This window comes from Roseibium sp. SCP15 (genome assembly GCF_040329435.1).
GTDB lineage: Bacteria > Pseudomonadota > Alphaproteobacteria > Rhizobiales > Stappiaceae > Roseibium.
Window position 1 is genome coordinate 1,026,678 of the sequence record NZ_JBDZYI010000001.1, and the last position, 57,441, is coordinate 1,084,118.

The 57,441-nt window shown below is 54.7% G+C and carries 52 protein-coding genes, 1 tRNA gene and 1 pseudogene (2 of these 54 running past the window's edge); 37 read left to right on the forward strand and 17 right to left on the reverse strand.

Annotation, left to right across the window (positions count from 1 at the left end):
- The 6 genes from cobW to ABLO27_RS04665 all read left to right on the forward strand — a co-directional run.
- Positions 1-1,063, forward strand: the 3' portion of a protein-coding gene (gene cobW / locus ABLO27_RS04640; RefSeq protein WP_353030804.1) for a cobalamin biosynthesis protein CobW. 50 nt of this gene lie to the left of the window's left edge; the window shows 1,063 of its 1,113 coding nt (coding positions 51-1,113); its start codon lies beyond the left edge, outside the window; it ends in the stop codon at positions 1,061-1,063.
- An 83-nt stretch (positions 1,064-1,146) separates the two neighbouring features.
- Complete coding sequence (gene cobN, locus ABLO27_RS04645; RefSeq protein WP_353030806.1) at positions 1,147-4,905, forward strand: cobaltochelatase subunit CobN; 3,759 nt, start codon at positions 1,147-1,149, stop codon at positions 4,903-4,905.
- Positions 4,902-5,540, forward strand: coding sequence for a cob(I)yrinic acid a,c-diamide adenosyltransferase (gene cobO / locus ABLO27_RS04650; RefSeq protein WP_353030808.1), 639 nt, complete (start codon positions 4,902-4,904; stop codon positions 5,538-5,540). Before cobN ends, cobO begins: the two co-directional genes overlap by 4 nt.
- Before the next feature lie 10 nt (positions 5,541-5,550).
- On the forward strand, positions 5,551-6,018 hold the full coding sequence (locus tag ABLO27_RS04655; protein WP_353030810.1) for a GNAT family N-acetyltransferase: 468 nt from the start codon (positions 5,551-5,553) through the stop codon (positions 6,016-6,018).
- 2 nt (positions 6,019-6,020) lie between these two features.
- Positions 6,021-6,329 (forward strand): YrhK family protein, encoded by a 309-nt coding sequence (locus ABLO27_RS04660; protein ID WP_353030812.1) that lies wholly within the window; start codon positions 6,021-6,023, stop codon positions 6,327-6,329.
- Complete coding sequence (locus ABLO27_RS04665) at positions 6,326-7,804, forward strand: cobyric acid synthase (protein WP_353030814.1); 1,479 nt, start codon at positions 6,326-6,328, stop codon at positions 7,802-7,804. Before ABLO27_RS04660 ends, ABLO27_RS04665 begins: the two co-directional genes overlap by 4 nt.
- A gap of 31 nt (positions 7,805-7,835) precedes the next feature.
- Here ABLO27_RS04665 and cbiB read toward each other — a convergent pair whose 3' ends face one another.
- Together cbiB and cobD are read right to left on the reverse strand one after the other, a co-directional pair.
- Positions 7,836-8,816, reverse strand: coding sequence for an adenosylcobinamide-phosphate synthase CbiB (gene cbiB / locus ABLO27_RS04670; RefSeq protein ID WP_353030816.1), 981 nt, complete (start codon positions 8,814-8,816; stop codon positions 7,836-7,838).
- A 9-nt stretch (positions 8,817-8,825) separates the two neighbouring features.
- On the reverse strand, positions 8,826-9,827 hold the full coding sequence (cobD, locus tag ABLO27_RS04675) for a threonine-phosphate decarboxylase CobD (protein WP_353030818.1): 1,002 nt from the start codon (positions 9,825-9,827) through the stop codon (positions 8,826-8,828).
- 214 nt (positions 9,828-10,041) lie between these two features.
- On the opposite strand from cobD, the gene ABLO27_RS04680 reads away from it, so the two are divergent.
- Positions 10,042-10,293 carry a hypothetical protein gene (locus tag ABLO27_RS04680; protein ID WP_353030820.1) on the forward strand — a complete coding sequence of 84 codons (252 nt, stop codon included), beginning with the start codon at positions 10,042-10,044 and terminating at the stop codon, positions 10,291-10,293.
- 9 nt (positions 10,294-10,302) lie between these two features.
- Here the strand turns inward: ABLO27_RS04680 and ABLO27_RS04685 are convergent, their stop codons facing one another.
- Positions 10,303-11,433, reverse strand: a complete 1,131-nt coding sequence (locus ABLO27_RS04685) for a carboxylate-amine ligase (protein ID WP_353030822.1) — start codon at positions 11,431-11,433, stop codon at positions 10,303-10,305.
- Between the two features lie 226 nt (positions 11,434-11,659).
- Here ABLO27_RS04685 and ABLO27_RS04690 point away from each other — a divergent pair.
- From ABLO27_RS04690 to ABLO27_RS04705, 4 genes are all read left to right on the forward strand, one after another.
- A tRNA-Cys gene (locus ABLO27_RS04690) sits at positions 11,660-11,733 on the forward strand.
- Between the two features lie 211 nt (positions 11,734-11,944).
- The gene (locus tag ABLO27_RS04695; protein ID WP_353030824.1) at positions 11,945-12,607 is read left to right on the forward strand and encodes a protein-L-isoaspartate O-methyltransferase family protein; all 663 of its coding nucleotides are present in this window, start codon (positions 11,945-11,947) and stop codon (positions 12,605-12,607) included.
- Between the two features lie 279 nt (positions 12,608-12,886).
- Entirely contained in the window at positions 12,887-14,230 is a 1,344-nt protein-coding gene (locus ABLO27_RS04700; protein WP_417714751.1) for a TolC family outer membrane protein, read from the forward strand.
- Between the two features lie 279 nt (positions 14,231-14,509).
- On the forward strand, positions 14,510-15,277 hold the full coding sequence (locus ABLO27_RS04705; protein WP_353030828.1) for a PopZ family protein: 768 nt from the start codon (positions 14,510-14,512) through the stop codon (positions 15,275-15,277).
- Positions 15,278-15,294: 17 nt separating this feature from the next.
- Here the strand turns inward: ABLO27_RS04705 and ABLO27_RS04710 are convergent, their stop codons facing one another.
- The gene (locus ABLO27_RS04710) at positions 15,295-15,726 is read right to left on the reverse strand and encodes a DUF1284 domain-containing protein (RefSeq protein WP_353030830.1); all 432 of its coding nucleotides are present in this window, start codon (positions 15,724-15,726) and stop codon (positions 15,295-15,297) included.
- A gap of 173 nt (positions 15,727-15,899) precedes the next feature.
- On the opposite strand from ABLO27_RS04710, the gene ABLO27_RS04715 reads away from it, so the two are divergent.
- Positions 15,900-18,830, forward strand: a complete 2,931-nt coding sequence (locus ABLO27_RS04715; protein WP_353030832.1) for a valine--tRNA ligase — start codon at positions 15,900-15,902, stop codon at positions 18,828-18,830.
- A 133-nt stretch (positions 18,831-18,963) separates the two neighbouring features.
- Positions 18,964-19,491, forward strand: a complete 528-nt coding sequence (locus ABLO27_RS04720) for a DUF2155 domain-containing protein (protein WP_353030835.1) — start codon at positions 18,964-18,966, stop codon at positions 19,489-19,491.
- Between the two features lie 12 nt (positions 19,492-19,503).
- Here the strand turns inward: ABLO27_RS04720 and ABLO27_RS04725 are convergent, their stop codons facing one another.
- On the reverse strand, positions 19,504-19,974 hold the full coding sequence (locus ABLO27_RS04725) for a GNAT family N-acetyltransferase (protein ID WP_353030837.1): 471 nt from the start codon (positions 19,972-19,974) through the stop codon (positions 19,504-19,506).
- A gap of 123 nt (positions 19,975-20,097) precedes the next feature.
- Positions 20,098-20,766 carry an alpha/beta hydrolase gene (locus ABLO27_RS04730; protein WP_353030839.1) on the reverse strand — a complete coding sequence of 223 codons (669 nt, stop codon included), beginning with the start codon at positions 20,764-20,766 and terminating at the stop codon, positions 20,098-20,100.
- Positions 20,767-21,062: 296 nt separating this feature from the next.
- Here ABLO27_RS04730 and ABLO27_RS04735 point away from each other — a divergent pair, with 296 nt between their 5' ends.
- From ABLO27_RS04735 to tenA, 8 genes are all read left to right on the forward strand, one after another.
- Positions 21,063-22,232 carry a cysteine desulfurase family protein gene (locus tag ABLO27_RS04735; RefSeq protein ID WP_353030841.1) on the forward strand — a complete coding sequence of 390 codons (1,170 nt, stop codon included), beginning with the start codon at positions 21,063-21,065 and terminating at the stop codon, positions 22,230-22,232.
- A 101-nt stretch (positions 22,233-22,333) separates the two neighbouring features.
- Positions 22,334-23,806, forward strand: a complete 1,473-nt coding sequence (gene sufB, locus ABLO27_RS04740; protein ID WP_353030843.1) for a Fe-S cluster assembly protein SufB — start codon at positions 22,334-22,336, stop codon at positions 23,804-23,806.
- A 64-nt stretch (positions 23,807-23,870) separates the two neighbouring features.
- Complete coding sequence (sufC, locus tag ABLO27_RS04745; RefSeq protein WP_353030845.1) at positions 23,871-24,626, forward strand: Fe-S cluster assembly ATPase SufC; 756 nt, start codon at positions 23,871-23,873, stop codon at positions 24,624-24,626.
- A gap of 14 nt (positions 24,627-24,640) precedes the next feature.
- The gene (gene sufD / locus ABLO27_RS04750; RefSeq protein ID WP_353030847.1) at positions 24,641-25,960 is read left to right on the forward strand and encodes a Fe-S cluster assembly protein SufD; all 1,320 of its coding nucleotides are present in this window, start codon (positions 24,641-24,643) and stop codon (positions 25,958-25,960) included.
- A gap of 155 nt (positions 25,961-26,115) precedes the next feature.
- The gene (locus ABLO27_RS04755) at positions 26,116-27,372 is read left to right on the forward strand and encodes a cysteine desulfurase (RefSeq protein WP_353030849.1); all 1,257 of its coding nucleotides are present in this window, start codon (positions 26,116-26,118) and stop codon (positions 27,370-27,372) included.
- A 12-nt stretch (positions 27,373-27,384) separates the two neighbouring features.
- Entirely contained in the window at positions 27,385-27,780 is a 396-nt protein-coding gene (locus tag ABLO27_RS04760; RefSeq protein WP_352944034.1) for an SUF system Fe-S cluster assembly protein, read from the forward strand.
- Positions 27,781-27,853: 73 nt separating this feature from the next.
- Positions 27,854-28,228, forward strand: a complete 375-nt coding sequence (sufA, locus tag ABLO27_RS04765; protein ID WP_353030851.1) for a Fe-S cluster assembly scaffold SufA — start codon at positions 27,854-27,856, stop codon at positions 28,226-28,228.
- A gap of 39 nt (positions 28,229-28,267) precedes the next feature.
- Entirely contained in the window at positions 28,268-28,933 is a 666-nt protein-coding gene (gene tenA / locus ABLO27_RS04770) for a thiaminase II (RefSeq protein WP_353030853.1), read from the forward strand.
- A 61-nt stretch (positions 28,934-28,994) separates the two neighbouring features.
- Here tenA and ABLO27_RS04775 read toward each other — a convergent pair whose 3' ends face one another.
- The 4 genes from ABLO27_RS04775 to parE all read right to left on the reverse strand — a co-directional run bounded on the left by ABLO27_RS04775 (position 28,995) and on the right by parE (position 34,792).
- Positions 28,995-30,056, reverse strand: a complete 1,062-nt coding sequence (locus tag ABLO27_RS04775; protein ID WP_353030855.1) for a GGDEF domain-containing protein — start codon at positions 30,054-30,056, stop codon at positions 28,995-28,997.
- A gap of 122 nt (positions 30,057-30,178) precedes the next feature.
- Complete coding sequence (locus ABLO27_RS04780) at positions 30,179-31,627, reverse strand: DEAD/DEAH box helicase (protein ID WP_353031710.1); 1,449 nt, start codon at positions 31,625-31,627, stop codon at positions 30,179-30,181.
- 290 nt (positions 31,628-31,917) lie between these two features.
- Entirely contained in the window at positions 31,918-32,649 is a 732-nt protein-coding gene (locus tag ABLO27_RS04785) for a sulfotransferase family 2 domain-containing protein (RefSeq protein ID WP_353030857.1), read from the reverse strand.
- Between the two features lie 97 nt (positions 32,650-32,746).
- Complete coding sequence (parE, locus tag ABLO27_RS04790; RefSeq protein ID WP_353030859.1) at positions 32,747-34,792, reverse strand: DNA topoisomerase IV subunit B; 2,046 nt, start codon at positions 34,790-34,792, stop codon at positions 32,747-32,749.
- A 615-nt stretch (positions 34,793-35,407) separates the two neighbouring features.
- On the opposite strand from parE, the gene ABLO27_RS04795 reads away from it, so the two are divergent.
- Entirely contained in the window at positions 35,408-36,247 is an 840-nt protein-coding gene (locus ABLO27_RS04795; RefSeq protein WP_353030861.1) for a tetratricopeptide repeat protein, read from the forward strand.
- A gap of 69 nt (positions 36,248-36,316) precedes the next feature.
- Here the strand turns inward: ABLO27_RS04795 and ABLO27_RS04800 are convergent, their stop codons facing one another.
- From ABLO27_RS04800 to erpA, 3 genes are all read right to left on the reverse strand, one after another.
- Positions 36,317-36,748, reverse strand: a complete 432-nt coding sequence (locus tag ABLO27_RS04800; protein ID WP_353030863.1) for a hypothetical protein — start codon at positions 36,746-36,748, stop codon at positions 36,317-36,319.
- Positions 36,749-36,845: 97 nt separating this feature from the next.
- Positions 36,846-37,628 (reverse strand): exodeoxyribonuclease III, encoded by a 783-nt coding sequence (xth, locus tag ABLO27_RS04805; protein WP_353030865.1) that lies wholly within the window; start codon positions 37,626-37,628, stop codon positions 36,846-36,848.
- A 66-nt stretch (positions 37,629-37,694) separates the two neighbouring features.
- Positions 37,695-38,036, reverse strand: a complete 342-nt coding sequence (erpA, locus tag ABLO27_RS04810) for an iron-sulfur cluster insertion protein ErpA (protein WP_353030867.1) — start codon at positions 38,034-38,036, stop codon at positions 37,695-37,697.
- Between the two features lie 154 nt (positions 38,037-38,190).
- Between erpA and ABLO27_RS04815 the strand changes: the two genes are divergently transcribed.
- The 3 genes from ABLO27_RS04815 to ABLO27_RS04825 all read left to right on the forward strand — a co-directional run bounded on the left by ABLO27_RS04815 (position 38,191) and on the right by ABLO27_RS04825 (position 43,928).
- Positions 38,191-39,408, forward strand: a complete 1,218-nt coding sequence (locus tag ABLO27_RS04815; protein ID WP_353030869.1) for a deoxyguanosinetriphosphate triphosphohydrolase — start codon at positions 38,191-38,193, stop codon at positions 39,406-39,408.
- 98 nt (positions 39,409-39,506) lie between these two features.
- On the forward strand, positions 39,507-41,276 hold the full coding sequence (argS, locus tag ABLO27_RS04820) for an arginine--tRNA ligase (protein ID WP_353030871.1): 1,770 nt from the start codon (positions 39,507-39,509) through the stop codon (positions 41,274-41,276).
- A gap of 147 nt (positions 41,277-41,423) precedes the next feature.
- Positions 41,424-43,928 carry an SPOR domain-containing protein gene (locus ABLO27_RS04825; protein ID WP_353030873.1) on the forward strand — a complete coding sequence of 835 codons (2,505 nt, stop codon included), beginning with the start codon at positions 41,424-41,426 and terminating at the stop codon, positions 43,926-43,928.
- Positions 43,929-43,982: 54 nt separating this feature from the next.
- Here the strand turns inward: ABLO27_RS04825 and ABLO27_RS04830 are convergent, their stop codons facing one another.
- Both ABLO27_RS04830 and ABLO27_RS04835 read right to left on the reverse strand, forming a co-directional pair.
- Entirely contained in the window at positions 43,983-44,690 is a 708-nt protein-coding gene (locus tag ABLO27_RS04830; RefSeq protein ID WP_353031712.1) for a substrate-binding domain-containing protein, read from the reverse strand.
- A gap of 39 nt (positions 44,691-44,729) precedes the next feature.
- Positions 44,730-44,903 (reverse strand): annotated as a pseudogene (locus ABLO27_RS04835) (helix-turn-helix domain-containing protein); the annotation flags it as partial.
- Between the two features lie 127 nt (positions 44,904-45,030).
- Between ABLO27_RS04835 and ABLO27_RS04840 the strand changes: the two are divergent.
- Entirely contained in the window at positions 45,031-45,957 is a 927-nt protein-coding gene (locus ABLO27_RS04840; RefSeq protein ID WP_353030875.1) for a DMT family transporter, read from the forward strand.
- Positions 45,958-45,974: 17 nt separating this feature from the next.
- Here the strand turns inward: ABLO27_RS04840 and ABLO27_RS04845 are convergent, their stop codons facing one another.
- Positions 45,975-46,991 (reverse strand): alpha/beta hydrolase, encoded by a 1,017-nt coding sequence (locus ABLO27_RS04845; RefSeq protein WP_353030877.1) that lies wholly within the window; start codon positions 46,989-46,991, stop codon positions 45,975-45,977.
- Positions 46,992-47,108: 117 nt separating this feature from the next.
- Between ABLO27_RS04845 and nagZ the strand changes: the two genes are divergently transcribed.
- The 11 genes from nagZ (at position 47,109) to ABLO27_RS04900 (ending at position 57,128) form a co-directional block, all read left to right on the forward strand.
- Positions 47,109-48,128 (forward strand): beta-N-acetylhexosaminidase, encoded by a 1,020-nt coding sequence (gene nagZ, locus ABLO27_RS04850; RefSeq protein WP_353030879.1) that lies wholly within the window; start codon positions 47,109-47,111, stop codon positions 48,126-48,128.
- A gap of 11 nt (positions 48,129-48,139) precedes the next feature.
- Positions 48,140-48,979 carry a segregation and condensation protein A gene (locus tag ABLO27_RS04855; RefSeq protein ID WP_353030881.1) on the forward strand — a complete coding sequence of 280 codons (840 nt, stop codon included), beginning with the start codon at positions 48,140-48,142 and terminating at the stop codon, positions 48,977-48,979.
- Positions 48,980-49,055: 76 nt separating this feature from the next.
- A complete protein-coding gene (scpB, locus tag ABLO27_RS04860) occupies positions 49,056-49,676 on the forward strand; it encodes an SMC-Scp complex subunit ScpB (RefSeq protein ID WP_353031714.1) in 621 nt (206 codons plus the stop codon).
- An 11-nt stretch (positions 49,677-49,687) separates the two neighbouring features.
- Positions 49,688-50,827, forward strand: coding sequence for an ABC transporter ATP-binding protein (locus ABLO27_RS04865; protein WP_353030883.1), 1,140 nt, complete (start codon positions 49,688-49,690; stop codon positions 50,825-50,827).
- 141 nt (positions 50,828-50,968) lie between these two features.
- On the forward strand, positions 50,969-51,193 hold the full coding sequence (locus ABLO27_RS04870; protein WP_352944001.1) for a twin-arginine translocase TatA/TatE family subunit: 225 nt from the start codon (positions 50,969-50,971) through the stop codon (positions 51,191-51,193).
- A 41-nt stretch (positions 51,194-51,234) separates the two neighbouring features.
- Positions 51,235-51,672 (forward strand): Sec-independent protein translocase protein TatB, encoded by a 438-nt coding sequence (gene tatB, locus ABLO27_RS04875; RefSeq protein ID WP_353030885.1) that lies wholly within the window; start codon positions 51,235-51,237, stop codon positions 51,670-51,672.
- Positions 51,669-52,469, forward strand: a complete 801-nt coding sequence (gene tatC, locus ABLO27_RS04880) for a twin-arginine translocase subunit TatC (RefSeq protein ID WP_353030887.1) — start codon at positions 51,669-51,671, stop codon at positions 52,467-52,469. Before tatB ends, tatC begins: the two co-directional genes overlap by 4 nt.
- Positions 52,470-52,543: 74 nt before the next feature.
- Positions 52,544-53,824 (forward strand): serine--tRNA ligase, encoded by a 1,281-nt coding sequence (gene serS / locus ABLO27_RS04885; protein WP_353030889.1) that lies wholly within the window; start codon positions 52,544-52,546, stop codon positions 53,822-53,824.
- Positions 53,825-53,978: 154 nt separating this feature from the next.
- Positions 53,979-54,737: a 5'/3'-nucleotidase SurE gene (surE, locus tag ABLO27_RS04890; protein ID WP_353030891.1), complete on the forward strand. Its 759-nt coding sequence runs from the start codon at positions 53,979-53,981 to the stop codon at positions 54,735-54,737.
- Between the two features lie 21 nt (positions 54,738-54,758).
- Positions 54,759-55,451: a protein-L-isoaspartate(D-aspartate) O-methyltransferase gene (locus ABLO27_RS04895; protein WP_353030893.1), complete on the forward strand. Its 693-nt coding sequence runs from the start codon at positions 54,759-54,761 to the stop codon at positions 55,449-55,451.
- 234 nt (positions 55,452-55,685) lie between these two features.
- A complete protein-coding gene (locus tag ABLO27_RS04900) occupies positions 55,686-57,128 on the forward strand; it encodes a peptidoglycan DD-metalloendopeptidase family protein (RefSeq protein ID WP_353030895.1) in 1,443 nt (480 codons plus the stop codon).
- Positions 57,129-57,188: 60 nt separating this feature from the next.
- Here ABLO27_RS04900 and ABLO27_RS04905 read toward each other — a convergent pair whose 3' ends face one another.
- Positions 57,189-57,441 carry the 3' end of an ATP-binding protein gene (locus ABLO27_RS04905; RefSeq protein ID WP_353030897.1) on the reverse strand. The gene runs 617 nt beyond the window's last position, so only the last 253 of its 870 coding nucleotides appear in the window; the start codon falls outside the window, past its right edge; the stop codon is at positions 57,189-57,191.

Consider the following 57,441-nt stretch of genomic DNA (forward strand, 5'->3'; position numbering starts at 1 on the left):
CACCGGGTTTCTGGGGGCAGGCAAGACAACTCTCATTCGCAACCTTCTCCAGAATGCAAACGGCAAGAAGATCGCCCTGATCGTCAACGAATTTGGCGACATGGGATTTGACGGGTCTCTTGTGAACGGCTGCGCCGATCCTGATTGCGCGGCTGAAGAAGTGGTCGAACTCACCAATGGCTGTATCTGCTGCACGGTTGCCGACGATTTTCTGCCCACCATGGAAATGCTGCTCGCGCGCGAAACACCGCCTGAGCATATTGTCATCGAAACGTCCGGCCTTGCCTTGCCGCAGCCGCTGGTTCGAGCCTTTTCCTGGCCGAGTGTAAAGCCGAAGGTTACGGTGGATGGCGTTGTGACCGTTCTGGATGCGGCTGCACTCGCCGAAGGCCGGATTGCGCTGGATGAAGATGCTCTCGAGGCGCAACGAGCTGCCGATGAGGCACTGGATCATGAAAGTCCTGTAGAAGAGCTGTTTCACGATCAGCTCCGCTGTGCGGATCTGGTTGTTTTGAACAAGGCCGATCTCGTGTCTTCAGACGCCTTGAGCACCGTGCAGAAGAAGATTTCGGAAGACGTCAGGTCAGCAGTGCATATCGTGTCATCGGAAAAGGGAACGCTGCCGATAGAAGTGCTTCTTGGGCGCGGGTCCGCTGCTGAAGACGACATGTCTTCGCGTCACGAACACCACCATCACCATCACGATGACGACCATGACCATGACCACGAAGATGGACATCATCATGATCACCATCACCACGACCATCACCACCACGACGACTTTGAAAGCCATGTCCTTGAGATCCCTGCTTTTGAGAGCATGAAAGCGGTAGAGGCAAAGGTTCTCGAAGCAATGTCTCTCAAAGGTGTCCTGCGCATCAAAGGTGCGGTGAGTATTGAAGGAAAGGCTGCCCCAGCAATGGTACAGGCGGTCGGTCCGCGTGTGGAAACATGGTTTGCAGTTGGCGCGGAAAGTGCCGGAAAACTGGTGGTCATCGGCCTTAAGGGGATGGATCTGACGACCGTGCGCTCCGCTCTCGGCTGTGTGAAGGCCGCCGCCTGATACATACACAATCAATTCAGGTCAAGTTTGCTTTCCGGGATTTGTTCGCCCGGAAAGCCTGTAGAATCAAAGCGATACGCTAAATGCACATTCTTGCCAGCCAAACACGCCGGATCGATGATGGTGGTGATGCGGTAGATCTGGGGCAGTCACCTGCCGACATCCTGTTTCTGTCTGCTGCAGACACGGAACTTGGTAGTTTTGCGGCAGCGCATGCGGGCCTGGACCCGGGCAGGAGAAGCTTGCGGTTGGCGAACCTTATGGCGCTGGCACATCCTTATTCTGTCGACCTCTATGCCGAACAAACCGTGAGCGGTTCCAAACTTGTCATCCTTCGTATTCTGGGGGGAGTGGAATATTGGCGGTACGGTCTGGAACGCTTTGAAGAGGAAGTTCGTGCTTCCGGAATAGATCTGATCGTGATCCCTGGAGACGACAAATGGGATGACGGGCTGACCGGACGGTCTACGAGATCGAAAGAAGAGGTTCACAGGTTTTGGCGCTACTGCGTTGAAGGTGGCGCGGAAAACTACGCCAATGCTCTGCGGTACGCTTCGTTTCTTATCGAAGGGGAGGAGGAGCCGGCACACCCGGTTCCGTTGCCACGGGCTGGTATCTACCTGAAGGGGCAATCAGCTCCTGATCTGGCTGCTCTGAAACGGTCATGGTCAAATCCTTCGCGGCCGGTCGCAGCGATCACCTTTTATCGGGCTTTGGTGCAGGGCGCACAGACGGCTCCGGTGGATGCCCTGGTCGATGCGCTCGATCAGGCAGGTGTGAATGCGTTGCCGATCTTTGTCTCCAGCTTGAAAGAATCCGAATCCGTTGCTGTTCTGGAGAGCCTTTTTCAGGATGCCGGACCGGACGTTGTTTTGAACGGGACGGCGTTCGCGGTTTCAAAGGCCGGCGTGGCGCATCAGCCGACACCGTTGGACCGTCCGGGTAAACCGGTGCTCCAGGTCGTCTTTTCGTCATCCTCCCGTGAAGGGTGGGAGGAAAGCGATCAGGGTCTCTCGATCCGTGATTTGGCCATGCATGTGGTGTTGCCGGAGATTGACGGGCGAATCCTCACACGGGCAGTGTCTTTCAAGGAGGAAGGAACGTTCGATGAGGAAACGCAATCGACCCCGGTGCGTTTCACCCCACTTCCGGACCGCATTCAATTCGTCGCGGAACTTGCCGCCAACTGGGCAAAGCTCGGTCATGTCAGGCCCGAAGACAAGAAAACGGCGCTGATTCTGGCAAACTATCCAAACAAGGATGGCCGCCTGGCGAATGGTGTGGGATTGGACACTCCGGCGTCCTGCGTGACGCTCCTGTCGGCAATGAAGGCGGCGGGCTTTGAAACCGATGGCGCGCCGGTAACCTCCGCCGAACTGATGGAAATGTTGACCTCAGGAGTGACGAACGCACTGAATGGCCGGGGAGAAAGAGCCGGTTTCGAGACGCTCACGCTCGAGCATTACCGGCGTTCGTTCGAGCAGCTGCCGGCGGCGGTCAAAAAAGCTGTCCGCGAGCGTTGGGGACATGCTGAAGACGACCCGCACATTGTTGACGGTAACTTCAGACTGGCTTTGCATCGGTTTGGAAATCAGGTCGTCGGCATTCAACCCGCGCGTGGATACAATATCGATCCGAAAGAGACCTACCACGACCCGGATCTTGTCCCGCCACATCACTATTTTGCGTTCTACATCTGGCTTCGAGAGAAGTTCGGGGCAGATGCGGTGATTCATCTCGGCAAGCACGGCAATCTGGAGTGGCTGCCCGGCAAGGCGCTTGCTTTGTCAGAAGGATGTTTTCCTGAAGCCGTGCTCGGTTCCCTGCCGAACATCTATCCTTTTATCGTCAATGATCCGGGGGAGGGAGCTCAGGCAAAGCGCAGAACGTCGGCCGTGATCGTGGACCACCTGACGCCTCCCTTGACGCGCGCAGAAAGCCATGGCGTTGCCGAAGAGTTGGAAACGCTGCTGGACGAGTACTACCTCGCCGCCGGTGTTGATCCGCGCCGACTGAAAGCACTCACCCGGGATATTCTTGATGCGGCCGCGCGGCACGGGCTCGACAAGGATATCGGCATCTCGGATGACATGGACGAGGAAACACGTCTTGCGCGACTTGATGCCCATCTGTGTGATCTGAAGGAACTGCAAATCCGGGATGGTCTTCACATCCTGGGTGAGAGCCCGGCGGGGGATCAGCTGACCGACCTACTGGTCGCACTGGCGCGTGTCCCGCGCGGAAACCTGCCTGAACAGGAAAGCCTGCAACGGGCAATCTCCCGGGATCTTGGTTTAGAAAATTTCGATCCGCTTGATTGCGACTTTTCATTGCCATGGACGCAAGGGAAGCCTGAAGCCCTGCAATGCACTTCGGACGCAACCTGGCGCTCCAACGGAGATACAGTTGAACGGATCGAGATCCTGGCAAGCGATCTTATCGCGAGCGATGATATTGCAGGCGAAAGCTGGCCTTCTGTTCGAGCGGTTTTGGGCGAGGTAGAAGATCGTTTGCGACCTGCGGTCACAACCTCCGGAGACGCGGAAACGCAGGCAGTGCTAGCAGCGCTCAGTGGCGGTTTTGTAGTGCCTGGCCCTTCCGGGGCTCCGTCCCGTGGACGTCCGGATGTCCTGCCAACTGGTAAGAATTTTTATTCAGTTGACGTTCGTGCTGTACCTACTGAAACCGCCTGGCGTTTGGGATGGCAATCTGCTGGGTTCGTCGCTGAACGCTATTTCCAGGAGGAAGGCGAGTGGCCGAAATCTCTGGTTCTCACCTGTTGGGGAACCGCCAACATGCGGACCGGTGGAGACGATATCGCGCAAGCACTGGCATTGATTGGTGCAAAGCCGGTCTGGGAGCAGGGCTCGGGTCGTGTAACCGGGTTCGAAGTTCTTAAGCTGGGTGAACTCGGGCGACCCCGTATTGACGTTACGTTGCGTGTTTCCGGCTTCTTCCGAGACGCATTTCCTCATCAGATGGACCTGTTCGACAGTGCCGTTCGGGCTGTGGGAGCTTTGGACGAGCCGGAAGATGCCAACCCGGTCGCGGCGCGAATGAAAGCTGAAGCTGCAAGACTGCGGGCAGAAGGGGTAGGTGCCGACGACGCTTCCCGGCGGGCAGGCTACAGGGTTTTCGGTTCAAAACCGGGCGCTTATGGCGCGGGACTCCAGGCGCTGATCGATGAGGGGATTTGGGAAGAACGCGGTGACTTCGCCGAAGCTTTCCTCGCCTGGGGCGGCTATGCCTACGGCGGAGGTTCCGCGGGAGAAGGGGCTCAGGGCGAACTGAAATCACGTCTGAGTTCGGTAAATGCGGTTTTGCATAACCAGGACAACCGTGAACACGATTTGCTCGACAGCGACGACTATTACCAGTTCGAAGGTGGGCTGGCTGCGACCGTTGAAGCGCTCAAGGGTGAAGCTCCGAAAGTCTATCACAATGACCATTCGCGACCTGAACGTCCGATCGTACGCTCGTTGTCGGAGGAAATCGGCCGGGTCGTGCGTGGCCGGGCTGCGAATCCCAAATGGATTGGCGGGGTCATGCGGCACGGCTACAAGGGCGCGTTCGAGATGGTCGCCACCCTGGATTATCTCTTTGCCTTTGCCGCGACCACACGTGCAGTGGGTGACCACCATTTTGATCAGCTCTACGATGCTTACCTGGATAATGATGAGGTGCGCGAGTTCCTTCAGCAGGTAAACCCGGCCGGGCTGAACGAAATGCTTGCCCGGTTCATGGAAGCAATTGAACGTGGCCTCTGGACGCCGAGGCGCAATTCGACCCATTCTGCACTTAACGAACTTAAACTGACACTCGAGGGGAGTGAGAGACCGTGACCGCCGAAAGCGAAAAGCCGGAACTGTCCGAAGAAGAACTGAATGAGCGCCACGCCGAGAAGATGCGCAAGAAAAAGGCAGCGCGCGACAAGATCATGGCGACCAAGACCATTGAGAAGGGGTTGTTGATCGTTCACACGGGAAAAGGCAAGGGAAAATCCACCGCCGGATTCGGTATGGTGTTCCGGTCGCTTGGACATGGCCACAAGGTCGGAGTTGTTCAGTTCGTTAAAGGACGCATTGAAACCGGTGAGCGCATGGCACTCGATCGTTTTTCCGATTTGGTGACCATCAAGCGCATGGGGGAAGGCTTTACCTGGGAAACACAGGATCGTCAGCGCGATATCGAAGCGGCCCGCGAGGCCTGGGATGCAGCCAAGAAGATGATCACTTCCGGCGAGTACCAGCTTATCCTGTGTGATGAGCTGAACATCGTTTTGCGCTATGACTATCTCGATATTGCGGAAGTGGTCGACTTCCTGAAGAACGAAAAACCGGAAGACGTGCATGTCATTATTACCGGCCGGAATGCAAAAGACGACCTTATTGAAATCGCCGATTTGGTGACGGATATGACGCAGGTGAAACACCCATTCCGCTCCGGTGTTAAACCGCAGGAAGGCATCGAGTTCTAAGCCGGTTCCGGTGCCGTTCACGATCAGTTCCGCCACTTTCACGGATGCAGAAGAGATCGCTGTCCTTCTGCGCCGTTCGATAGTCGAACTTTGCCAGGACGATCACGGCAATGACCCTGAAAAGTACGAACCCTGGTTGAAGAACAAGACCACCGAAAATGTTGAGCGGTGGATTGTCGGACCGGGTCGCGTTTTCAGCGCAGTCGATGAACGCCGGAAAGTGGTTGGCGTGGTCATGGGGACGCCGGATGGCGAAGTGGTGCTGAACTATGTCTCGCCGGACGCCCGCTTTTCCGGCGTCAGCAAAATGCTGATGAATGCGATCGAAGAATACTTTCGTGATCGGGGGCTGACTTCGGCTGTATTGAACAGCACATGCACAGCCGAAAGGTTCTACCGATCCGTTGGATATGCGGAAACAGGGAGGGTGGAGCTGCACCGCGAATTGATGTGTCGACAGTTTAGAAAGGCATTGTAGTCATGAGCAGGCTCTTTGATCACAGCATTCGATCGGCTTCACCGGCACATGCTGAGTTGGTCCGAAAATACGAACTGTATCGAACACTGGTGGAGTTTTGGGCGGCAGCGCTTTTTATTGTAGGCAGTATCTTTTTCTTCTATCCGAACCTTGTTTTTGCAGGTACCTGGCTCTTCCTTGTGGGGTCGATTCTCTTCGCCGTTCGACCAAGCATCCGGTTGTTGCTTGAGCTTCGCCTGGCAAATCTTCCGGTGCCTCAAGAATTCCGGCCTTACGGTGCCGCACCGCTGAAACAAGAAACGACTTCATGACAAAAGGGTCTGGGCAGAATTCGACACCTGCATTGATGGTTCAGGGAACGGGGTCGAACGTCGGCAAAAGTCTGATCGTCGCCGGGCTGTGCAGGTTGTTCACCAACCGTGGTTTGTCCGTCCGGCCGTTCAAGCCTCAGAACATGTCGAACAATGCCGCCGTAACTGCAGACGGAGGCGAAATCGGACGCGCCCAGGCATTGCAGGCCATGGGCTGCAAGGTTCCATTGTCAGTTCACATGAACCCGGTACTTTTGAAGCCGGAGACAGACACAGGTGCGCAGGTCATCGTTCAGGGAAAACGCTTTGGGACCATGCGAGCACGTGAGTACGGAAAGCAAAAAGCAGAATTACTTCCAAAGGTAATGGAGAGTTTTTCAAAAACAGCTTCAGAAGCAGACATCGTGATCGTGGAAGGTGCCGGCAGCCCGGCGGAGATTAATCTGCGGGCCGGAGACATTGCCAACATGGGCTTTGCCGAAGCGGCGGATCTCCCCGTTATACTCTGTGCCGATATCGACCGGGGTGGAGTTATTGCATCTGTCGTCGGCACTCATGCGGTGCTGGACCCACTGGAGCAACAGCGGATAAGGGGCTTCTTCATCAACCGGTTTCGAGGAGATCCAAGCCTCTTCGATGACGGCATGCGCGAGATTTCCGATCGCACCGGCTGGCAGGGCCTAGGTGTTGTGCCCTGGTTCGGCGATGCCGCTAAACTTCCTGCCGAGGATGCTCTGGGATTGTCGGATGGTCTTGGCGATGGCGGGTTGAAAATCGTTGTTCCCGTGATTTCGCGAATTGCCAATTTTGATGACCTGGATCCACTACGTCTGGAACAAGGGGTGACCCTTGAGCTTGTTCAGCCCGGTGAACCCTTGCCGGGCGATGCCGATGTGGTTCTTTTGCCGGGCTCCAAATCGACAGTCGGAGATCTGGCCTTCTTTCGGGCGCAGGGATGGGACATTGATCTCAAGGCCCACCATCGTCGTGGCGGACACATTCTTGGTGTCTGCGGCGGATATCAGATGCTTGGCAAGACAATCTCGGATCCGGAAGCCATCGAGGGAGCGCCCGGAACCGTTGAGGGGCTGGGTTTCCTCAATGTCGATACGGTACTTACGTCGGAAAAGTCGACTGTTCCGGCAGAAGGAATTCACGTTGCCAGCGGAGCTGCCATCTCCGGATATGAAATTCATATCGGCCGCACAACCGGCGCGGACTGCAGCAATCCGATGATGCTGTTGTCCGGCAATCGACCGGATGGAGCGGTATCGTCTGACGGACGTGTTTATGGAACCTATGTCCACGGCCTTTTTTCAAAAGACTCTTTCCGCTCGGCTTATCTTGGAAATTTTGGCGTGAATTCCGAACTGGCTTATGACCTGAGCATCGACAAGATACTGGATGAGCTGGCTGCGCATCTTGAGAGCACGATGGATGTCTCTGCAATGCTGGAAATTGCGAAAAGCAAATAGGAAACGGTCTCCGACGTCGCTCGTTTCATGTTCACATGGTTAAGAATGCAATTGCTAAAACTGCAATCAGCAATCCTTGGATGCAAGACGCACTCACTATTACCAACAATGCACGCGAAATGTCATGCGCAGACGCGGCCTTCCTGCCGGACGGGTTCATGTAAGGGTCTTCCACCGTATATCCCGGATAGACTCGCGGCCCTGCGAGAGCGAGGTTCAAGGCACCTGCCATCGCGGCCTCGGGCCATCCGGCATTGGGTGAACGATGTTGGCCTGAATCCTTCAAGATACAGGACAGGCTATTTTTGATTGAGCCGCTTGCAATCGGGGCGCTCAATGCGATGAACAGACCGGAAAGTCGCGATGCCGGTAGGTTGATCAAATCGTCAAATCGAGCCGAAGCCCAGCCAAAGTCTGAATACTTTTCGTTCTTGTGACCGATCATGCTGTCGGCTGTGTTCACAGCCTTGTAGGCGAGAAGCCCAGGCAATCCGAGTACTGCGAACCAGAAAACCGGTGCCACCACACCATCGGAAAAGTTTTCCGAGCAAGACTCGATTGCAGCGCGGGAAACACCTGCCTCATCGAGCTGATTGGGATCACGTCCGACAATCATCGAAACGGCCCTTCGCCCACCTTCCAGTCCGCCCGAGACCAGTCCATCGCGAACAGCAGCCACGTGCAGATAGAGGCTTTTTTGGGCGATGAAAACAGCAGCGATGACCACGACAAGAATGTCACCAAAGGGAATGCGCTCGCAGACGAAATGAAGTCCGGCGCCTGCGAGCAAGCCACCAATCAACAGGAACACCAGGCTCACGAGCCCGCCGAGCCTACGCTGAGATGGCGAGAACGAAGACTTGTTCAGCTGTGCGTCAAGCGCTGAGATGACACGGCCGATCCATACAACCGGATGCTGCAGACGACGCCACAGCCAATCCGGGTCTCCGATGATGGCGTCAAGCAACAGGGCTGCCAGAAGCAGCCACAGGGCATGGTCGTAAATCAGCATCTGAGCTCGTTAGAGCTCTTTCTTGGCATCCGCAAGTGCTTCAGAAAGGCGTTCGAAGTTTTCCGGGCTTCCCGGAAGACCGAAACGTATCCAGGTTGGGGCGTAGTCGAAGATGCGCGTCCAGATGTGCCGGCGGGCCAGGGCTTCGTGCAGGCCCTTGGCATTGCGCAATCCTGCCAATGCGTAAAGAGGTGTACCGCCGAACACACTCAGTTCGCGTTCTGACAAGAGAACGGTGAGGTCTGCCATTTCCTCGATCAATTGACGGGTCATCTGGTCCTGCCAGCTCTCGTCGCGCAGGGCTTTGGTGCCGATCTCCAGCGCCGGACCGCTAAGGCACCAGCTTTCCAGCAGATCTGAAACGCGTTTCGTTACGGTGTTGGGGGCCGCGAGGAAACCGAGGCGAAGACCGGCAAGGCCGAAGAACTTGCCGAACGAACGAAGCACCAGAACATTCTCGTCAGTGATATGCGGCAGAAGGCTTGCACCCGGAACAACGTCCGCGAAGGCTTCGTCGATGACCAGGTAACCTCCGCGCGCGGTCAGCGTCTGCGCGATTTCCAGGAGACTTTTGACGTCGACAAGCTGACCATCCGGATTGTTCGGATTGACAAGCAGCACCACCTTGGCGTCCGCAGGAAGCGCATAGATGCTTGAGAGTTCCACCGGCGCGCGGCCTTCCCGGGTCCAGGCGGTCTTGTGACTGGTGTAGGTCGGTGAGGTGAGGGCGACAGGGCCTTCGGGCAGTATCAGCGGAAGAAGTGAAAGAAGCAGCTGAGTGCCCGGTGCGGCAACAAGGCCAAGTTTTTCCGGAACGTGATAGACCTGTCGAGCTGCAGATATGAGCCTCTCTTCGGCTACCTTCGCAGGAAGAGAAGACCATGCATTTGAAGAAATATCCTTCGGAATTGGATAGCTGTGAGGATTGATCCCTGTTGACAGGTCCAGCCAACCGTCTTGCGTGCCACCGAAGCGTTCGATCGCCAGTGTGAGGTCACCACCGTGTTCCACGAAATACTCCTTCCGCAATTTGGACCGGCCTAGAAAATGTCATTCGTTTCAACGACACATCGTTGCTTTCGGCCAGAACTACCCCATTTCGACAAGGAGGTCATGGCCGGATGCGACACCTCATTGTCAGAAACGCAAATTGACAGGGATTCTTCAGTTCAGATAATAGAACAAAGCAAGAACTAATAGATTTGATTGGTAGAAGGATCAGGAAATGGCAGGCAGCCGACGTACCCGGGAACTCAAGGATATCGATCGGCAGGAGGTCTTGCAGGCATTGGCACAGGCAAGATCTTCGTTGATCGAAGCCAGACGCTGCATGCGCCCAAGATCGGGGTTGTCCCGTTCGGCTGAAGCTGTCATTTCGGAGATTGACGATTTCGCCTATGTTCTGACCGGGACAAGGGATCACTTTCATCTGAAGGCGCACGGAACACCTGCCAGAAGCGACCGAAAATCAGACTGAACCAATTTGTCAAAGACCGGCTTGGGTCTCGCTGATCAGGTGGTCGACGATTTCGTCGAGCATCTCTTGCGGTAACAAGCCTTCTGGGGCAGCTGTCTTTGCAATTTTCAGCTGCTGCTCCGCAGAGGTTCCTCGCTGAGCAATGACACGGACATGTTCAAGATCGGCCTCGCAGCCAAAAAAGCTTGCGTCGGGTCTGACCAGTTCGATCATCTCCTCAACCAAATCGACAAACGCGACGGGTTCGTTGCGGCCGAAGTCTATCAGATTGGCCTCCGTGCCGTGCCTTTGTGCCTGCCATCGGTTTTCCGCCAACAAGAAGCGCGAATACCGGCGCCAGCTCTGATTTGCGCGGCGCAGCCGGAAGAGCATTCGGCAAAGGCATCGGTAAAGGGCGGCGATGGCTATCGCATCATCGAGGCGGGTGCAGACATCGGTAACTCGCATTTCCAGGGTCGGAAAGCGGTTCGATGGGCGCAGGTCCCACCAGATCTTGGTGGCATCTTCAATCACGCCCGCTCGCGTCAGTATGTCGACAGTGTGTTGATATTCATAGTAACTCTCGAATTTTGGAGGCAGTCCTGTACGCGGCAACTCGTTGAAAACCGACAGCCGATATGATTTCAGCCCGGATCGCCGGCCTCGCCAGAACGGGGACGAGGTGCTCAGTGCAAGCAAATGCGGCAGAAAGTAAGCCATCTGATTGAAGAGCTCGATCCGCAACTCATCATCTTCAATGCCGACGTGAACATGCATGCCGCAGATGACCATTCGCTTGACCACGACTTGCATGCTACGGGCAATTTCATTGTAACGTTGCTTGTCTGTATGCGGCTGATCCGTCCATTCCGCAAACGGGTGCGTTGACGATGCGATCGGAGCGAGATTATAGGCAGCGGCTTCCCGGGCGATGGTCTTTCTGAAGTAGGCGAGCTCCGCGCGAACCTCTGAAAGGGTCATGCAAACTGGAGTGCCAACTTCAATTTGGCATCGCAGAAACTCGGGGCTGACCCTGCCTTCGAGAGCGCTTTCGCAAGTAGAGAACAGCTCCTGCGGAGGGGAGCTTGCCAATTTCCGGGTTGTTTTGTCGACCAGAAGGTACTCTTCTTCAACGCCGATACTGAAACTGGGTTCTTTCATTACAACAGCATCAGCAATTTCCTTACCCGCGGTCAAGAAAAAGGTGATGTTTCACTCAGGCGCGAGTCTTGCGCACGTGTTCGATACTCAGGTTAGGAGTTCTGGAAATGTCCACAGGCAGATGTCGCCGCAATTCCGGACAGTCTCCGGAAAATCGGCTTTCAATCGAAATCCGCTCTTGACCTTCCTCCATAACTGATTGATAAGGCGCGGCACACCACCAAGGGGCCCTGTGGCGGAGTGGTGACGCAGCGGATTGCAAATCCGTGTACACCGGTTCGATTCCGGTCGGGGCCTCCATTTCCAAGACATTCAGGTTTAAGTTCAATCTCGCCGGAAAAGCGGGCAATTGAAAGTTTGGCCTGCATCAAAACAACGCGGTCAATTTCAGCGAGTTGCCGACGGAATTGCAAGAAACTGTTGCTTCGACAGCTTGTCAGGCCGCCATTGCCTCGTTAATGAACGGTCTCAAGAGGCGCCGGGCAACCGGCATGTCAAAGTGAGGGCCGATATGACGGACTTTAGCCAGTCCCGCCGCAAGATGGTGGACAACCAGTTGCGAACCAACGATGTGACCGACCACCGTATCCTCGACGCGATGGAGACGGTGCCACGGGAGCGTTTCGTGCCCGCTTCAAAAAAGGCTATTGCCTATATCGACGAAGACCTGCCGATCGGCCCGGTTGATTCCGGACGCGTTCTGATGAAGCCTCATATCTTCGGCAAGCTGGTTCAGTTGGCCGAAATACAGGAAGGCGACGTCGTGCTGATCGTTGGCGCCGGTACAGGATACAGCTCTGCTGTCATATCGAAACTGGCGGCGTCTGTTGTTGCCCTGGAGGAAAATGAAGACCTGGCAAAAACTGCCACGGAGGGCCTGGTTGACCTTGGCATCGAGAACGCTGTGGTCGTTGAAGGTCCACTTGTGAAGGGGTACGCCGCTGAAGGGCCGTACGATGTCATTCTTGTCGACGGAGCGGTTGAAGTGCTGCCGAGCACCTTTACCGACCAGTTGAAAGAAGACGGCAGGTTGGCAGTCATCGAAGGGCGTGGGGGAGCAGGTGCTGCTCGGCTCTATCAAAAGTCAGGTGACGTTGCGAGCAGTCGATTCGCGTTCAACGCATCGGTTGCGATCCTTCCCGGTTTCGCAAAGGAAGCCGAGTTCGTTTTTTAAACCTTGAACCGCTTGTTTGAGTTCCAGAACGCCCGCCGACCCTGGTGGGCGTTTCTCGTTAAAATAGCAGGATTTCTGCGAAAAGGTTAACAGACTTGTTGCTATTTGGCCGCACTCTCAGAAAAACCGACAATCTTGTGATCAACGAGCTCTCAAATGGTTGAACAATGAAAGCCGTCAGTTTACTCAACATGTTCAAGTAGGTTGACGTTGACCCGGAAGGAGTGTGGGGTGTCTGGCCGATCAACACCAAAGGCATTGGTTGTAACGTTGGGGCTCATGGGTGGGGTAGCCGCTAGCGTTTTGACAGGTGCATCCTTTTCCGCTGCGAAGGCGGAGACTATCTGGGAATCTCTGGCACTTGCTTATGCCAACAATCCCACTTTGAATGCGGCGCGCGCGCAGTTGCGTGGTGTCGATGAAAACGTTCCGCAAGCTCTTGCCGGCTGGCGTCCGACCGTTACTGCAGGTGCATCTGCTGGCCGAATCCGTTCCGGCGTGGATAGCTTCGTCGATTATCGTAACAACGCGTCGATCTCCATGACGATCAGTCAGACCATCTTCCGCGGCTTTCGGACGATCAACTCCACGCGTCAGGCAGAATCTGTTGTCCGTGCTCAGCGTGAAAGTCTGAACTCGACTGAGCAGGATACTCTTCTCGACGCAGCCACGGCTTATGTAGATGTGATCCGGGATACGGCGCTGGTTTCATTGCAACGCAGCGACCTAGCCTTCCTTCAGGAACAGGTGAGAGCCGCACGTGACAGGTTCGATGTCGGTGAAGGTACTCGGACTGATGTCAGCCAGGCTGAAGCGCGTGCGGCTGAAGCGCGCGCAAGTCTGAACACCGCGCTCGCCAATCTCAATACAAGTCGGGCTATCTACCGGCAGGTTGTCGGTATCGAGGCCAACAACCTTTCGGCTGATACAAGAATCAGCCGTTATGTTCCGAAGTCGGTCAACGAGGCTCTTCAGCTCAGCGAGACCAACCAGCCTCTGATACGTCAGGCAGAGCATCAGGTTGACGCTGCGATATTCAATATCAAGGCGATCGAAGGTGAACTGCTGCCAACCGTTACCTTGGATGGCAGCATCTCCCGTAGCTGGGGATCTTCGTCCACCGTTGATATTACGGACAACGCCCAGATATTCGGTAACGTTAGCATTCCTCTCTACCAGGGCGGTGGTGTGTCATCACGCGTGCGTCAGGCGAAGGAATCTTTGGGGCAGACGCGGTTGCAGCTCGATGTGGCGCGCGATCAGGTTCGGGCGAATGTCATTTCCGCTTGGGGAAACTATCAGGCAGCCGAGGCCTCAATTATCGCCGCGCAAGCAGCAGTTGAAGCACAGAAATTGGCGCTTGAAGGTGTGATCGAAGAGCAGCGTGTGGGGCAGAGAACGACTTTGGACGTGCTCGATGCACAGCGTGAACTTGTTACCCAGCAGTCGAACCTGGTTACCGCGCAGCGCAATCGGATCGTGGGTGGCTATCAGTTGGTTGCTTCTGTCGGCCAGCTTGATGCCGGGTCGCTTGGTCTGAACGTGGCGCGATACGAGCCGAAGCAGCATTATCAAGCTGTACGCGATCAATGGTTTGGTCTGCGGACACCCGACGGCCGGTAACCTGCTGGCATAATGGTCTAAAAGAGCGGCTGAAACGATATGCGTTTCAGCCGCTTTTTTGTTTGCTGCAACGTGTGTTGTGCAAAGCTGCAGTCCACAGCCCTATGGTGTCGGTTCCGATTTCTGGCCGGGCCGGTCGGAGACTTTCAAGGGGAAAAGACATTGTTAACGAATGTGCTGACTTTGCGCATGTGGCGTTGAACCGCATAATTTCGGTTAACGAATCATTCAGGTGCGACCGGGTGTTGCGTGAAGTGACCGAGAAGTACGGGGGAAGTCATGGCTGAGGCGAAGAAGGCTGAAGAGCCGTCGATGGAGGAAATCCTCGCATCGATACGCCGGATTATCTCCGATGAAGACGCCCAGGGAGCAGAGGCTGAAGAAGCCAAGGCTAGTGAAGAAACAGAAACTCCAGCAGAAGAGGCGGCAGACGAGATGGACGGTGCCTCCGAAATGTCTCAGGACGACCTGGACAAGCTGTTTGATATGGACAGCGATTCAGGTGGCGATACGGTAGAAGACGATTCTGAAGATGCTGATGACATGGCTGCCGCAATGGAAGCGGACGCGGCAGAAGATGAATCGGACGATGACGTCCTGGAGCTGACCGAAGAACTGGCTGTTTCTGAAGACGACACCATGGAAATGGTGGAGGGACTGGCCGAAGACTTCGATAGCCCGGAAGGAGACTTGTCCTTTGCGGAACCGCCTGCACCGGAGCCGGAACCTGAGCCAGAAATCGAAGTCGAGCCGGAGTTTGAACCGGCCCCCGCACCGGTTTCAACAATTGCGACGACACCGGTCCCTGAAGATCTGCCGACCGTAGCGGATGATGCGCCGCTCACCTCAAACAACACCGGTGAAGCCGTTCATGCTGCGTTTGACAATCTCTCCAATATGTTTGTCGGTTCCCAGGCGCAGACTGTGGAAGAGCTGGTCAAGGAAATGCTGCGCCCCATGCTGAAGGCCTGGTTGGACCAGAACCTGCCGGGAATGGTGGAGCAAATGGTTCAAAAGGAAATTCAGAGAGTTACGCGGCGCAGGTAAGAGAACCTGGCGTGGGATCAGTGCAGGGGTAGCCGGAGACGGCAGCCCCTGAACCTGTTTTTGGCGATTTCAGTGCACATATCGTACCACTCACAGCCATTGCATGCATGTCGCAGTGCGCCGCGAGCAAACTCGTTCCTGAGCAAGTCGATATCTATTTTTGTCAGGATTAGGACATTTCCCGGCTCAATGTGTTTGCCAAGGCTTCGTCCAATATCCATCAATGCCTGGCGGTCGCGATCGCGAACGCTTTGATTGTGACAATGACAACCAGGTTCTTCGAGCATCGGTTGGCAGATTTCGTCCGGTCCATTGATCAGGGCAATTTCTTCGCCTGCGTTCAACCGCTTAACGATGAGATTGTAATTGTCGACGAAGGCAGGCGTGTATCCCTTGCCGAGATAGGTCAACATACAAAGCAGATGATGAGCACGAATTGAAACGGACATGCTGCGTTTATTGCAGGAATTGGCGAGCAGCCCAAGTCCACATGTTCACTGCTTTGACATTCTCAAATCAAAAGCAGCAATTTGGGTGACTAAGGCTGTTGACTTGAGCGGACGCATCCGATTTACACGGGAACTCACGATTTTCTGGAAACTTTCCCCTTTGAGTGACCCAAATGCTGGATAAGACCTACGATGCGGCCAGCGTTGAGCCGCGGATTTACGAAACCTGGGAAAAAGCGGAGGCCTTCAAGGCCGGTGCTGGCGCCAAGGATGGCGCACCTGCCTTTTCCATCGTAATTCCGCCTCCAAATGTGACAGGCTCGCTGCATATGGGCCACGCGTTGAACAACACGCTGCAAGATGTGTTGATCCGCTGGAAGCGCATGCAGGGGTTTGACGTTCTCTGGCAACCTGGAACCGATCACGCTGGCATTGCGACACAGATGGTTGTCGAGCGCGAGCTGATGGAAACACAGCAGCCGGGCCGCCGGGAAATGGGGCGCGAAGCTTTCGTCGAACGTGTCTGGGAGCAGAAGCGCAAGTCCGAAGGAACAATTCTCGGTCAGCTTAAACGGCTTGGTGCATCCTGCGATTGGAGCCGAACCGAGTTCACGATGTCGCCCAATCTATCAGCGGCTGTTCTGAAGGTCTTTGTAGATCTCTATAACGAAGGGCTGATCTACAAGTCCAAGCGGCTAGTGAACTGGGACCCGAAATTCGAAACCGCGATTTCGGACCTTGAGGTCGAGAATATCGAGTCCGACGGCCACATGTGGCACTTCAAGTACCCGTTGGCCGGTGGCGAAACCTATGAATATGTCGAGAAGGACGAAGAGGGGAACATCACCCTCCGCGAAACACGCGACTATATTTCAATCGCCACCACGCGTCCTGAAACCATGCTCGGTGATGGCGCTGTCGCAGTTCATCCGGATGATGAACGTTACAAACCGATTGTCGGCAAGCTCTGCGAAATTCCTGTCGGTCCTAAGGAAAGACGCCGCCTGATCCCGATCATTACCGATGAATATCCCGATCCGGACTTTGGCTCGGGAGCGGTCAAGATCACCGGGGCGCATGACTTCAACGACTACGGTGTTGCTCAGCGAAACAAAATCCCGATGTACCGTTTGATGGATACCAAGGGAGCCATGCGCTCCGATGGTGCACCATACGCGGAAGAGGCAACAAAGGCGCAGGCGATTATTGATGGCGCTGTGATGACGATCAACGAGGTCGATCTCATCAACATCGTTCCTGACGACCTGCGCGGCTTGGATCGTTACGAAGCGCGTAAGCGTGTAATTGAGCAGATTACAGCAGAAGGGCTCGCCGTCATGGTCCCGGCGGATCATCCGGACGTAGCCTGGATGAAGGGGCAGGCGCCGGACTGGCATCCTCTTGGGCGTGCAATCGTCCGTCCGCTTGAAGCCGATGTCGAAGGACCTGTAGAACTGCCTCTCGTCGAGGCAAAGAAGATCATGCAGCCGTATGGTGACCGGTCGAAAGTGGTCATCGAGCCTATGCTGACCGACCAGTGGTTTGTCGACGCCAAGAAACTGACCGAACCAGCGTTGCAGGCGGTTAAGGACGGTTCCACGAAGCTGATTCCTGGAAATGCCGACAAGATCTATTTCAACTGGCTCGACGACATTCAGCCATGGTGTATCTCACGTCAGCTTTGGTGGGGGCATCAGATCCCGGTCTGGTATGACGAAGAAGGCAATGAGTACTGTGCCGAGACCGAAGAACAAGCAACTGAAATGGCAGGTGGAAAATCGCTGACAAGGGACGAGGATGTCCTTGATACCTGGTTCTCGTCCGCCCTTTGGCCATTTTCGACGCTTGGTTGGCCGAATGAAACACCGGAGCTCGAGCGCTACTACAAGACCGATGTCTTGATCACAGGTCTAGACATCATCTTCTTCTGGGTTGCGCGGATGATGATGCAGGGCATCCATTTCATGGGCGAAGTTCCGTTCCACACGGTCTACTTCAATTCGATCGTTGTCGATGGCAAGGGCAAGAAGATGTCCAAGTCGACGGGCAATGTCATCGACCCGCTGGATCTGATTGACCGTTTCGGGGCTGACGCGACACGTTTTGCCCTTGCCAGCCAGGAAGTGCAGGCACGCAGAATGTTGCGTATGTCCGATCAGGCGGCAGAAGGCGGGCAGAGGTTTGCCACCAAGCTCTGGAACGCATCCAGGTTCGCTGAAATGAACGGCTGTGCGCGTGTTGCTGGATTCGATCCCGCCGCGGCTCAGCATACGTTGAACCGTTGGATCGCCACAGAAATGGGCCGTTGCATTACCGAAGTAACGGACGCGTTGGAAGACTATCGGTTCAATGACGCGGCAGGCGCGGTCTACCGTTTCACCTGGAACACGTTCTGCGACTGGTACCTGGAGCTGGCCAAGCCGATCTTCAACGGAGAGGATGAGGCCGCAAAGGCGGAAACCCGTGCCACCACCGCTTGGGCCATCGACGAAATTCTGAAAGTCTTGCATCCATTCATGCCGTTCCTGACGGAAGAGCTGTGGGAGCGTCTTGGCGATGAAGGTGTGAAGGCTGACGAACTGCTGATGCTGACAGCTTGGCCGGAGGCCAAGGTTTCCGATGACCAAGCAGCTGCGGAAATCAATTGGCTGGTTTCATTGATTTCCGAAATCCGTTCGGTTCGTGCAGAAATGAACGTTCCGGCCGGGGCAAAGGTCGCGGTTGTCATCACTGGAGCCAATGACGAGACGAAAGCGCGTCTGAAAACGCATGAATCTGCGATCTTGCGACTGGCGCGTGCTGAAACGGTAAGCCTTGCGGACACTGCACCGTCCGGCTCTGCCCAGATCATCGTTGGCGAGGCTACCATTTGTTTGCCTCTGGCTGGTGTCATCGATCTGAATGCTGAAAAGGCGCGACTGGCGAAAGAAGTTGGCAAGCTCGAAGGCGAAATCTCCAAGGTCGAGAAGAAACTCTCTAATCCGAAATTCGTTGAAAAGGCGCCGGACGAAGTGGTTCAGGGTGAGCGGGAGAAAGTCGCCGAGTCGAAAGAAAAACTTGAAAAGGTCCAAGTTGCTCTCAACCGTCTGGCGGAGATCGGCTAACTGTCCTGGTTGGCCCGGATATGGCGATTGTCTTTTCCGGGCCGCAATTAGGTGCTAGCGCGTCGGCGAAGAACTTAAGTATGCTTGGCACCAGAGAATCTTTCGAGACTTGATGGCGGGATTGTCTGACACAATGAAAACAGCAATAAGAGTTTGGGCGGCAGCCGGCATTGCTGTTGCTTCCGTTCTGGGGCTGACCGGTTCCGTTTCGGCTGAAAAGATCGAGAACCCGGTCGCTGTCTTCTCCGGTCTCGACAAGATTACAGGCCGCATCATTTCATTCGACGTTTACATTGGTGAAACGGTACAATTCGGCGCACTTCAGGTGACGCCGAGGGTCTGCCACACGCGCCCTCAGACGGAATCGCCTCTTACGACGGGATTCGTCCAGGTTGATGAAATCACGCTCAATAACGAAGTTCGCCGGATCTTTTCCGGTTGGATGTATGCGGCAAGTCCCGGTCTTCATGCGGTCGAGCATGCAGTCTACGATATCTGGCTCACCAATTGTAAGCTGGCTTCGAATGTGCCGCCGCCAGAAGACTATGCCGGGCCACCCATTCAAGGGGTTGTGGCCGAAGGGGAAGACCCCCTTGCAGGTCCGGACGATGGCGTCAATAGAGGACCGGGAGTGCCGCGAAAGAAGCCGTTCCAGGGATAGCAGTCTGGCGGTTCAGTCCAGTTTGCGAGAAGGATATCCCGGTCGCCTTAACTCAAATCCCGTTTTGCTTTTCTGAAAGCCTGCGCGTTCGTAAAATGCGTGGGCTTTTTGGTTTTGTGCACCCGACATCAGCATGATCTTGTAGCAACCTGACTGCCAGGCGCTTTGCTGGGCAGTTTCCATCAAGCGTCTGCCTATGCCCAAGCCTCGATACTCAATCCTTGTGACGACATTTTCGATTAATGCGTAAGGTGCACATCCACGTGTCAGATTTGGAATAACGATAAGCGTGAGTGTTGCCAAGAGCTGGCTTTCCAGAGATGCAACCAGAACCGTCAGACCCGGGTGTGCGAGCATCTGGGCGAAGGTTGTCCTTTGCAGATCCTCCGAGGCAACGTGATCGTCGGAGCTGAGGTTTCTGTAAAGATCAACGAGGCCGGCGAAGTCGTCGAGCCGCGCCGGACGATAGTCTGGAGTGTCCATGAATTGGCTGATTTTATGATCGAATGAATGACTGCAGATTTAGCGGATTGAAACGGGTAATTCGGTGGTTCGCAACGAGCAAAGAAAAACCCGCCGTAAGGCGGGCTTTTCAAGCAAGGGATATCAGTCTACGTCGATGTAGTCGTCAGGCGTCAGCCCCAACCGGCCGTCGACATAATTGCCGCAACGTTCCAACAGGTCATCCATGTCATTCTCAAAGAAGTGATTGGCGCCTGGAATGGTTTCGTGGTCGATCACGATGCCTTTTTGAGTTTTCAGCTTGTCAACCAGGGTCTGAACATCTTTCTGCGGCACGACCTTGTCGTTGTCGCCATGAACGATCAGTCCGGATGATGGACAAGGTGCCAGGAACGAGAAATCGTGCAGGTTCGCAGGCGGAGCAACGGAAATGAACCCTTCAACTTCCGGGCGGCGCATCAGCAGCTGCATTCCGATCCAGGCTCCGAAGGAGAAGCCGGCAATCCAGCATGCACGTGCATCAGGATGGACGGTCTGAACCCAATCGAGCGCCGCTGCCGCATCCGACAATTCGCCCTGTCCGTGATCGAAAGTACCTTGTGAACGCCCAACGCCGCGGAAATTGAACCGGAGCACCGCGAAACCGCGCCGCGCGAACATGTAATACATCTGATAAACAATTTGATTGTTCATCGTCCCGCCAAATTGCGGGTGCAGATGCAATACGAGTGCGATGGGGGCGTTGCGTTTTTTCGCGGGGTGGAACCGGCCCTCAAGCCGGCCCGCGGGACCGTTAAAGATCACCTCAGGCATGAAGCGCTATGTCCTTGTCATATTGTCGCGCCGCGAAGTGGGGCGCGGGAAATTGAGTTCTGGATACGTGGTTTCCCGTAAGTCTAAACTTGACTCTTAGCCTCCAAGTTTCTAGAACCCTGTTTAGAATTATTCGAAAGTTCGCATCATCCCCCGAAGGCAGACGACACTCGGTTCGACCGGTTGGGGGTGTTATCGTCATCACAGCGGAAAATTTCAAGTTTTTCGAACATGTGCTTGGCATTTCAGCAAATTTTCGAACTGAACTCAACGTTGATCTAAGGTTTCGAGGTGTCATGCCGCGTCGTTCCGCTCCGATCTATCTTGACCACAACGCCGGCGCACCTTTGCGCGCCAGCGTTCGAGAGGGCATGATCGAGGTCCTCAGCGACACCGGAAATGCTTCATCTGTGCATTCGCACGGTCGCAGGGCGAGGGGGCGTCTGGAAGCAGCACGGGAAAGTGTCGCGCAGCTTTGCGGAGCCAAAAATCGCGCCGTGACTTTCGTCTCCGGCGGCACTGAAGCAAACATGACCGCACTGACATCTACCTGGCGGGACCAGGGGGCTCCAGTCTACCTCGACAAGCTGTTTCGAAGTGCCGTTGAGCACCCGTCCGTCGTGACCGGAGGCCGCTTTCCTGTTGGGGATCAAGTCGTTGTTCCGGTGGACTCAAACGGGATCGTTGTGGCTGAAGCCTTGAAAGATCTATTGGTGGGAGCTGAGCCAGGCCTCGTTTCCGTCATGGCCGCAAACAATGAGACCGGTGTCATGCAGCCCCTGCAAGAAATTGGGGCGATCGCGAAAGAACATGGTCATTTCTTTCATGTGGATGCGGTTCAGGCAGCTGGCCGATTGCAGATTGATCTGGATGAGTGGCAGGCAGACATCATCACTCTGTCCGCCCACAAGTTTGGCGGACCTCAGGGAATTGGGGCGGTTGTCGCAAGAAGTACTGCGCGTGTTCCGGCCCCACTGATGATCGGCGGTGGACAGGAAAACTGGAGTCGCGGCGGTACAGAAAACGTTGCTGCAATCGTTGGCTTCGGAATTGCTGCGCAGGATGCTCTTGAAGAAGTGTCCGATGTGAGCCATTTGGCAGAGTTGAAATCGAAACTCGAGCTTGGACTGCGTTCTGTTTGCCCTTCAACCGTGATCTTTGGTGAGACGGCACCGCGATTGGCGAATACGTGCTGCTTCGCAGTTCCAGGAATTCCGGCAGAAACGGCATTGATCGCTTTCGACCTTGAGCGCGTATCGGTTTCGTCGGGTTCGGCATGTTCTTCGGGCAAAGTGTCGGTTTCGCACGTGCTGACCGCCATGGGTGTTGACGAACCGTTGGCACGATGTGCGTTGCGGATCAGCATGGGGTGGGATACGTCGGCGTCGGACATTGACCGGATTTTGGAGGTCTGGCCGCAGATCGTGGATCGGTTGAAGCCCGACGCACGGCACGAGGCCGCATAAGAGTTAATTCGGCGAACTTTCGCCATTGAATGAGCAGGTCGAAGTTTCTTCCTGCAGATATTAGTGGAGCGGATACGGGATCCGCTGAATGGAGGCAAAACATGCCAGCTGTACAGGAAACCATCGATCAGGTGAAAGCCATCGATGTTGACCAGTATAAATACGGCTTTGTAACGGATATCGAGTCGGAAAAGGGCGCCAAGGGCCTGTCCGAGGAGACCGTACGGTTTCTTTCCGCCAAGAAAAACGAACCGGAATGGATGACGGAATGGCGGCTCGACGCCCTGCGCCGGTTCAAGCAGATGGACGAGCCGAGCTGGGCGCGTGTCTCCTATCCGAAGATCGATTTTGACGACCTGTATTACTGGGCTGCCCCGAAATCCGTCGAAGGTCCGAAGAGCCTCGACGAAGTCGATCCGGAATTGCTGGCGACTTATGAAAAACTCGGTATTCCACTCGCCGAGCAGGAGATTCTTGCAGGTGTTGAGCCGAAGAACCGAGTGGCTGTCGACGCTGTTTTCGACTCCGTTTCCGTTGTCACCACGTTCAAGGAAGAGCTGAAGAAGGCTGGCGTCATCTTCTGTTCTATCTCCGAGGCGGTTCGCGAATACCCCGACCTGGTAAAGAAGTATCTTGGTTCGGTTGTACCGGTAACAGACAACTACTATGCGACGTTGAATTCAGCGGTCTTTTCCGACGGTTCCTTCGTTTACATTCCGGAAGGCGTACGTTGCCCGATGGAACTGTCGACGTATTTCCGCATCAATGAACAGAACACCGGTCAGTTCGAACGCACTCTGATTATTGCCGAAAAGGGATCATACGTTTCGTATCTGGAAGGGTGCACCGCGCCTCAACGTGACGAAAACCAGCTGCATGCGGCAGTAGTCGAACTGGTCGCGCTCGATGATGCAGAAATCAAGTATTCCACGGTTCAGAACTGGTTCCCAGGCGATAAGGACGGCAAGGGTGGCATTTACAACTTTGTGACCAAACGGGGCGATTGCCGCGGCAAAAACTCGAAGATTTCCTGGACTCAGGTTGAAACTGGCTCTGCGATCACCTGGAAATACCCGTCCTGCATCCTGCGTGGTGAGAATTCCCGTGGCGAGTTCTATTCCATCGCGGTTTCCAACGGCTACCAGCAGGTCGACAGCGGAACCAAAATGATCCACCTGGGCAAGAATTCCTCAAGCCGGATTATTTCCAAGGGAATTTCGGCAGGCAGGTCCCAGAATACCTATCGTGGTCTGGTCTCCGCCCACCGCAAAGCGTCGCACGCGCGAAACTTCACCCAGTGTGATTCGCTTCTGATCGGACAGGACTGTGGTGCACACACGGTGCCTTATATCGAGAGCAAAAACGCATCGGCTCAGTTCGAGCACGAAGCGACAACCTCGAAGATCTCGGATGATCAGATGTTCTACTGCCTGCAGCGCGGGTTGTCTGAAGAAGAAGCTGTTGCCCTGATCGTCAATGGTTTCGTCAAGGATGTGATCCAGCAGCTGCCGATGGAGTTCGCTGTCGAAGCTCAGAAGCTGATCTCGATCAGCCTGGAAGGATCCGTGGGCTAAAGCCTGCTTACAAGGAATATGATTGAGGCTGAACAAGCCCAAAGATTTACGAGGAAAAATCTCAATGCTTGAGATCAAAAACCTGCACGCGCGCATCGCGGAAGACGAAACTGAAATCCTGCGCGGCATCGACCTGACCGTCAATCCTGGTGAGACCCATGCGATCATGGGCCCCAATGGCTCCGGAAAATCTACCCTTTCCTACATTCTCGCAGGCAAGGACGATTACGAAGTCACCGAAGGCGAAATCCTCTTCAACGGTGAAAACATGCTGGAGATGGAACCGGACGAACGTGCAGCGGCCGGGATGTTCCTTGCATTCCAGTATCCGATCGAAATTCCGGGTGTTGCAACCATGGAGTTTCTGAAGACGGCCATGAATGCGCAGCGCAAGGCACGCGGTGAAGACCCGCTATCCATTCCTGATTTCATGAAACGCGTCAAAGCTGCTGCAGCGCACCTGAATGTGTCGATGGACATGCTGAAGCGCCCATTGAATGTTGGTTTCTCTGGCGGCGAAAAGAAACGTGCCGAGATCCTGCAAATGTCTTTGCTGGAGCCCAAATTGTGTGTGCTTGATGAAACAGATTCCGGTCTTGACATCGATGCGCTCCGCATTGTCTCAGAAGGCGTCAACAAGCTGCGCTCGCCGGAGCGGGCCATGGTTGTAATTACGCACTACCAGCGTCTGCTTGATCACATTGTGCCGGACGTCGTGCACGTCCTGTCAAAGGGCAGGATCGTCAAGACGGGTGACAAGGATCTGGCGCTCGAGCTGGAGAAAAACGGCTACGCCGATTACGTCGACACGGCTGCCTGAGGGAGCGACGGGACATGAACGTTAGCATACCCATCAACCATACGAAGGCCGAAAGCGACCTTTTCGATCGTTTCGACAATGTGAAGGGGGCATTGCCTGGCTCCGTCGCTGTCGCAGCAATGCGCGAGGCGGCGATCGACCAGATCCGGGAAAAGGGACTGCCCCATCGGCGGGTCGAAGAATACAAGTATTCCGATCTGCGTGCATTTCTGAAGTCCGCAGCGCCAATGGCAGCAGCGGCTGAGGCGGACGCTGTAAAGGCTCTTCTGGACGCAGAGAACAGCTACGGCGATTTGGACCGGTACCGGATCGTTATCGCGAACGGTCGGTATGTTGCTGAACTCTCGGATGTCAATGCGTTGACTGCCGAAGGTGTTTTGATTGCAGACATCAGTGAAGCGCTGACCGGTGACAATGGCGCCCAACTGCTCGCGTCACCAAAATCCGGACCCAATGATGGAATCATCGCGCTCAATACTGCGTTCCTGCAGGGGGGAGTCGTAATCACCGTAAAAGAGGGTGTGGAGATTTCTAAACCTGTTGAACTTGTGCAGGTTGCCACAAGTGCTGGAGCGCAGGTCACAAGAAACAATGTCTCGATTGGCAAGGGTGCCAAGGTTCGATTGCTGGAAACGTTTCTTGGCGAAACCGGCGAAGGCGAGCTCAACACGGTGTTTGACTACAGCGTGGCCGACACTGCCTTTCTGGCCACAACACGGCTGATTGCTGGTAAGACCGACGCCGCCCGTCTCTACACTTCGATCGCAACGATCGGTGCAGAAGCGGAGCTCAAGTCGCTTGGTTTCATTGCCGGTCCGAAGTTTGCGCGGAACCAGCAGTTCGTCGAATTCACCGGCGAGAATTCGGAAGCGAAAATCTACGGCGTCTCCATGGCAGGCGGTGATGATCTGGCGGATCAGACACTGGTGGTCGATCATGCAGTGCCGCATTGCAACAGCCGCGAATTCTTCAAGACGGTTCTCGATGGACGCTCGAAAGGTGTCTACCAGGGCCGCATCAATGTTGCGCAGCACGCACAAAAGACCGATGGCGAAATGATGACCCAGGCTCTTCTTCTTTCCGAAGAAGCAGAGATGGCCAACAAGCCCGAGCTGGAAATCTTCGCTGACGACGTCATCTGTGCACACGGTGCAACAAGCGGTCAGATTGATGAAGACCTGCTCTTCTACCTGCGTGCACGAGGTATTCCCGAAGATGAAGCCAAAACACTGCTGGTTCTGGCATTTCTATCCGAGGCTATCGAAGAATACGGCGAAGAAGACGTTACCGACAGGTTGGAACAGCGCGTGCGCGACTGGCTAGCCGGTCACTGACCGTCAACTTGCGCTAGGTCATTGCCGAAAGAGTTTCGGCTTTGCATATCTCGGCCGTTTCCGAACCTCCGGTCCGGAAACGGCAGGAATTGGTCAAGTGACACAAGGGACCGTGTCACGGCTTCACGGATTGATTTACGAAGGAGTAGCGCCGGATGACCGTCGCGACTGCAGAACAGACAACACAGGTTGGCGGCTACGACGTTGAAGCCGTGCGCAAGGATTTTCCAATTCTTTCACGGGAAGTCTACGGCAAACCGCTTGTCTATCTGGACAATGGCGCATCTGCGCAAAAGCCGCAGGCAGTCATTGATGCGGTGACGAATGCATATTCCAATGAATATGCCAACGTTCATCGCGGCCTTCACTATCTTTCCAACACGGCCACAGACAACTATGAAGCCGCACGGGAGAAGGTTCGCCGGTTTTTGAATGCGAAGTCCGTGGACGAAATCGTCTTCACCAAATCGACCACGGAAGCGATCAATCTGGTCTCCTACGGTCTGGGTCCCGACTACTTTCAGGAGGGTGACGAGATCGTATTGTCGATCATGGAGCATCATTCCAACATTGTACCGTGGCACTTCCACCGTGAACGCAATGGCGCGAAGCTGAAGTGGGTTTACGTAAAAGAGGACGGGTCATTCGACCTGGACGCATTTCAGGATTCATTGAGCGAAAGAACCAAGCTCGTCGCGATGACCCAGATGTCAAATGTCCTGGGGACGGTGGTCCCGATCAAGGAAGTCTGCAGGATTGCGCATGAGCGCGGTATCCCGGTCCTGGTTGACGGAAGCCAGGCTGCTGTGCATCTGCCAGTCGATGTTCAGGATCTCGATTGTGACTACTATGTCTTCACAGGACACAAGGTTTATGGCCCTTCGGGTATTGGGGTCCTGTGGGGAAAACCTGAACGGTTGAACGCGCTGCGTCCGTTCAATGGCGGTGGCGAAATGATTCTGGATGTGACCGAGGACCTGGTCACATATAATGATCCTCCGCACAGATTTGAAGCCGGCACGCCGCCGATCGTTCAGGCTATCGGATTGGGTGCAGCACTTGACTACATGGATGCATTGGGGCGGGACAACATTGCCCGTCACGAAGCTGATCTCAGGGCATATGCGCACCAGAAACTCAAAGAGATCAATTCACTCAGGATTTTCGGAGATTCGCCGGACAAGGGAGCGATTGTTTCCTTTGAGATCCAGGGCGCACACGCCCATGATGTCGCGACGATTATCGACCGTGCCGGAGTTGCGGTGAGGGCAGGGACGCATTGTGCGCAACCGCTCTTGGCAAGATACGGTGTAACCTCTACATGTCGGGCAAGTTTCGGGCTCTATAACACGCGCGAGGAAGTCGATGCGCTGTATGAAGCTCTTTTGAAAGCTCAGAGCTTTTTCGGGTAAGGACGAACCCCTATGGAAAACGCTACAACGATTGACACCAACGCGAATGGTGAAGAGTTGCAGGCTGAAGTTTCTGCCAAAAGTGCAATTCCGGCAGATGAACTGGACAGGCTTACGACCGACATCATCGGTGCGCTGAAGTCAGTTTACGATCCGGAAATCCCTTGCGATATCTACGAGTTGGGTTTGATCTACAAAGTGGATATCGATGATGACCGGTCCATCAACATCGACATGACACTGACGGCGCCTGGATGCCCCGTCGCTGGTGAAATGCCTGGTTGGGTTGAAAACGCTGTTTCGGCGGTCGCCGGCGTGGGCCCTGTGAATGTCGACATGGTGTTTGACCCACCCTGGACACCGGACCGCATGTCCGATGAAGCCAAGGTCGCTCTCAACTGGTATTGAGTAGTCAACCTTTTATCCGATAAGCTGAAACCCTATATCAGGTTTTGGAACGCACGGACCAAACGAGGAAAGCATGGCTGCCGGAAAATTTCAGGTCATGACATTGACTGACACTGCTGCCGACCGAGTGCGCGAGCTTGTCGAAAATTCTGACAAGAACGCTATCGGTCTGCGTGTCGGCATTAAAAAAGGTGGCTGTGCTGGCATGGAATACACCATGGACCTGGTCGAAGAGGCCAAGTCAGGTGATGATGTGGTCGAAGACAAGGGGGCAAAGCTTTTCATTGACCCATCTGCGGTTCTGTTCCTTCTGGGAACGGAAATGGACTTCGAAGTCACCAAGTTCCGCTCCGGTTTCGTCTTCAAAAATCCGAATGAAGTCTCGGCCTGCGGTTGCGGTGAATCCGTCTCTCTGCAGGCTGCGGACTTGAGCGCGTTGGCGCGCTGATAGGTTTGTAGTTCAGCAGCTCTTTTCCAGAGGAAATTCATGAAACTGTTCGAACGGCTTAAAGCCGATGCGGCGCCGCAATGGGCGGACTACACCCAACATGAGTTTGTCCGTCAATTAGGCGATGGTTCGTTACCTCTGGAATGTTTCAAGCACTACTTGGTTCAGGACTATTTGTTCCTGATCCAATTTGCCCGAGCCTACGCTCTGGGCGTTTACAAGAGCCCCTCAGTTTCGGATATGCGGCAATCGCTGGAAGGTGTGAAAGCAATCCTTGACGTTGAGCTTGAACTGCACATTGAGCTCTGTGGCAAATGGGGAATGTCTCGCGACGAGATCGAAAACGCTCCGGAAGACACTCCGACAATGGCCTACACGCGCTTTGTTCTCGATGCGGGGATGTCGGGTGATTTGCTGGATCTTCAAGCTGCACTGGCCCCATGCATAATCGGGTATGCGGAGATTGGTTCCAGATTGACCAACGAAGGAGCGGATCGGGAAGGTAATGCCTATCGGCGCTGGATACAGGAATATGCCGGGGAAGCGTATCAGGATCTCGCCAAAGGCTTTGCGGGTTGGTTCGATGAGACCGCCGAGCAGGTGCTAACGGTAAACCGCTACCCGAGGGTTCTGTCCTTGTTTGAAAAGGCTTCGCGGCTCGAAAGTGATTTCTGGCAAATGGGCTTTAGCGCTAAGCGCCGGTAAATAGGTTGCCCGGCTTCAAAATTCCGATTCGCTCGGAGAAGCACCGGGCAAGCTATTGAATTCAAGCAACGTTTTCCTGGTCGGAAGAACCGCCTAGGTCTAGCTCTGTTCGAACCAGATTGCGGCCGGCGTTCTTCGCTGAGTAAAGCGCTTCATCAGCGCGCGACAGAATGGAATGCGCGGTGTCCATCTTCTGATAGCAGGCAATGCCAACAGAGATGGTAACGCGGCCAAGATTCTCCCCGGTAGAGCGTTTCACCAGTTCCTTCGACATGACTGCCGTGCGAATGCTCTCACCGATCTTCTTCGCTTCTTCCAGATCGGTGTGCGGCAGAATGATTGCAAACTCCTCGCCACCATACCGGCACGCGATGTCCTGAGCCTTGATATTTTGCTTCACAGCCAGGGCAACAAGGCGCAGGACCTGATCCCCGGTCTGGTGACCGTAAGTGTCGTTGAACTTTTTGAAGTGATCGATGTCGGTCATCAAAAGCGCGAACCCGCGACCGCTATCGCTCGATTGATCGGTAATCTTTTCGATCGAGTTTTCGAAATGTTTGCGATTGTTGAGCGTCGTCAGTTCGTCAGTAAGCGACTCGTACCGAATAGCCTCAAGCGCGGACTGCAGGCTTTCAATGTGTTTCTTGGATTCCAGCAGTTGGCTTTCCAGCTTACGATTTGACGTAACTGCGTTCTGCGTAGACTTCACAAGATGAGTTACATACATCTGAAGCTTTTCGGGGTCTGCGACGCTCTTGATCTTTTCACCGGCTTGTTCGAGCGCTGCTCCGTAATCGGATGTGGCGTCGGTGCACAATTTGATTGAATCGACGAGTTCTTCGACTTCCCGGGAAACTTTGGTTCCGACTTCGTCCAGGCGGTCACCCAATCGGGTAGGGGACAGAAAGCGCCCATAAAGGGTTAGCATCTCGTCTGTGCTGATCCGGCCGTTCTGCTTGACCGAGTCATTAACTGCACGATTGAGACCCTGATTGTAGCCAGCAGAATATGTGTACCAAAGTTCATAAGAACGCGGATACGCCGGCAGCGTGTTCTTCTTGATATAACTAATAGCGGACTCACCGTACTTGATGGTCCGCTTATGGTCGTCTTCGTCCGCCATAAAAATCTCTCACTTAAGCTCCGCGAATCCGCCCCACACGGTCGCAAAGTCTAAGTTTAAGATGCTGATGTAACGCTTAAGGAGCGGTTAAGCTTAAGGCGAAACATTGACAAAAATCGCAGTTATGAAGCCTTTTTCGGCCGAGGTTCACGTAGAAGGAACGCAGGTATATGAACCCCAGGGCTGAATGCCGGTTCCATCTTTTCATTTCTGGATTTCTTGCCGGAAGATTTTTGCGGAAGATTGGATACTGGAACCGGGGTCAAGGCGTCCTGCTGCTCCTCATTGACGTTCTTGGAAGTGTCGCGTGATTTCGATTGGGAGCGGCGACGCCCAGATGGCTTTGCCTGATCCGCATCATTGTCGTTGCTGGTTGTGTTGCTGCTTTTGGCGGATTTACCGGCCTTCCGCTTGGCTTTTCGTTCCTTTGCAGCCGCTTCGAAGTCAATCGCATCGCCTTGCCAGTCGATGGATTTTTTGATGAGAGCTTCGATGGCTTCCAGATATTTCTTATCTTCGCCTGTCACCAGCGTAAATGCGGACCCGCTTCTTCCAGCTCGGCCTGTGCGACCGATTCTGTGAACATAATCTTCAGCGTTGATCGGCACGTCGTAGTTGAAGACATGGCTGACTTCCGGAATATCCAGACCGCGCGCTGCAACATCACTTGCAACGAGTAACTTGATATTTCCTTTGCGGAAATTATCCAGCATCATCATGCGTGTCCGCTGGTCCATGTCACCATGCAGGGCGCCGACATTGTACTCGTGGCGTTCCAGGGACCTGAAAAGCGTTGATACGTCTCGTTTGCGGTTGCAGAACACGATTGCGTTCTTGAGGTCTTCTGCACCTTCCAGAAGCTCGCGCAATGCAGCACGTTTCTCATAGTCCTTGGAAGGAGAAGCCTTGAGCTTCTGGGCGACGTTGTCAGCGGTTGAAGATGTTGGTGCAACTTCGATGCGTGCCGGGTTCTGCAGGAAGGTTTCCGTCAGTCTCTGAATTTCAGGCGGCATGGTTGCTGAGAAAAACAGTGTCTGTCGCGTAAACGGGATAAGTTTGCAAATCCGTTCGATGTCGGGAATGAAACCCATGTCCAGCATGCGGTCGGCTTCATCGATCACCAGGATTTCAACACCTTGAAGAAGGAGCTTGCCACGCTCGAAATGATCGAGCAGGCGACCTGGAGTGGCAATCAGGACATCCGTTCCCCGGTCGAGTTTCTTGTCCTGTTCAGCAAATGAGACGCCGCCAATCAGCAGGGCCACGTTCAGCTTATGATTGGTGCCGTACTTCTCGAAGTTTTCTTCCACCTGGGCAGCAAGTTCACGGGTAGGCTCGAGAATGAGTGTTCTCGGCATCCGCGCCCGTGCACGGCCTTTTTCAAGCAAGGTCAGCATCGGCAAAGTGAAGCTTGCGGTCTTGCCTGTTCCGGTCTGTGCGATGCCGAGTATGTCTCGGCGCTCCAGCACTTGCGGGATCGCCCCGGCCTGAATTGCCGTGGGTTCTTTATAACCAGCTGCTTCAACTGCAGCGAGGACCTTCTCGCTAAGACCGAGAGTATCAAATGCCATGGAGCGTTTTGCCCAGATGTTGTGATTGTAAATCGAAAGCACCTTGGAAACCGTCGGCGCCAACGTGCGCACACCCTACATTCATGGGCACAGGTGTCAATGCGCCGTTGAGGTAAAATATCAAGAAAATCGAGTATTTCTGCTCCGATTTTGCCAACTCAGTTAATAGAGCAACTTGGTTGCATTATGAAATCCGTACGGAACATTACTAATTGAAGGGCAAAAAGCGACCGCAAGCCGCCCGGTTAGCTTTAATGGCAAAGCATTTCCAGTCGAAACCAGGGAGCCTGTCAGGCCGGTAGAGCTGATTGGGAGTAGAACAGGTTGTAGTCTGCCTTGTACCGCCGCTGGAGCTTTCTGCTCAATGCTTCATCTGCAAATGAGCTCAGAGTATCGCCTGAGACAAAGTCCGATACTTGGTAGCCTGCTGCTGTCTTTGGTCGCTGTTGTAGCGCACTTTCAGACAAAAATATTTCGAGCGAAGTATCAAACTGCTCTAGCTGCAAAACTATGTCTGCCGTCATGGTGCCCTTGTAGGTCAGCGTCGCTTTTTGACTTCGAAACAGATTGTCTGCGTCCAGATCTGATATGCCAGAAATGTGAGCCACGAATTCAGCCGGTGACATTGCTTTGTCGAAATATCGCTCGCTGTAATAGGAGGGTAGGGGTTCCTCGGTGAGGATGATCTTTTCGTAGCAATAGGCAAGCCGATGAAGTGGGTCTTGGACCCAAGCGACAATCTTCATGTCGGGGTATCGGCGCTTGAGTTCACGAGCCGTCAGCAGCTCAACATTTCCATGAAACAACTGGCGTTCCAAGTTACTCGCTTGAAGGCCCGAGCCTCGTTTGAGAGCAGGCACACTGAAGTTACCGGCCAGGTAGTTCAGAATGGGGGCCAATACGTGAAACGCCGGCTCAGTTGCCCGCGCGTACGCGATGTCGTGATCTGGAAATGCCAGGTAAACATGATTTCTCAGCGGTCGCCGCCGCTTGTCAAACATCGCATAGACCCGGTTCAACATAATACAAGCCCGGTTGTTGAAACGAGAAGCGGCGAAAATTGCATGCGGCCACTTCTGCCTGATAAACAAAGTTCAAACAAAATACGCGTGGTCTCTACTAGATATCAAGATCTTCGGCGAATTCTGCATTTTCCTGAATAAAGCGAAAGCGTGCTTCCGGCTTGTTGCCCATGAGCCTTTCAACCGTATCGTTGGTCACGGCTATCGCCTCTTCGCCCACGTCGACCTTCAGCATGGAACGCTTTGCCGGGTCCATGGTGGTTTCCTTCAGTTGTGCTGGCAGCATCTCGCCAAGGCCTTTAAATCGGCCTATTTCCACCTTGGACTTGCTCTTGAAGACGGTCTCCAGCAATTCATCCTTGTGCGCATCGTCGCGGGCATAGAGCGTCTTTCCGCCCTGGCTCAGACGATAGAGTGGAGGGACCGCCAGGTAGAGGTGTCCACCGCGAATCAGTTCAGGCATTTCCCGGTAAAAGAAGGTAATCAAAAGTGATGCGATATGGGCGCCGTCGACGTCAGCATCCGTCATGATGACGATCTTTTCGTAGCGTAGATCGGTTTCCCTGTATTGCGAACGGGTGCCGCAGCCGAGAGCTTGAATAAGGTCCGCGAGCTGTTGGTTGGCGACCAGTTTGTCCCGGCCGGCATTTGCAACGTTCAGGATCTTGCCACGCAGTGGAAGAACGGCCTGGTTGGATCGGTTTCTTGCCTGTTTTGCCGAGCCGCCCGCCGAGTCGCCCTCGACGATGAAGAGTTCAGTGCCGTCGGATTGATTGGCGGAACAGTCGGCCAGCTTGCCGGGAAGCCTGAGTTTCCTGACTGCAGACTTGCGTGCAACGTCCTTTTCCTGGCGGCGGCGAAGGCGTTCTTCCGCACGGTCGATCACCCACTCCAGAAGCTTGTTGGCCTGGTTTGGAGAAGCTGTGAGCCAGTGGTCGAATGCATCGCGGACAGCTGTTTCTGCAATCCTTGTTGCTTCGTTCGTCGCAAGCTTGTCTTTGGTCTGGCCGACAAACTCAGGCTCGCGAATGAAAACCGATAGCATGCCGCCCGCTGACGTCATTACATCATCACCGGTGATGATGCTGGCTTTCTTGTTGTTCGTCAGTTCCCCATAGGCCTTAAGTCCGCGCAGCAGCGCATAACGGAAACCTGCTTCGTGGGTCCCGCCTTCCGGCGTCGGGACGGTATTACAGTAGGAATTGACAAACCCGTCACCTGCGAACCAGCTGACTGCCCATTCCACGGATCCGTGTTTTCCGGTTTTGTCGGTTCGGCCGGCAAAGACCTCGTCCACAACCCGGCGTTCCTTGGTCAGGCGCTCTTCCAGAAAGTCCTTCAGGCCCCCTGGAAAGTGGAAAACAGCCTCTGTGGGCGTTTCGTCCTTCTCCGAAATCAGATCGGGCGCACAGTGCCAGCGAATCTCAACACCGCCGAACAGGTATGCTTTTGAGCGCGCCATCTTGAGCAATCGCGCAGGCAGGAAGCGGGCGCCTTTGCCGAATATCTGTTCGTCGGGTTTGAAGCGGACCTGGGTGCCTCTTCGGTTTTGAGTGTCACCAACCAGTTCCAGTGGGCCTTGGGGGTGCCCGCGTCTGAAAGTCTGCCGGTAGAGTTTCCGGCTGCGCGCGACTTCAACGACCAGTTCTTCGGAAAGCGCATTGACAACGGAAACGCCGACCCCGTGCAACCCACCGGACGTTTCATATACCTTGCTGTCGAACTTGCCGCCCGCATGAAGCGTCGTCATGATGACTTCGAGAGCTGACTTGTCCTTGAATTTCGGATGCGGGTCGACCGGAATGCCGCGCCCGTTATCGGTGATGGTCAGGTATCCGTCGGCTGTTAAATTGACGTCGATCCATGTCGCATGACCGGCAACAGCTTCATCCATCGAGTTATCGATAACTTCCGCGAACAGGTGATGCAGAGCCTTTTCATCAGTCCCGCCGATATACATGCCTGGTCTGCGACGGACCGGTTCGAGACCCTCAAGGACCTCAATGTCTGCAGCTGAATACTCATCGGGAACCGGAACGGCCGTCACTGGACGCGACTTTTGCGGCGTCGGAGCTGTTACCTCCTGCGTCATTGGGGTCGAGACCGCTGCATTGCCAGCAAATAGATCGTCTTTTGCGCTCATTCCAAATCGCCTGATGGGGTTTGTAATTCTGTTTCCCGAAGTGTCTGCGCCGTTACCTACACCGAATCACATCCAATTTTGAAGGACAAACATAGAACGGGAAAGGAATTTGGCCAAAACCTTCCGTTTTCAACAGCGAACTCGTCCATCTTGTCCTGGAAACCGATCGTCAACCTGATTGTGTTTTGATGGAGTGAATGCCGCAAGTGGGGCAAGGGGCAAAAATTGTGCTAATTCGGCAACACCTGAAAACAGAGTCGTGTCGCAGCTGTCTGAAACACCAAGCTGCCCATGTTCGGCCATGTTTGCCCATCACCCGTTGCGCTATGATCTGATCAGTTGGCTGCTTTCAAATTGTGGCAGTGAATGAAATGGATCGGACTGAGGAAACAGTAAAAGGTCTCATTTGGGCCCAGAATGGCCCAACTTAGGCCGAATTGATTGGCCATTTTAGGCCTTCAGAACAAATGGTTCACAAGCACGCAGCTTCGTGAACTGATGAGAAGACACATGCGCTTGGCGCGGACAAATAACAAGATCGCAAAGATCGTCCGTCGCACCGAAAATGTTCGGCCGATGGTGAATAGTGTAACAGGGATGCAAAAGAAGAGTTCAATGCTTCGACGCCTAGGAAAATCGGGAGCTTTGCTTGGCGCGTTGATCGTCGTTGGCCTGGCGGGGCCGGCATTGGCTTTTGATGGGAAGCCCGCAGTCGACAGTTCGATCGGCCCGGGAGATCTATCCCCGACCGAGGCGCTTCGCGCGGGGGTGCGGCAATACAACGAGGGCCGCAAAACCGAAGCTTTGTCGACTTTGCGCTACGCCGCAGAGAACGGTCAGCCCAGCGCGGCCTGGAAACTTGGCGAGATGTACGCCACCGGTGATGGTGTCCAGGAAGACGATCTCAAAGCATTTCAATACTATAGTCAGATTGTTCGCGAGCACGGAGAAGACCGTCCCGATGCGCCCGATGCTCCGTTTGTTTCCAGCGCTTTTGTCGCTCTCGGCTCCTACTACCTCAACGGTATTGACGGCGCAGTCCCGAAAAACGAGGCGCGCGCGCGGCATATCTTTACCCATGCCGCATCCTATTTTGGCGACGCCGAAGCTCAGTATGAACTTGGTCGTATGTACCAGAACAGCAACAGCCGAATGGCGGTACGGTGGTACAACCTTGCTGCGTTGAAAGGCCACGTCGGGGCACAGGCCAGGCTGGGCGAAACGCTGTATACGCTCGGATCATCAGAGAAGAAAAAGGCGCGAGGTCTGATGTGGATGACAGTCGCCCGTGAGCAGGCTACTGGTGCGGAAGCTGGATGGATCCACGACATGCATGAGCAGTATTTCGCTGTGTCTCCTGAGCCGGTTCGTGAAAAAGCGCGCTCGCTTGCAGATGGCTGGATCGAGCAGAACCGCCCGGATATGCTGACAGCACAACAGCTTACCACGCAGTAGCCAGTAGTCCGCAGTCGCAGAACCGCTTCTGCATTGATCTCAGCACTCTTTGATTTTCGTGGATCCGGCTTATCCGGTCTTCAGCTCATCCGGCTTTACGGGCGTGATTGGGGCTTGGGGAGCTTCATCCGCACCTTTCAGCATTTCGTCTTGCAGATTCGTGACCGGGCAGGGGGCGTTGCTTATTTGCCACGAGGTGTTGTTCAAAACCATCTCGCAGGTTGCCATCTTCAGGCCACTCGGGCTTTTCAGGCAAATCGATTCACCCAGGCCATAGTCTTCACCTTGGTATCTGCAGGTGCATGAGACGTTTTGAGCATGAGCAGACGCAGCGAAAACAACCGCGGCCAGGGCCAGCAATGTTGTGAGATTAATGACTGAAGTGGCCGCATTGCGCTGTCCGGTCTGCCTAAGAGCTGCCGGAGATCTGGTGTATCCGCTTGTTGCCGGTGCGGAATTGGTGCGGCGGTGCGTTATCCCATGATCCAGAAAGAGTACCATGGTCGGCACTTACTGCAAGCCCGGGCCGGACACAGCACGCTTCGGCCAAGCTTTGTGCTAAGTGCCTACATGACACAAAATATGGATTTGAAACGCATTACGCGGCGAGGGTGACCCAGACGGGAACGTGGTCTGAGGGCTTTTCCCAGCCGCGAACATGCTTGTCTATACCGCAGCCGATCATGCGGTCGGTCGCCTGTGGCGACATGAGAATGTGGTCAATTCTAATGCCGTTGTTCTTCTGCCAGGCCCCAGCCTGGTAGTCCCAGAAAGTGAAGGTCTCGGGCGCTTCGGTGCAAGATCTTACGGCTTCCGTCAATCCTAGATTGGCAAGTGTCCTGAAACGTTGACGGCTTTCCGGTTGGAAGAGTGCATCGTCCAGCCAGTTTTTCGGGTTCTTGGCGTCGATCGGATCAGGAATGACATTGTAGTCGCCAAGAAGCAGAAAAGCCGTTTCATCCTTAAGTCTGCGCTCAGCATGGGCGATCAGGCGGTCCATCCATTCGAGCTTGTAAGGAAACTTTTCAGTTCCAAGAGGATTGCCGTTGGGAAGATACAAACAGCCGAACCTGATGGCACCATGATCCGTTGATACGCTGGCTTCTATATAGCGTGCTTGTTCATCCTCATCGTTGCCCGGTAGCCGACGCTGGACATCTTCCAGCGGGCGCTTGGACAGGAGCGCGACACCATTGAATCCCTTCTGGCCGTGGGTCTCAACATTGTAGCCGAGGTCTTCAAAGGGTTGACGTGGAAAGTTCTCGTCGACCGATTTGATTTCCTGAAGGCAGGCGACGTCTGGCGAGGTTTCTTTCAGCCACTCAAGAACCGTGTCGATCCGGGCCTTGACGCCATTGATGTTCCAGGTCGCAATTTTCATGAGCAGGTAGCCTCGGGTTCAGGTGAGCCGGGGCTACCGGCCATACGGATATGCGCTTGGAAAGCGTCAGATGGTGAAACTCGTCCCGCAGCCGCAGCCGGCCACCGCATTGGGATTGTTGATCTGAAACGACTGACCGATCAGGTCATCAACGAAGTCGATTTCCGATCCGCTCATGTATTGCAGGGAGATGGAGTCGATCAAGACGGTCGCACCCGTCTTTTCTATAACGAAATCATCGTCTTCACTGTTGCTGACAACGTCGTACTTGTATTGCAGGCCGGAACAGCCTCCACCTTCAACGCTGACACGCAGCATGCTGCCGGAGGGTTCTTTTGACAAAATTGTCGCGATCCGCTTGGCAGCCCGTTCGCTGACTGTTACTCGATTTTCAAGTACTTCGGTCATCTTTTGCCGACTCGCTTAAGCTCGCCCTTCAAGAAAGAGCGGTAAATCTGATTTAAGCAGATAAGTATGTTTTGGGATCGCTCACGTCAATGTACTGCGTTTGGCTGTGATAGGTTAATACACGGGGATGTCTTTGAACGATGGCTGGAAGCAAATGAAAACGGACATTGGATTTGGCGCGCAATCCCGTGCGGTCTACGCGGAAAATCCGTTTGCAAGTCGTGGACGATTGTATCCGGAACCGGAGAGTCCAACGAGAACACCGTTTCAGCGTGATCGTGACCGGATTATCCATTCTTCCGCGTTCAGACGTCTGAAGCACAAGACTCAGGTCTTCGTCTACCACGAAGGCGATCATTTCCGAACGAGGCTGACGCATACGATTGAGGTCTCGCAAATTGCCAGATCACTGGCGAGAGCCTTGCGTCTGGACGAAGACCTTGCTGAATGTCTGGCGCTTTCTCACGACCTGGGTCACACGCCTTTTGGTCATGAAGGGGAAGACGTCATGCATGAATGCATGGCGCCCTTCGGTGGGTTTGACCACAACGCGCAGTCCCTGCGTGTCGTGACCCATCTGGAACAGCGTTATGCCGAGTTCGATGGCTTGAACCTTGCTTGGGAAACGCTTGAAGGCCTTGTGAAGCACAATGGACCGCTGGTTGACGAAAGCGGAGCACCACTTGGCAAATTCAAAGGCGGCCAATTGCCCTTTGCCATTCGTGACTACGCCGTAAAACAGGACCTGCTTCTTCATACCTGGCCGGGGGCCGAGGCACAGGCAGCAGCCATCGCTGATGATATTGCCTATGACGCCCATGATCTGGACGATGGGTTGAGAGCCGGACTTTTCGCCATTGAGGACATGCGTGAAGTTCCTTACCTCGCGCAGATCTTGACGGAAGTGGATCGGAAGTACCCTCGGCTTGAGGAAGGCCGCAGGATCCATGAGATCGTCCGACGGTCAATCACCAAGATGGTGGAAGATGTTATCGCGGAAGGGATGCAGAACATTTCGGCGCTCGACCCGCACAGTGCACAGGACATTCGTCTGGCAGGTCACTGTCTTGTCAAGTTTTCCGATGAAATGGCGAGTGCTGAAAGGGAAGTAAAACGGTTTCTGTTTGCACGCGTTTATCGCCATGAGGACGTTCTTGCGGTGCGAAAACTCGTTGCCCAGGTCGTGAGAGACTTGTTCGACAAATTCCAGAAAGACCCTGGCCAGATGCCGGAACCGTGGAACATCGGTCTTGTCGAGTTAAGCGACAATGATGTCGCGCGTCGGGTCTGCGATTACATTGCCGGCATGACCGATCGGTATGCAATTGAAGAACATCGCAGATTGTTTGACGACACACCGGATTTAGGGTAGGCGCTTGAGCGAAATGTTATCCCCGTAACGCCGGAGGCAGGGTCCTCTGCTGCGCACGGGGCATTTGTGTTTGCAATACTAAAGCCGATCGGTGCTCTATGAATATCTTCGCGGACTTCACTCAACGTGTTAAAAAGTCTCTTCAAGAACTTGAATTGAAAGACTCTGGTGGAAATGCACCGGACCTGTCACGTGTCGTCGTTGAAGCGCCTCGCGATCCGGCTCATGGTGACTTTGCAACCAACGCAGCCATGGTTCTGGCTAAGCCGCTCGGCGCGAAGCCCAGGGATCTGGCGGAAAAGCTCGTCGACAAGCTGAACGCCGACCCGGACATTACCGAAGCAACCGTTGCCGGACCGGGCTTCATCAATCTGCGTGTTGCGCCCGTTGTTTGGCAAAGAGTTCTCGGCAGCATTCTGGAACTCGGGCAGCAATTCGGCTCAGTGCGGATGTCTCCGGCTCCCAAGGTGAACGTCGAATACGTATCGGCAAACCCAACCGGACCGATGCATGTGGGTCATATTAGAGGTGCGGTCGTGGGAGACGCCTTGGCCAACCTTCTGTCCTTTGCAGGGGCCGATGTCGTCAAGGAATACTACATCAACGACGCGGGTTCGCAGATTGATACGCTGGCGCGCAGCGCTTTCCTGCGTTACCGCGAAGCGCTTGGCGAGGACATTGGTGAAATTCCGGCAGGGCTTTACCCGGGGGACTATCTGGTTCCAGTAGGAGAAAAGCTAAAGCAGGAATTTGGCGAGAGCCTTGCTGAAATGGATGAGGCCGATTGGCTGCCATTGGTCAAAGAACGGGCAATGGCAGCGATGCTTGATCTGATCCGCGAAGATCTGGCCGCGCTTGGTGTGAAGCACGAAATCTTCTTTTCGGAAAAATCCCTTCATGCACGGGAGAATGACAGCGGGTCGAAGATTGACCACATGCTAGAGGGGTTACGCCAGAAAGGCCTGGTTTACGAGGGAACCCTGCCGCCGCCAAAGGGACAGGTACCTGAAGACTGGGAAGATCGCGAGCAGACATTGTTCCGCGCCAGCGACTTTGGTGACGATACCGACAGAGCTCTCAAGAAGTCAGACGGTTCCTATACCTATTTCGCCGCCGACGTAGCTTATTTCCAGGACAAATTCGAACGCGATTTCCAGGAAGCCATTTACATACTCGGGGCTGACCACGGTGGCTACGCAAAGCGTCTGCAGGCCGTCGGCAAAGCCGTCTCGGATGGCAAGACCGATGTCATTGTCCGTTTCTGCCAGCTGGTGAAGCTGATGCGGGATGGCGAACCGGTAAAAATGTCCAAGCGTTCCGGCGACTTTATCACTTTGCGCGAAGTCGTGGATGAAGTTGGCTCGGATCCGGTTCGTTTCATGATGTTGTTCCGCAAGAACGACGCTCCGCTGGATTTCGATTTCAAGAAGGTTACGGAGCAGTCCAAGGACAATCCTGTTTTCTACGTACAGTATGGCTACGCTCGGTGCCGCTCTGTGATGAGGCAGGCAGCAGAAGAACTGTCGGGTACGGATCTTGGTGAAGCATCCTTGTCTGCTGCCGACTTTACTTTGCTGGACGATAGCGGTGAACTTGAGTTGATTGCGAAAATGGCTGAATGGCCGAAAGTGGTGGCGGCAGCAGCAGAAACACATGAGCCGCACAGGATCGCTTTTTATCTGCATGAACTGGCAAGTTCTTTGCATGGACACTGGAATCGTGGCAAGGAAATGCCGCATTTACGTTTTATTGACGCCGGTAACTCGAAATTAACCCTGGCACGTCTTGCATTGGTTCGTGCAATATCTCTGGTGCTTGCTTCAGGTCTTGCGATTCTCGGCGTTAATGCTCCTGAAGAAATGCGCTAGATTTAAACATAGTCTTGAGTGCCTGGAAATCGAAGGCACAATGACTGAACTGGACCGGTTTTCGTAAAGCCTATGTCGGAAGACAACGAAACTAAGCGACCTGACTTGCATGCACCCGAAAACAGATCGGGTGGAGATCGGCCGGCTGTGGAAGATCCGCTGGTCGAACTGGCACGGATTGTCCATAAGAACAAGCAATCGGGGGCGAATGTGAGCAGCGGTCGCGTAGGCAGTACGGATTATTTCGCGGATCTGGACGATTTTTCTGGAGACGATGTCAATACAGCCGACAGTGCAGCTGATCGTGTAGAACCCTCGTTTGCGAATTTTGTTGGCCAGCCGGAAACAGACGGTCAAAGCGTCGACAGTGCTTCTGAACCGATTGCAGATATTACGCCGACGGTTGAAGCCCCTTCGATTGAACCTGGCGCATCGGGCCAAACAGAGCCGTTTTTCCGATCTGGTGTGACGTCGATTGAAAATCCAGAGCCAGTAGAAACTGAACCGCCGAGCTCAAACGTTTCACCTCTGTGGCCAAAAGCGCCAGAGCCGCAGAGCCTTAGCGGTGCTGTTTCCTCTGCTGCAAAAGTGAATGTCCACCCGGATTTTGGATCACCGGTTCATGCCTATCAGGTCAACCCGGTCGGTTCGGAACAACCGGATGCGGTGGCCACCGTAGAAGAGACCGGTCTCGCTCCGTCCGTTTCGCTTGACCTGGAACAAAATCTCACTGCGGAACTGGAAGACGAACTCATTGGTGCGTTTCGTCAGTCGGTCGATGACGAAACGACCGAGGATGAGAAACACTGGGCCCCACATGTTCCAGAAGAACGTGATCTGGTAGAGAAAAACCCGGTGGCAGGTCCACAGCCGGTCGAGCACATTCCGGAAATTTCTCAACAGATTTTCCCTCGTCCGACGGTGGAAATTGCCGAGGAAGAGGAAATCAACCTGAATGCTGTGACTGCGGAAACGGCTCCTCAACCTGTGGCTCCGCCGGTTGAGCATGAGGTTTCTGGATCAGAAGAACAAGGACCCGCGACAGAGGCTCCCGTCGTCAATCTGAACCCGCAAACATTTGCCGTTACCGAAGCGATCAGCAAGGCAAAGCGGCCGACGATTGATGAAAACGATCTGTTTGCCGCACTAAATCCGGCTCCTGTCAGTTTTGACGCGGAACAACAATCGGTTGCCCAGCCAGAAGAATCCGAGCAGCCGAAGCCGGCTGGCATAGATGCACTTTTTGCCGATCTTGAATTTCCGGACCCAGCAGAAAGAAAAACTGCCCAGACAGAAGCTCACGAAACTGTCGCCGAAACTTCCGCCTCCGAGATTGACGATATGACATGGCCAGCTGCCGCGGAGGCAGTGCCACAGACGGAAGAAGATGAGACACCGCCACCGCCTGAAGGGTACGACCTGGATGCGGTTGCACGTGCAATGCAGGAAAGCGATCCCAGCCTGACTGGGGCAGGGGTGTTGCCTCCACATCCGAGTGCTGAAGAAGCCGTTGTGCCGCAAGCGAAGGAAAAGTCGCGACGCGGCATGTTCGTGGCTGCTGGCGTATTGGGTGTCGCTGTGCTCGGTGGCGCCGGATTTTTCCTGTACGACGGTGGCTCGGTTCAGGTGCCAAGCGGGCCTCCGCCGATCATTAGTGGATTGCAGGAACCGTTGAAGGTCTTCCCGGAGCAATCACAGGCTCAGACGAATGATAGTGCATCCAAGCTGATTTACGATCGTGTTGACGGCACAAGCGAGATTATCCCGGGTGAGCTTATTCTGCCCGAAACTCCGCAACCTGCAGAACTGCCTCCTGCACCGGCAGGAAGCGATGGAAGTGCTGAGCTCGTACCAGGCTCGCCGAAGCGTGTAACGACCTACAAAGTGCTGCCGGACGGGACGATAGTATCGGAAAGCGACGCTTCGACACGTGCTGCAGGGACCCAGACGCCTACACCAACGCCGACCCCGGTAACCACGGCGGATGCGGGAACGCCGAGAGTGGTTGCGACGACGCCCTCTATCTCGGGTGATGCAGCGCAGGCACCTGATGTTTCCAGTCCCGAACCCGTTGTTTCAGCGCCTGCAGAGCCTTCTGTTCCAGGTACGCAAGCTGAACCTGCTCCTGTCCTGCCAGGAGCTTCGGATACACCTGCAATCGTTGCAGATGAAACGCCTGTTCAACCTGCCGTCAGCGAACCGGTGGCACCGGTTCCGTCTGTCCTCCCTCGCAAGAAGCCTGCCGCACCTGTTCAGGTGGCCAGCGCACCGGTGACGCAGACAGCACCGGCACCAATCGTTCAAAACGATGGGCCGCTTAATCTGTCCCAACCAGCTAGTACACAAGCACCTGCGCCGGCAGCAACAAGCAACGAAGTGTCTCCTTCCGGAAACATTCCCTCCGGAACTTATATCGTACAGGTAACGTCGCAACGCTCAGCTTCGGCAGCATCTGATGCATATGCAGGCCTGCAGCGTCGGTACCCTTCGATTCTTGGTAATCGAAACGCGGTTATCGTCCCGGCGGATCTCGGTGACAGAGGCGTCTTTTACCGGGCGCGAATCCCTACTGGATCGCGCGATGAAGCCAACTCTCTTTGCCAAAGTCTTCAGGGGGCAGGTGGCGACTGCTTTGTCCGCCGCCAACCCTGACGCAGCTTTGGCCAATCTCTTGACCTGTTGAGTGGGCGCCGTATTTCGGAGCGCTCACTCAGCTGCAGTCAGCGTTGACTTCTCAAAGCAACCCAGAAGAGACGGGCTCAGATCTTTGTAGATCTGCACAATCGCATCAATCGCCTTGCGAACTGCCGGCTCGCGGCGCACATCTCGGTGAACGATGATGTGTTCTGAGTAAGTGAGTTCGGGAAGAGGACCGGTGAGGGCGACAAGTTCCGGCTGAGCGTCTGCCATGAAGCAAGGCAGCAGCGATAGTCCGGTTCCCGACACGGTCATGTTCATCAGCGTAGTCATGGTGTTGGTGCGCAGGCGTGGACGGGAGATGCCGTGAGCCTCCATCCAGCGGGCGTGCGATGGATACCAGAGATCATCGGGCGTGAAGCCCAGCCAGTCGCACTCAGTGTACCTGTCTTCGGTTCTGGACGTGGGATGACGGCTCACAAAAGCTTCGGACCCGTAGACCCCATAAGCCAGTTCACCCAGTTTTCTAGCTATCAGTGTATCCGTTTCGGGAAGACAATTACGAATTTGAAGCTCGATTCCCCTGGTCTGGTGGTCTGCATGAAGGTGGCTTGAAATAATCTCCAGCTCCACACCATCAAGCATTCGACTCAGGTCCTGAAAGCGATCTGTGAGAACCCTGGCTCGCACCTCATCGACCGCAACACGTACAACCTTGAGGGCAGCGCCTGACAAATCAGGAAGAACCCTGCAGGCAGCATCAGCTTTTTGACGCATCTCTGCAGCCAGAGGAATTAGCCGTAAGCCCGCTTCCGTAGGCTTTAAACCTGTTGGGGTCCTGTCGAAGAGGCGGGCACCCACACGTTCCTCAAAGCTTTTCAATCGGCGGCTTAACTGAGGCTGGCTCAGTTCCAGGGCTTTTGCCGCGCCGGAGAGAGAACGCATTCGTGCTGCGGCATCCACAAGTTTCAAGTCATCCCAATTCATCATCTACCTATACCAATATGCAGTAGGCGCTGCAATGAGATGTGAAAACGCATACCCGGCATATCAATCTGACCTCTGAAAATGTCGACACGATCCTGCTAGAAAACGAATTGATTTGGAGATCGTTAGATTGACGCAGAACCAGCTTGCCTATTCCCGGCCGGAAAACACTATCGCAGCAATCGGTCTTGCCGTGGCAGGAATGGCAGCGTTTACCCCTATATTTGCCGCCGGAAAAATCGCAGATGGTTTGCTGCCTGTTGCCGTGCTTGTGTGGCTCCGCTTTTTAGGCGGTGCACTGACCATAGGGACAGTTGCTGTTGTCAAAAGAGTGCCCCTGCACAGCCGTTTGAGCGGATTGTGGAAGCTTCATCTGATGCGTGCATTTTGTGCCGTCAGCGGTTTGGGGTGTTCTATCTACGCTGCCAGCGTTTTGCCCCTTGCAGATGCCACGGCAATCAGCCTCACTAAAGGCATTGTCGCGATTGCCCTTGCCGGTTTGGTTCTCAAAGAAGTGATTTCGCGCAAACATTGGGCAGCTGGCGCCATATGTATTGTCGGGGCGTTGATGATTGTGCGTTCTACGGAGACGGGCGGAGAATACTCAGAACTCGCCCTGTCGGGCGTCGTTTCCGCGCTTTTGGCTGCGATCTTCATGGCCTGTGAGGCACTGATCATCCGCTATATTGCTCAGCGCGAGGATACCGTGACAATTCTGGCCTATGTAAATGTCTTTGCAGCCATCCTCTTGGCCGGGCCCGTTCTTTGGGTAATATGGCTGCACGGCATTTCCATCGAAACCTTGATTATGTTCGCCTGGATCGGACCACTGGCGATTTTTGGACAAGCCTTGAACATATCAGCCTATCGACGAGCGGGCGCGGCGACCTTAGCGCCCGTCTACTACGGCTCAGTCGTGATGTCCGCAATATTCGGGTACGTCTTCTGGGGAGAAGTTCCCTCATCACTCGCAGCACTCGGAGCATTGCTGATCATTGCCGGAGGATTGGTTCTGACGTTGCCCGCATCATCGAGGAAATCAGCGCAGACCTTGTAACCAAGGCCTGCCTGAGATCACTCACCAATGAGTCTTTTTGCCAGGAATGGCAGACTTTCATCAAGGCGATAGTCTATCGATGAATGGTTGTCTGGAAACTCCTGGTAGACATGCTCAACACCGGCAGCTTCCAGCTTGTCGTGTAGGCGACGGGCGCCATAGACGAGGTTGTACTGATCGACATCACCACACTCGATCCAGAGACCCTTCAGTGACTTAAGCGCGTCAATGTGTTGATCTACCATGTGAACCGGGTCCCATTTCAACCAGGCGTTCCAGCGTTCCTCGATGATTTCGCATGTATCGAGATCAACCGGCAGGCGAATGCCGCAAAAGACTTCAGGATTGGGGTCCGGGTCGTACGTCGCGGCCATTGCGAAAGTCATCAGGTCATGAAGGGAATTGCCCGGGTATTTCGGACCCTTTTCAAAGTCCTTGACGAAAGCCTCGATTGAGCCGGCCTTGGCGATTGCACGAAGGGCGCTTGGCATTTCCGGCAGGTAGCAAAGTTCAAAGGCCATGTCTCCGGAATGACAGGCCGCGGCAGACCAAACGTCTGCATGTTTCATTGCATGAATGATCGAACCATATCCGCCGGACGATTTCCCGAAAATACCGCGTTTGCCCTGTCCGCCGCACTTGAAACGCCCTTCGACTTCTTCCAGCATTTCCGTGGTCAGCCATGTTGCCCACGGCCCCATGGCGTCACTGTCAATGTACTGGTTGCCTCCAAGGCGGGTGAAACAGTCCGGAAAGGCGACAACCACGGGCGGCAGTTCACCGTCATGAATTAGACGATCGAGGCGTTCCGGAACGTTTTCACCGAAATTCTTCCAGTTGACGTGAGCCGGACCTCCAGCCGTGAAACCGACGATATCCACCAGGAGTGGAAGTTCGCTACCGTCATGACCATGGGGCGTGTAAACGACAATTTCCCGTGTTGCCGTATCTCCGAGCCGATTGCTGCCTAGGATTTCCGACCTGTGGGAAATCCGGTGAAGAGTACCAGCCGGGATATTGAGACGCGCGCGCATGGAAGGCTCCGATCGTGGCAATGATGGTGTGCATCTAGATTGCAAGTTCGTTCATATCACGCAAGAGGCAGAACCGCCTTTGTTGACGAGGGAAGGTCGGGCGTTTAATCCCAAGTCATGACCAAAGCCTTTGTTTCCGGCTGCGCCGGTTTGAGCCTGACAGCAGATGAAGTCGCATTCTTCAGGGATGAAAACCCGTGGGGAATGATCCTGTTTGCGCGCAACATCGAGACGCCAGATCAGGTACGAGACCTGACCGAAAGTTTTCGAGCCGCCGTCGGGCGTGAGAACGCTCCCGTTCTCGTAGACCAGGAAGGAGGGCGGGTTCAAAGGTTGAAACCTCCAAACTGGCGGAAATACCCGGCCCCGAAGCTGTACGGCGATCTCTATGAAACCGACGCCGAAAAGGCACTTCGTGCCGCATGGTTAGGCGCCCGGTTGATTTCCGCCGATCTTTTCGATGTGGGCATCAACATTGATTGCTTGCCGTGTCTCGATATCCGGTTTCCAGATACAGTCGATGCAATTGGAGACCGGGCGTTTTCGTCGAATCCGGACGTGGTCACCAAACTGGGTAGCGCAATGATTGATGGTGCTATTGCAGGCGGTGTCCTGCCTGTGATCAAGCATATCCCGGGACATGGTCGCGCTCGTGTCGACAGTCATCTTGAGCTTCCGAGAGTGGATGCCGAACTATCTTCCTTAAAAAACGTGGATTTCCGGCCTTTTCAGGCACTTTCTCACGTGTCATTGGGGATGACTGCTCATATTGTATACACAGGGATTGATGCGGATTCGGCCGGAACGCAAAGCGCAAGGATTGTGCAGGACGTTATCAGGGGTGAGATCGGCTTCGATGGCTGCCTCATGAGCGATGACATCTCGATGCATGCACTTGGCGGTAGTTTTGACGAGCGGTCGCGCAGGATCATTGACGCGGGCTGTGACATTGTTCTGCACTGTAATGGTGATATGGACGAAATGCGCGCTGTCGCCTCGGTGGTGCCGGAACTGTCGGGTAAGGCGCTGGAGCGTTGCGAAATAGCGCTGCATGGATTGAAGGCACCTGATCCTGAATTTCGGACTGCCGAAGCCTGGACAGAGTTTCATGACCTCACGGGCTGGCGCGGCGCATAACCGGAGCGGAAATGGCAGAATTGGAAAACAACAGACAGATTGCGGAAGACGGGTCTTACGATCTTCTGAGCACTGTTAATTCTGTCGAGAGCCGTGCGACCTCCGATCCCCAGCTTGTGGTTGATGTCGACGGCTTCGAAGGCCCTTTGGATCTTCTTCTCGGACTGGCGCGCACTCAGAAAGTGGACTTGGCGCGGATATCAATTCTCGAGCTGGTTGAGCAATATCTGGAGTTTGTTGCCGAAGCGCGCAGGATGCGGCTGGAGTTGGCAGCTGATTATCTCGTAATGGCGGCCTGGCTGGCGTTCTTGAAGTCTAAACTTCTGTTGCCGGAGCAAAAGGACGAAGACGAACCTACCGGTGAAGAGCTGGCAGCAGCGCTTGCATTCCGATTGCGTCGATTGGAGGCGATGCGAGAGGTCTCGGAAAAACTCATGACCCGCAGTCGACTTGGCCGAGAAGTGTTTCACCGCGGTGCGCCCGAAACCATGTCAGTTGAGCACAAGAGCATCTGGGATGCGTCCATTTACGACCTGCTGTCGGCCTATGCGACGCAGAGACAGCGGCAATCGGTTACGTCGGTTCGGGTTTTGAAGCGCACCGTATGGTCACTTCAGGAAGCACGCGAGCTGCTCACCAAGCTGGTAGGGCGCGTGAGCGAATGGGCACCCTTGAATGCCTATCTGCGCGAGTATCTCTACGACAACAAGGACTGGGCGACAATCGTAGCCAGTACGTTCTCTGCCAGTCTTGAGATGGTGCGCGAAGGCCAGGTGGAGATACGGCAGGGTGAACCGTTTTCGCCTGTCTACATCCGCTCCATCGTGAAGGAGCAGGATCATGGCGTCTGATCCGGAGTTTCCCGAATTGGAGCATGACGGGAAATCGGCTCCTTTCGGGCAACGTGACGACCTGTCGGGACAGCGAATGGCAGAGGCTTTGCTGTTTGCCTCTTCGGAACCGTTGTCATTGGAAGAATTGACACTTCGTTTGCCCGATGGGATCGACGTTCTGGGCGTCCTGGAAGACCTGCAGAAGGTCTATGCCTCCCGGGGTGTGAACCTGGTCAGGTTGGCCGGCAAGTGGTGTTTCCGCACGGCTGATGATCTCGCCTATCTGATGCACCGGAACGTTGAAGAGCAGCGGAAACTCTCGCGCGCCGCACTGGAGACCTTGGCAATCATTGCTTATCACCAGCCGGTAACCCGCGCTGAGATTGAAGAGATTCGCGGTGTATCGACTTCCAAGGGCACATTGGACGTTCTACTGGAAACGACATGGATCCGCATGCGTGGTCGCCGCAGAACGCCTGGCCGGCCTGTGACATATGGCACCACGGATCAGTTTCTGATCCATTTCGGGCTCGAAAGCGTTAAAGATCTGCCCGGTCTGGAAGAGCTCAAGGGAGCCGGTCTTCTGGACAGTGCGGTTCCGGCATCTTTCCTCGTGCCAACTCCAAGCGATGAAGACGCTTTGACCGAAGACGAAGATCCATTAGAAGACGGTTCTCTGTTTGATGAACCCGCGGACGAGACCGCGAGAAATTAGGTCGCGACTTCATGTCAATGAAAGACAAGTCGTCATTTTCCAACGGGAATGGCCAACAGTTGAGCTGGGGTGCCAGAGGCACTGCAGGCGCAACGATCGCCGCTGGTCTCGTTTTTGAAAATGTTTCACACGATTACGATGGCGTTTCTTCCGTCAAGGACATGAACCTGTCCATTGCGCCGGGTGAAATTCTCTGCCTCTTGGGGCATTCCGGTTGCGGCAAGACCACTTTGATGAGAATCGCCGCCGGGGTTGAACGCCAAAACCGGGGCAAGGTGCTGATCAACGGACGCGTTGTGGCCGACGAAGAAGTTTTTCTGCCTCCGGAAAAGCGCGGCGTCGGGCTGATGTTTCAGGACTACGCCCTGTTCCCGCACATGAGCATTCTCAACAACGTGATGTTCGGACTGACGAACCTGCCCAGAAAAGAATCGCAGACTGCGGCGATGGCAGCACTGGGCCGGGTTGGCCTGACGGATTATGCCGAAGACTACCCGCACGCATTATCCGGAGGCGAACAGCAACGGGTAGCGCTTGCAAGGGCTCTCGTGCCACGCCCGGGTATACTGTTGATGGACGAGCCGTTTTCCGGCCTCGACAAACGCTTGCGCGACAGCGTTCGCGACGAAACTCTGGCGGTTATTCGCGAGACACGGGCAACCTGCATCATTGTCACGCACGACCCGGAAGAAGCCATGCGCATGGGGGATAAGATCGCGCTGATGCGGCGTGGACGCCTCGTGCAGTACGGCACCGCGGCTGATCTCTACAAGAACCCGGCAGACCTTTTCGCGGCGCGCTTTTTCTCGGAACTCAATCAGCTTGAGGGTCAGGTGACTTCGGCTGGCGTTGAAACCCCGGTTGGTGTCTTGGCGGCAAGCGGCTTGAGCGCAGGTCAGACAGTGGATGTTTGCGTTCGTCCACAAGGCATTTTGCTCAATGAGGCGGGGTTGTGTGGAGTGCGTGGCCGAGTTCGTGACAAGAGATTTGTAGGTGAAGTGGATCTTTTGACCATTGTCATTGAAGGAACGCAGCAATCGTTGCAAGCAAGAGTACGCGCAGGCAGCCCTTGGGAGACAGGAATGGATGTCGCGGTAACGACTGATCCCAAGGATGTGCTTGTTTTTCCGCGTCAACAGTCCCAAATCTAGGAAATGACCTGGGTTAGTGCTGTCCCGGCTAGTTATTCCGTCTAAGAGCAGAAATTGTTCTGAACGTGTATATTGCAGGGGCGCGGCCGTTTTTGTACAAGGGCCTAAGGGCTTTAAAGCCAATTATCAGGAGTTTGGCGTATGGGCATTAGTATCTGGCAGATCTTGATCATCGCAGTGGTGGTGGTTCTGCTGTTCGGACGTGGCAAGATTTCCGAACTTATGGGCGATGTTGCCAAGGGAATCAAAAGCTTCAAGAAGGGCATGGCCGAGGACGACGTAGCCGACTCTCCGAAGACTATCGATCACCAGTCCAGCGAAGCAGCACCGACTGCCAAAGCTGAAGATCAGACCAAAGCGAGCTGATCTTAATCTGCATCGCGTCTCCTTAAGGGACGAATATTCTCATGTTCGATATCGGGTGGACCGAGCTCTTGGTGATCGCCTGTGTGGCGATCATCGTTGTAGGGCCAAAAGACCTGCCGCGCATGCTGCGCACACTTGGGCAAACGATTGGAAAGGCGCGGAAGCTTTCGCGTGAGTTTCAGTCGACGTTCAACGATGCGCTGCGTGAAGCTGAGCAGCAGGCCGATATTGCCGATATGAAGAAGCAGGTCGAAGAAGTCGCAAACTTCAATCCACTGGGCGATATCAAAAAGTCCATTGAAGAAGATGCGGCCAAGAAGGCGGCAAAGCCTCAAGCCACACCGGCTGAGGCCGAAAGCCCAGGTTCAGATCCGGTAGCGCCGGAAAAGCCTGCTGCCTCTCAGACCGAACCTGAAACACCGGTTGAAACAGCTACAAAATCGGTGGAAAAACCGGTCACGGAAGATGTGAAGGCATGAGCCAGGAAGATATCGACGCCTCAAAGGCGCCTCTTATCGAACATCTGATTGAATTGCGCCAGCGGTTGATGTGGTCAATCGGCGCAATCCTGGTGATGTTTGTCGTCTGCTTCTACTTTGCGACCGATATCTACAACATTCTGACAGTGCCTTACCTGCGTGCGGCCGGGGATGGGCAACCGGTTGAGATGATCTTCACCGCGCCTCAGGAATGGTTCTTCACCCAATTGAAACTCGCGCTATTCGGCGCGCTGTTTCTCGCGTTTCCGGTGGTTGCCAGCCAGATCTACATGTTTGTTGCTCCAGGGTTGTACAAGCATGAACGTGGCGCATTTGTGCCGTTTCTGATCGCAACACCGATCCTTTTTCTCATCGGCGCCTGTCTCGTCTATTTCCTCGTCATGCCGATGGCGATGGGGTTCTTCCTGTCTCAGGAACAGGCTGCAAGTGCCAGCACAGTTGCAATCCAGCACTTGGCCAAGGTCAGTGAATATCTCGGACTGATCATGGTCCTGATTTTCGCATTCGGTCTTGTCTTCCAGTTGCCGGTGGTGTTGACCCTCTTGGGTCGAGCGGGTCTGGTGACCTCCGAAACACTCAAGTCCAAGCGCAAATATGCAATCGTCGGCGCTTTCGCAGCTGCTGCAATTTTGACACCTCCCGATCCTATCTCGCAGATCGGTCTTGCGCTGCCCACTTTGCTTCTCTACGAAGTCTCCATTCTGTCTGTCAGGATGGTGGAGCGACAGCGCGCTGAACGCGAAGCCAAGCGCGAAGCCGAAGACGCAGCTGCCTGAGAACGATCTGAGGTGGGCTTTCCAGGCTGACGGACGGAATAAGAATAGAAACGACCGTCGTTCGGGAAGCGAAGATGTTTGATATTAAGTGGATTCGGGAAAACGCAGACGCCTTTGATCAGGCACTGGCAAAAAGGGGCTATGAAGCTTCCTCCGCCAAACTGATTGCGCTGGACGACTCCCGCCGCTCCCACATCACCAAGCTTCAGGAAGCTCAGGAACGGCGCAACGCTGCTTCGAAGGAAATCGGTAAAGCCAAAGGTTCGGGCGATGAGGCCCGGGCACAGGAGCTTATCGACGAAGTTGCGCAGATCAAGACGTTCATTCAGTCCGGTGAAGAAGAAGAGCGCAAGCTGGTTGCAGCTCTTGAAGAAGCAATGGCCGTTATTCCGAACCTGCCGCACGACGATGTGCCGATGGGTGAGGATGAAAACGACAACGTGCTTTTGAAGACACATGGTGAGAAACCTGTATTCCTCTTCAACGAAGCGCCTAAGGAACACTATGAACTTGGTGAAGAACTCGGTGACATGGATTTCGCGACTGCAGCCAAGTTGTCCGGTTCCAGGTTCGTGGTGCTAAAGGGACAGATTGCAAGACTGGAACGTGCGCTTGGTCAGTTCATGATTGATCTGCATACGTCGGAGCACGGTTACACCGAAGTGTCTCCTCCATTGCTTGTCACCAGTGAACCGCTTTTTGGCACCAGCCAGTTGCCCAAGTTCGAAGAGGATCAGTTCAAGACCACAACCGGTCACTACCTGATCCCGACAGCCGAAGTTCCTCTGACAAATCTGGTCGCCGGTGAAATACTGTCGGAAGACCAACTGCCGTTGCGCGTGACGGCCCTGACCTATTGTTTCCGTTCAGAAGCAGGCTCTGCCGGTAGAGATACACGCGGCATGCTCCGGCAGCACCAGTTCCAGAAATGTGAGCTGGTTTCAGTGACAAAACCGGAAGCGTCGCTCAACGAGCTGGAGCGAATGCTGGGATGTGCCGAAAAGATCCTGCAGAAGCTGGGGCTGCACTACAGGGTCATGACACTCTGCACCGGCGATATGGGTTTCGGTGCGCGCAAGACATATGACATCGAGGTTTGGCTACCCGGACAGGATACCTATCGGGAAATTTCATCCTGCTCCGTCTGTGGTGACTTCCAGGCCCGGCGCATGAATGCGCGTTTCCGGCCTACTGATTCCAAGCAACTCGGACATGTTCACACATTGAACGGTTCCGGAATTGCAGTCGGCCGTGCGTTGATCGCAGTAATGGAGAACTACCAAAATGCCGATGGCACGGTAACCGTTCCCGAAGTTCTGCGTCCCTACATGGGTGGTTTGGAGAAAATCGGCTAGGGCTGTGCAGCCCTGTTCTTGTGGCGCCGAACTCTAACGGCACCTACAAATATTGTTCCCTGACGGCAGATTGACTTGCCGTCAGGAAGACTGTTTTAGCAGCTCACTCGAGCTGTGCCAGATCTTCAACGAGTTCGGACGGGGCGGTTTGTTCATGCGAATCCTGATTACCAATGATGATGGAATACAGTCTGCGGGTCTGACCAGTCTGGAGAAAATTGCCCGAACTCTGTCGGACGATGTGTGGGTGATTGCTCCCGAAACCGATCAAAGCGGTGTTGCGCATTCATTGACATTGAGCGACCCGCTTCGACTCAGGCAGATCGATGAACGCCACTTCGCCCTGAAGGGTACCCCGACTGATTGTGTCATCATGGGGGTACGCAAGGTACTTCCGGCCATGCCGGATCTTGTCCTTTCAGGAATTAACAGAGGCCAGAACCTCGCGGAAGACGTGACCTATTCAGGTACTGTTGCCGGAGCCATGGAAGGGGCCATTCTGGGCATTCGTTCCATTGCGGTCTCACAGGCCTATAGCTGGGACAATGATGTTGGTCCTGACTATTCGATTGCAGAAACTCATGCGCCCGATCTGTTTCGGAAACTGATTGGGTTTGACTTGCCGCCGTATACGCTCTTGAACGTCAATTTTCCGGCTTGTCCTGCAGACGAGGTCAAGGGTGTAAAAGTCACCGTCCAGGGGCACCACGAGCAAAGTGGGCTGTCGATCGATGAGCGTCGTGACGGTCGGGGTGACCCATATTATTGGCTTCGTTTTCAGGATCGCGGAAAATCGGTTCTTGATAATTCCGATCTTCAGGCGATTGCGGATGGATATGTTTCCATTTCACCGCTACGCATAGATCTAACGGCCCATGACTTGGTGAGTCACCTCGCAGGGGCTCTTCAGTAGATCCGGATTTGGGAGTTATCAATGGCCGGCCAGACGCCCGGCGAACAGCAGGCAACCAGTTCAACGGCTCTTCCGGATGAAGCCGAGGCGAGGGCTTCTCTCGTTCTTGCCTTGCGGCAACGCGGCGTCAGCGCGCGTGAAGTCCTTTCTGCCATTGAGCGCGTGCCAAGGCGTCTGTTTCTTTCTGCTAGACATCACGGCCTCGCTTATGAGGACGCTGCCCTGCCAATCGAATGCGGACAAACCGTTTCGGCACCTTCTCTTGTTGCTTTTACCGTGCAGGCCCTCAACATCGAACCTGGGAATGCGATACTGGAGATCGGAACTGGATCCGGATACCAGGCTGCGGTTTTGGCCCATATGGCAGAGCGCGTGGAAACCCTTGATCGGTTTGCGACTTTGACAGATCTTGCGACCCGTCGGTTTGCCGCGCTCAAACTTGAAAACGTGAAAGCCTGGCAAACGGATGGTTTCGAGGGGCTCAAACAAAAAGGGTTGTACGACAGGATTGTCGTCAATGCAGCGGTCGATTCGATTCCCGATACCTGGGTGCAGCAACTAAAACCGGGCGGATACCTGATTGCGCCAGTCGGCAAGGCAAATGAAGTGCAGTCGCTGATTCGTTTCCAGAAAACCGAAAACGTGATGACAGCTGAAACTCTGTTGACAATCCGTACTGTCATGTTGCGGCCCGGAATCGCGCTGAAAATCTAGGTTTTGTAATTCTGATCATAACAGGTACGGCAGGCCGGCAAGCGCGGGGTCAGTCTTTGCGCCGTTTACTATGACCATCTGGCTCTCTTCGTTTCCGGCTGTTGCTGATGCCCGGAAATCCGGGATTTTCTTGGAAACACTGCCGGGTCTTTAGTCTTTATAAACCTTACTGGCTTCTAATCTTAACCATAACAGTCATTGTTAGCGGTTTGAGTTGAGGCAATGAAGAAGCGGATGCGTACCCTCCGCAGGGATCTGATGGGCAAGGTTGCAACTATTTCCATGGTTGCAGTGTTTCTCGCGGGATGTTCCAGCGCAGTAGAGCGATTTGGTGAACCTCCGTATTACACGGGAAATACCCAGAACCAGCGGGAAATACTGAATGGCGCGCCTAAGCAGCCGACCTATCAGGATATCGTAAATGGTCCAGGAGGAACTGCGGCCGGACTGCCTTCGGCGTCATCGCAGCCCGTAACAACTGGGTCCATTCCTCAAAAGACCTCGGAGATTAAGTCCGCACCATTGCCGGCTCCGGTCCAGAGTGCTTCCTCCAGAGCTCCTGCGCCTGCCAGTGCAGCGCCGGTGACAACCTTGCCGGCGCCGGAGGTTGCGCGCGCCAGCAATGTTTCGACGATCAATGCGAAGAGCTGGAAGGGGTGGACCTCAGCCGGAGGAACCAGGGTACAGGTTCGCCAAGGGGATGATCTGAACTCGATGGCGCGTCGATATGGTGTTCCGATCCAGGCTCTGGTTGCGGTCAATGGTATTGAAGATCCGAAAAAGGTTCGTCCGGGCCAGAGCATCGTTATTCCGACATATGTCTATTCCGACCGCAATGGGCTGGCCAGCGCCACTGAGGGTGAGACAGGGCAGGTCAAGCTTCCCAAGGTCGGCAAAAACGACAGAATCGTTACCGCTTCAGTGCCGGTTTCAAACGGTTCCTTGCCGCGCCCCGAGAAAAAGCCATATGGCCAGCCGAGTTTCAAACAGATCAGCGGTAGCGAAACTGTCGTTGAAGACGTTGAGGTCATTCGCGTCAGCACCTTGCCAAAGCGCAAGCCCGCGGGAGTGAGCCGTCCGATCACGACTGCTTCGATCTCCAACAAGGCGCCTGCGGTGAGTGCACCGGCACCACGCAAACAAACCACTTCTGCTCAACCTGTCGCAGCTGCTCCATCTGGAAGTGTGGAAAAGTCTGCGTTGCCGCAACCTGCTGTCGTCAAGGAGGCGCGTCCGACCAAACCTATTGAAACGCCGGTGGTTGTCGCTAGCGTTCAGGAGGAAACGGATGTCACGTCCGCGCAGTTCCGTTGGCCTGTACGAGGGCGGATTATCTCCGACTTCGGTGCAAAACCGGGGGGCGGAAAAAATGAGGGTGTGAACCTTGCGGTTCCCGAAGGAACGCCGGTCAAGGCCGCCGACGACGGAACCGTGATTTACTCCGGGAACGAGTTGAAGGGTTATGGCAACCTGGTGCTGTTGCGGCACAGTGACGGCTGGGTTTCCGCATACGCTCACAACAGCGAACTGAAGGTGAAGCGGGGCGACACGATACGGCGCGGCGACACCGTCGGATTGGCTGGCGCGACCGGCTCAGTGAGTCAGCCTCAGGTTCATTTCGAGCTGCGCAAGGGCAACAAGCCGGTTGACCCGCTGAAACACCTTCCGCAACGCTGATAATCCTGAATTGCAAAAAAAAGAGCCCGGTATCTGCCGGGCTTTTTCCAATTTGACCGCTTAAAGCGCTGTGCCGAGGCGTCCCGCCAGATCCTGTATGAACTGGAAGGCAACGCGACCTGAGCGGCTGCCCCTTGTCGTGGACCATTCCAGGGCCTGCGAGCGCAATGAATCATCATCAATGTCCAACTCGAAATGAGCAGCATATCCACGCACCATATCCAGGTAGTCGTCCTGACTGCATTTGTGGAATCCAAGCCACAGGCCAAACCGGTCTGACAGGGAGACCTTTTCTTCTACCGCTTCAGCAGGA

Coding starts and splice junctions, on each gene's coding strand:
- ABLO27_RS04725 (WP_353030837.1), bottom strand. CDS start 19,974: ATGGACACTCCAGACTATCGTCCGGCGCGGCTCGACGACTTCGCCGGC.
- ABLO27_RS04680 (WP_353030820.1), top strand. CDS start 10,042: ATGGCAGGCAGCCGACGTACCCGGGAACTCAAGGATATCGATCGGCAG.
- ABLO27_RS04895 (WP_353030893.1), top strand. CDS start 54,759: ATGGCCGGCCAGACGCCCGGCGAACAGCAGGCAACCAGTTCAACGGCT.
- parE (WP_353030859.1), bottom strand. CDS start 34,792: ATGAGCGCAAAAGACGATCTATTTGCTGGCAATGCAGCGGTCTCGACC.
- ABLO27_RS04900 (WP_353030895.1), top strand. CDS start 55,686: ATGCGTACCCTCCGCAGGGATCTGATGGGCAAGGTTGCAACTATTTCC.
- ABLO27_RS04795 (WP_353030861.1), top strand. CDS start 35,408: ATGCTTCGACGCCTAGGAAAATCGGGAGCTTTGCTTGGCGCGTTGATC.
- tatC (WP_353030887.1), top strand. CDS start 51,669: ATGAGCCAGGAAGATATCGACGCCTCAAAGGCGCCTCTTATCGAACAT.
- cobN (WP_353030806.1), top strand. CDS start 1,147: ATGCACATTCTTGCCAGCCAAACACGCCGGATCGATGATGGTGGTGAT.
- ABLO27_RS04855 (WP_353030881.1), top strand. CDS start 48,140: ATGGCAGAATTGGAAAACAACAGACAGATTGCGGAAGACGGGTCTTAC.
- ABLO27_RS04785 (WP_353030857.1), bottom strand. CDS start 32,649: ATGTTGAACCGGGTCTATGCGATGTTTGACAAGCGGCGGCGACCGCTG.
- sufD (WP_353030847.1), top strand. CDS start 24,641: ATGAACGTTAGCATACCCATCAACCATACGAAGGCCGAAAGCGACCTT.
- ABLO27_RS04715 (WP_353030832.1), top strand. CDS start 15,900: ATGCTGGATAAGACCTACGATGCGGCCAGCGTTGAGCCGCGGATTTAC.
- ABLO27_RS04815 (WP_353030869.1), top strand. CDS start 38,191: ATGAAAACGGACATTGGATTTGGCGCGCAATCCCGTGCGGTCTACGCG.
- tatB (WP_353030885.1), top strand. CDS start 51,235: ATGTTCGATATCGGGTGGACCGAGCTCTTGGTGATCGCCTGTGTGGCG.
- ABLO27_RS04800 (WP_353030863.1), bottom strand. CDS start 36,748: ATGGTACTCTTTCTGGATCATGGGATAACGCACCGCCGCACCAATTCC.
- erpA (WP_353030867.1), bottom strand. CDS start 38,036: ATGACCGAAGTACTTGAAAATCGAGTAACAGTCAGCGAACGGGCTGCC.
- ABLO27_RS04845 (WP_353030877.1), bottom strand. CDS start 46,991: ATGCGCGCGCGTCTCAATATCCCGGCTGGTACTCTTCACCGGATTTCC.
- ABLO27_RS04830 (WP_353031712.1), bottom strand. CDS start 44,690: ATGCGTCAAAAAGCTGATGCTGCCTGCAGGGTTCTTCCTGATTTGTCA.
- cbiB (WP_353030816.1), bottom strand. CDS start 8,816: ATGCTGATTTACGACCATGCCCTGTGGCTGCTTCTGGCAGCCCTGTTG.
- sufC (WP_353030845.1), top strand. CDS start 23,871: ATGCTTGAGATCAAAAACCTGCACGCGCGCATCGCGGAAGACGAAACT.
- ABLO27_RS04775 (WP_353030855.1), bottom strand. CDS start 30,056: ATGGCGGACGAAGACGACCATAAGCGGACCATCAAGTACGGTGAGTCC.
- argS (WP_353030871.1), top strand. CDS start 39,507: ATGAATATCTTCGCGGACTTCACTCAACGTGTTAAAAAGTCTCTTCAA.
- ABLO27_RS04760 (WP_352944034.1), top strand. CDS start 27,385: ATGGAAAACGCTACAACGATTGACACCAACGCGAATGGTGAAGAGTTG.
- serS (WP_353030889.1), top strand. CDS start 52,544: ATGTTTGATATTAAGTGGATTCGGGAAAACGCAGACGCCTTTGATCAG.
- ABLO27_RS04720 (WP_353030835.1), top strand. CDS start 18,964: ATGAAAACAGCAATAAGAGTTTGGGCGGCAGCCGGCATTGCTGTTGCT.
- ABLO27_RS04870 (WP_352944001.1), top strand. CDS start 50,969: ATGGGCATTAGTATCTGGCAGATCTTGATCATCGCAGTGGTGGTGGTT.
- nagZ (WP_353030879.1), top strand. CDS start 47,109: ATGACCAAAGCCTTTGTTTCCGGCTGCGCCGGTTTGAGCCTGACAGCA.
- ABLO27_RS04700 (WP_417714751.1), top strand. CDS start 12,887: ATGGGTGGGGTAGCCGCTAGCGTTTTGACAGGTGCATCCTTTTCCGCT.
- ABLO27_RS04695 (WP_353030824.1), top strand. CDS start 11,945: ATGACGGACTTTAGCCAGTCCCGCCGCAAGATGGTGGACAACCAGTTG.
- scpB (WP_353031714.1), top strand. CDS start 49,056: ATGGCAGAGGCTTTGCTGTTTGCCTCTTCGGAACCGTTGTCATTGGAA.
- xth (WP_353030865.1), bottom strand. CDS start 37,628: ATGAAAATTGCGACCTGGAACATCAATGGCGTCAAGGCCCGGATCGAC.
- ABLO27_RS04865 (WP_353030883.1), top strand. CDS start 49,688: ATGTCAATGAAAGACAAGTCGTCATTTTCCAACGGGAATGGCCAACAG.
- ABLO27_RS04665 (WP_353030814.1), top strand. CDS start 6,326: ATGACAAAAGGGTCTGGGCAGAATTCGACACCTGCATTGATGGTTCAG.
- ABLO27_RS04710 (WP_353030830.1), bottom strand. CDS start 15,726: ATGTCCGTTTCAATTCGTGCTCATCATCTGCTTTGTATGTTGACCTAT.
- ABLO27_RS04730 (WP_353030839.1), bottom strand. CDS start 20,766: ATGCCTGAGGTGATCTTTAACGGTCCCGCGGGCCGGCTTGAGGGCCGG.
- ABLO27_RS04735 (WP_353030841.1), top strand. CDS start 21,063: ATGCCGCGTCGTTCCGCTCCGATCTATCTTGACCACAACGCCGGCGCA.
- sufA (WP_353030851.1), top strand. CDS start 27,854: ATGGCTGCCGGAAAATTTCAGGTCATGACATTGACTGACACTGCTGCC.
- sufB (WP_353030843.1), top strand. CDS start 22,334: ATGCCAGCTGTACAGGAAACCATCGATCAGGTGAAAGCCATCGATGTT.
- ABLO27_RS04705 (WP_353030828.1), top strand. CDS start 14,510: ATGGCTGAGGCGAAGAAGGCTGAAGAGCCGTCGATGGAGGAAATCCTC.
- tenA (WP_353030853.1), top strand. CDS start 28,268: ATGAAACTGTTCGAACGGCTTAAAGCCGATGCGGCGCCGCAATGGGCG.
- ABLO27_RS04660 (WP_353030812.1), top strand. CDS start 6,021: ATGAGCAGGCTCTTTGATCACAGCATTCGATCGGCTTCACCGGCACAT.
- ABLO27_RS04685 (WP_353030822.1), bottom strand. CDS start 11,433: ATGAAAGAACCCAGTTTCAGTATCGGCGTTGAAGAAGAGTACCTTCTG.
- surE (WP_353030891.1), top strand. CDS start 53,979: ATGCGAATCCTGATTACCAATGATGATGGAATACAGTCTGCGGGTCTG.
- ABLO27_RS04780 (WP_353031710.1), bottom strand. CDS start 31,627: ATGGCATTTGATACTCTCGGTCTTAGCGAGAAGGTCCTCGCTGCAGTT.
- ABLO27_RS04755 (WP_353030849.1), top strand. CDS start 26,116: ATGACCGTCGCGACTGCAGAACAGACAACACAGGTTGGCGGCTACGAC.